The 55,535-nt window shown below is 72.2% G+C and carries 51 protein-coding genes and 1 tRNA gene (2 of these 52 cut by a window edge); 30 read left to right on the plus strand and 22 right to left on the minus strand.

All coding sequences use genetic code 11. From position 1 onward, the window contains the following. From pknB to ACZ470_RS10870, 6 genes are all read right to left on the minus strand, one after another. A protein-coding gene (gene pknB / locus ACZ470_RS10845) for a Stk1 family PASTA domain-containing Ser/Thr kinase (protein WP_468426487.1) crosses the window boundary here: on the minus strand, positions 1 to 1,775 show its 5' portion. It extends 226 nt beyond the left edge of the window; 1,775 of the gene's 2,001 nt are visible here — the first part of the coding sequence; the start codon lies at positions 1,773 to 1,775; the stop codon falls past the left edge of the window. Positions 1,776 to 1,944: 169 nt separating this feature from the next. After that, positions 1,945 to 3,420, minus strand: a complete 1,476-nt coding sequence (locus ACZ470_RS10850) for a peptidoglycan D,D-transpeptidase FtsI family protein (protein ID WP_468426489.1) — start codon at positions 3,418 to 3,420, stop codon at positions 1,945 to 1,947. Beyond that, on the minus strand, positions 3,417 to 4,865 hold the full coding sequence (locus ACZ470_RS10855) for an FtsW/RodA/SpoVE family cell cycle protein (RefSeq protein WP_468426491.1): 1,449 nt from the start codon (positions 4,863 to 4,865) through the stop codon (positions 3,417 to 3,419). The genes ACZ470_RS10850 and ACZ470_RS10855 overlap by 4 nt, the downstream gene beginning before the upstream one ends. A 27-nt stretch (positions 4,866 to 4,892) precedes the next feature. Continuing rightward, positions 4,893 to 6,431: a Stp1/IreP family PP2C-type Ser/Thr phosphatase gene (locus ACZ470_RS10860; protein WP_468426892.1), complete on the minus strand. Its 1,539-nt coding sequence runs from the start codon at positions 6,429 to 6,431 to the stop codon at positions 4,893 to 4,895. A 140-nt stretch (positions 6,432 to 6,571) separates the two neighbouring features. After that, positions 6,572 to 7,081: an FHA domain-containing protein FhaB/FipA gene (locus tag ACZ470_RS10865; protein WP_468426493.1), complete on the minus strand. Its 510-nt coding sequence runs from the start codon at positions 7,079 to 7,081 to the stop codon at positions 6,572 to 6,574. Positions 7,082 to 7,091: 10 nt separating this feature from the next. After that, positions 7,092 to 7,949 carry an FhaA domain-containing protein gene (locus ACZ470_RS10870; protein WP_468426495.1) on the minus strand — a complete coding sequence of 286 codons (858 nt, stop codon included), beginning with the start codon at positions 7,947 to 7,949 and terminating at the stop codon, positions 7,092 to 7,094. Between the two features lie 511 nt (positions 7,950 to 8,460). On the opposite strand from ACZ470_RS10870, the gene ACZ470_RS10875 reads away from it, so the two are divergent. After that, a tRNA-Leu gene (locus tag ACZ470_RS10875) sits at positions 8,461 to 8,544 on the plus strand. Positions 8,545 to 8,716: 172 nt separating this feature from the next. Here ACZ470_RS10875 and ACZ470_RS10880 read toward each other — a convergent pair. Both ACZ470_RS10880 and ACZ470_RS10885 read right to left on the minus strand, forming a co-directional pair. After that, a complete protein-coding gene (locus ACZ470_RS10880) occupies positions 8,717 to 11,161 on the minus strand; it encodes an ABC transporter permease (RefSeq protein ID WP_468426497.1) in 2,445 nt (814 codons plus the stop codon). Then, positions 11,155 to 11,901 carry an ABC transporter ATP-binding protein gene (locus ACZ470_RS10885; protein WP_468426499.1) on the minus strand — a complete coding sequence of 249 codons (747 nt, stop codon included), beginning with the start codon at positions 11,899 to 11,901 and terminating at the stop codon, positions 11,155 to 11,157. Before ACZ470_RS10885 ends, ACZ470_RS10880 begins: the two co-directional genes overlap by 7 nt. Positions 11,902 to 12,082: 181 nt before the next feature. Between ACZ470_RS10885 and ACZ470_RS10890 the strand changes: the two genes are divergently transcribed. Continuing rightward, a complete protein-coding gene (locus ACZ470_RS10890) occupies positions 12,083 to 13,366 on the plus strand; it encodes a sensor histidine kinase (RefSeq protein WP_468426501.1) in 1,284 nt (427 codons plus the stop codon). A gap of 23 nt (positions 13,367 to 13,389) precedes the next feature. Next, positions 13,390 to 14,022: a response regulator transcription factor gene (locus tag ACZ470_RS10895; RefSeq protein ID WP_468426893.1), complete on the plus strand. Its 633-nt coding sequence runs from the start codon at positions 13,390 to 13,392 to the stop codon at positions 14,020 to 14,022. 33 nt (positions 14,023 to 14,055) lie between these two features. Here ACZ470_RS10895 and ACZ470_RS10900 read toward each other — a convergent pair whose 3' ends face one another. After that, entirely contained in the window at positions 14,056 to 14,982 is a 927-nt protein-coding gene (locus ACZ470_RS10900; RefSeq protein ID WP_468426503.1) for an NAD-dependent epimerase/dehydratase family protein, read from the minus strand. Further along, positions 14,979 to 15,965, minus strand: a complete 987-nt coding sequence (locus ACZ470_RS10905) for a ScbA/BarX family gamma-butyrolactone biosynthesis protein (protein WP_468426504.1) — start codon at positions 15,963 to 15,965, stop codon at positions 14,979 to 14,981. The genes ACZ470_RS10900 and ACZ470_RS10905 overlap by 4 nt, the downstream gene beginning before the upstream one ends. Positions 15,966 to 16,188: 223 nt before the next feature. Here ACZ470_RS10905 and ACZ470_RS10910 point away from each other — a divergent pair, with 223 nt between their 5' ends. The 4 genes from ACZ470_RS10910 to ACZ470_RS10925 all read left to right on the plus strand — a co-directional run bounded on the left by ACZ470_RS10910 (position 16,189) and on the right by ACZ470_RS10925 (position 19,781). Then, positions 16,189 to 16,854, plus strand: coding sequence for a ScbR family autoregulator-binding transcription factor (locus ACZ470_RS10910; RefSeq protein ID WP_468426506.1), 666 nt, complete (start codon positions 16,189 to 16,191; stop codon positions 16,852 to 16,854). 203 nt (positions 16,855 to 17,057) lie between these two features. Then, entirely contained in the window at positions 17,058 to 18,473 is a 1,416-nt protein-coding gene (locus ACZ470_RS10915) for a DUF2252 domain-containing protein (protein WP_468426508.1), read from the plus strand. 78 nt (positions 18,474 to 18,551) lie between these two features. Continuing rightward, entirely contained in the window at positions 18,552 to 19,394 is an 843-nt protein-coding gene (locus ACZ470_RS10920) for a hypothetical protein (RefSeq protein ID WP_468426510.1), read from the plus strand. A gap of 57 nt (positions 19,395 to 19,451) precedes the next feature. Continuing rightward, on the plus strand, positions 19,452 to 19,781 hold the full coding sequence (locus ACZ470_RS10925) for a rhodanese-like domain-containing protein (protein WP_468426894.1): 330 nt from the start codon (positions 19,452 to 19,454) through the stop codon (positions 19,779 to 19,781). Positions 19,782 to 19,830: 49 nt separating this feature from the next. On the opposite strand, the gene paaE is transcribed toward ACZ470_RS10925, so the two are convergent. Genes paaE through paaA form a run of 5 tightly spaced genes read right to left on the minus strand, consistent with a single transcriptional unit; the run spans position 19,831 to position 23,468 of the window. Then, positions 19,831 to 20,889, minus strand: coding sequence for a 1,2-phenylacetyl-CoA epoxidase subunit PaaE (gene paaE / locus ACZ470_RS10930; RefSeq protein ID WP_468426512.1), 1,059 nt, complete (start codon positions 20,887 to 20,889; stop codon positions 19,831 to 19,833). Then, on the minus strand, positions 20,889 to 21,428 hold the full coding sequence (gene paaD / locus ACZ470_RS10935; RefSeq protein ID WP_468426514.1) for a 1,2-phenylacetyl-CoA epoxidase subunit PaaD: 540 nt from the start codon (positions 21,426 to 21,428) through the stop codon (positions 20,889 to 20,891). The genes paaE and paaD overlap by 1 nt, the downstream gene beginning before the upstream one ends. Continuing rightward, positions 21,422 to 22,156 (minus strand): 1,2-phenylacetyl-CoA epoxidase subunit PaaC, encoded by a 735-nt coding sequence (gene paaC / locus ACZ470_RS10940; RefSeq protein WP_468426516.1) that lies wholly within the window; start codon positions 22,154 to 22,156, stop codon positions 21,422 to 21,424. Before paaC ends, paaD begins: the two co-directional genes overlap by 7 nt. Next, positions 22,153 to 22,440, minus strand: coding sequence for a 1,2-phenylacetyl-CoA epoxidase subunit PaaB (gene paaB, locus ACZ470_RS10945; RefSeq protein ID WP_385051144.1), 288 nt, complete (start codon positions 22,438 to 22,440; stop codon positions 22,153 to 22,155). The genes paaC and paaB overlap by 4 nt, the downstream gene beginning before the upstream one ends. Next, positions 22,437 to 23,468, minus strand: a complete 1,032-nt coding sequence (paaA, locus tag ACZ470_RS10950; protein ID WP_468426518.1) for a 1,2-phenylacetyl-CoA epoxidase subunit PaaA — start codon at positions 23,466 to 23,468, stop codon at positions 22,437 to 22,439. The genes paaB and paaA overlap by 4 nt, the downstream gene beginning before the upstream one ends. 308 nt (positions 23,469 to 23,776) lie before the next feature. Between paaA and ACZ470_RS10955 the strand changes: the two genes are divergently transcribed. The 3 genes from ACZ470_RS10955 to ACZ470_RS10965 are packed head-to-tail and all read left to right on the plus strand — an operon-like array spanning position 23,777 to position 26,662. Beyond that, positions 23,777 to 24,616, plus strand: a complete 840-nt coding sequence (locus tag ACZ470_RS10955; RefSeq protein ID WP_468426520.1) for a DUF5819 family protein — start codon at positions 23,777 to 23,779, stop codon at positions 24,614 to 24,616. Continuing rightward, positions 24,613 to 25,860, plus strand: coding sequence for an HTTM domain-containing protein (locus ACZ470_RS10960; protein ID WP_468426522.1), 1,248 nt, complete (start codon positions 24,613 to 24,615; stop codon positions 25,858 to 25,860). Before ACZ470_RS10955 ends, ACZ470_RS10960 begins: the two co-directional genes overlap by 4 nt. A 10-nt stretch (positions 25,861 to 25,870) precedes the next feature. After that, positions 25,871 to 26,662 (plus strand): TrmH family RNA methyltransferase, encoded by a 792-nt coding sequence (locus ACZ470_RS10965; RefSeq protein ID WP_468426523.1) that lies wholly within the window; start codon positions 25,871 to 25,873, stop codon positions 26,660 to 26,662. Here ACZ470_RS10965 and paaN read toward each other — a convergent pair. After that, positions 26,659 to 28,350 carry a phenylacetic acid degradation protein PaaN gene (gene paaN / locus ACZ470_RS10970; RefSeq protein WP_468426525.1) on the minus strand — a complete coding sequence of 564 codons (1,692 nt, stop codon included), beginning with the start codon at positions 28,348 to 28,350 and terminating at the stop codon, positions 26,659 to 26,661. The genes ACZ470_RS10965 and paaN overlap by 4 nt on opposite strands. Before the next feature lie 161 nt (positions 28,351 to 28,511). Here paaN and ACZ470_RS10975 point away from each other — a divergent pair, with 161 nt between their 5' ends. Together ACZ470_RS10975 and ACZ470_RS10980 are read left to right on the plus strand one after the other, a co-directional pair. Continuing rightward, positions 28,512 to 30,026, plus strand: coding sequence for a 3-hydroxyacyl-CoA dehydrogenase (locus ACZ470_RS10975; protein WP_468426527.1), 1,515 nt, complete (start codon positions 28,512 to 28,514; stop codon positions 30,024 to 30,026). Then, positions 30,023 to 30,613 carry a TetR/AcrR family transcriptional regulator gene (locus ACZ470_RS10980; RefSeq protein ID WP_468426529.1) on the plus strand — a complete coding sequence of 197 codons (591 nt, stop codon included), beginning with the start codon at positions 30,023 to 30,025 and terminating at the stop codon, positions 30,611 to 30,613. The genes ACZ470_RS10975 and ACZ470_RS10980 overlap by 4 nt, the downstream gene beginning before the upstream one ends. A 33-nt stretch (positions 30,614 to 30,646) precedes the next feature. On the opposite strand, the gene ACZ470_RS10985 is transcribed toward ACZ470_RS10980, so the two are convergent. Continuing rightward, positions 30,647 to 31,132, minus strand: coding sequence for an Lrp/AsnC family transcriptional regulator (locus ACZ470_RS10985; protein WP_468426895.1), 486 nt, complete (start codon positions 31,130 to 31,132; stop codon positions 30,647 to 30,649). A gap of 185 nt (positions 31,133 to 31,317) precedes the next feature. On the opposite strand from ACZ470_RS10985, the gene pdhA reads away from it, so the two are divergent. The 6 genes from pdhA to ACZ470_RS11015 all read left to right on the plus strand — a co-directional run bounded on the left by pdhA (position 31,318) and on the right by ACZ470_RS11015 (position 38,361). Continuing rightward, positions 31,318 to 32,460 (plus strand): pyruvate dehydrogenase (acetyl-transferring) E1 component subunit alpha, encoded by a 1,143-nt coding sequence (pdhA, locus tag ACZ470_RS10990; RefSeq protein ID WP_468426531.1) that lies wholly within the window; start codon positions 31,318 to 31,320, stop codon positions 32,458 to 32,460. Further along, the gene (locus tag ACZ470_RS10995) at positions 32,457 to 33,461 is read left to right on the plus strand and encodes an alpha-ketoacid dehydrogenase subunit beta (RefSeq protein ID WP_468426532.1); all 1,005 of its coding nucleotides are present in this window, start codon (positions 32,457 to 32,459) and stop codon (positions 33,459 to 33,461) included. Before pdhA ends, ACZ470_RS10995 begins: the two co-directional genes overlap by 4 nt. Then, positions 33,461 to 34,867 (plus strand): dihydrolipoamide acetyltransferase family protein, encoded by a 1,407-nt coding sequence (locus tag ACZ470_RS11000; RefSeq protein WP_468426533.1) that lies wholly within the window; start codon positions 33,461 to 33,463, stop codon positions 34,865 to 34,867. Before ACZ470_RS10995 ends, ACZ470_RS11000 begins: the two co-directional genes overlap by 1 nt. 85 nt (positions 34,868 to 34,952) lie before the next feature. After that, positions 34,953 to 35,915, plus strand: coding sequence for an NTP transferase domain-containing protein (locus ACZ470_RS11005; protein WP_468426534.1), 963 nt, complete (start codon positions 34,953 to 34,955; stop codon positions 35,913 to 35,915). After that, entirely contained in the window at positions 35,912 to 37,264 is a 1,353-nt protein-coding gene (locus ACZ470_RS11010) for a molybdopterin molybdotransferase MoeA (protein ID WP_468426535.1), read from the plus strand. Before ACZ470_RS11005 ends, ACZ470_RS11010 begins: the two co-directional genes overlap by 4 nt. Beyond that, the gene (locus tag ACZ470_RS11015) at positions 37,261 to 38,361 is read left to right on the plus strand and encodes a potassium channel family protein (RefSeq protein ID WP_468426537.1); all 1,101 of its coding nucleotides are present in this window, start codon (positions 37,261 to 37,263) and stop codon (positions 38,359 to 38,361) included. Before ACZ470_RS11010 ends, ACZ470_RS11015 begins: the two co-directional genes overlap by 4 nt. Positions 38,362 to 38,376: 15 nt before the next feature. Here the strand turns inward: ACZ470_RS11015 and ACZ470_RS11020 are convergent, their stop codons facing one another. Then, positions 38,377 to 39,225: an ABC transporter permease gene (locus ACZ470_RS11020; protein ID WP_468426539.1), complete on the minus strand. Its 849-nt coding sequence runs from the start codon at positions 39,223 to 39,225 to the stop codon at positions 38,377 to 38,379. Continuing rightward, positions 39,222 to 40,232: an ATP-binding cassette domain-containing protein gene (locus ACZ470_RS11025; protein ID WP_468426541.1), complete on the minus strand. Its 1,011-nt coding sequence runs from the start codon at positions 40,230 to 40,232 to the stop codon at positions 39,222 to 39,224. The genes ACZ470_RS11020 and ACZ470_RS11025 overlap by 4 nt, the downstream gene beginning before the upstream one ends. 175 nt (positions 40,233 to 40,407) lie before the next feature. Between ACZ470_RS11025 and ACZ470_RS11030 the strand changes: the two genes are divergently transcribed. Then, positions 40,408 to 41,391: an NAD(P)H-quinone oxidoreductase gene (locus ACZ470_RS11030; protein WP_468426543.1), complete on the plus strand. Its 984-nt coding sequence runs from the start codon at positions 40,408 to 40,410 to the stop codon at positions 41,389 to 41,391. 12 nt (positions 41,392 to 41,403) lie between these two features. On the opposite strand, the gene ACZ470_RS11035 is transcribed toward ACZ470_RS11030, so the two are convergent. From ACZ470_RS11035 to ACZ470_RS11045, 3 genes are all read right to left on the minus strand, one after another. Beyond that, the gene (locus ACZ470_RS11035; protein WP_468426545.1) at positions 41,404 to 41,898 is read right to left on the minus strand and encodes a group II truncated hemoglobin; all 495 of its coding nucleotides are present in this window, start codon (positions 41,896 to 41,898) and stop codon (positions 41,404 to 41,406) included. Then, positions 41,895 to 42,233 (minus strand): putative quinol monooxygenase, encoded by a 339-nt coding sequence (locus tag ACZ470_RS11040; RefSeq protein ID WP_468426546.1) that lies wholly within the window; start codon positions 42,231 to 42,233, stop codon positions 41,895 to 41,897. The genes ACZ470_RS11035 and ACZ470_RS11040 overlap by 4 nt, the downstream gene beginning before the upstream one ends. A gap of 122 nt (positions 42,234 to 42,355) precedes the next feature. Next, on the minus strand, positions 42,356 to 44,176 hold the full coding sequence (locus ACZ470_RS11045) for an FAD-dependent oxidoreductase (protein ID WP_468426548.1): 1,821 nt from the start codon (positions 44,174 to 44,176) through the stop codon (positions 42,356 to 42,358). A 571-nt stretch (positions 44,177 to 44,747) separates the two neighbouring features. Here ACZ470_RS11045 and ACZ470_RS11050 point away from each other — a divergent pair. The 11 genes in view from ACZ470_RS11050 to glgX are tightly spaced (at most 41 nt apart) and all read left to right on the plus strand, a layout consistent with a single transcriptional unit that may run on beyond the window. Beyond that, positions 44,748 to 45,572, plus strand: coding sequence for a type 1 glutamine amidotransferase domain-containing protein (locus ACZ470_RS11050; RefSeq protein ID WP_468426550.1), 825 nt, complete (start codon positions 44,748 to 44,750; stop codon positions 45,570 to 45,572). A 14-nt stretch (positions 45,573 to 45,586) separates the two neighbouring features. Then, complete coding sequence (locus ACZ470_RS11055) at positions 45,587 to 47,233, plus strand: thiamine pyrophosphate-binding protein (RefSeq protein WP_468426552.1); 1,647 nt, start codon at positions 45,587 to 45,589, stop codon at positions 47,231 to 47,233. A gap of 37 nt (positions 47,234 to 47,270) precedes the next feature. After that, positions 47,271 to 47,699, plus strand: coding sequence for a nuclear transport factor 2 family protein (locus ACZ470_RS11060; RefSeq protein ID WP_468426554.1), 429 nt, complete (start codon positions 47,271 to 47,273; stop codon positions 47,697 to 47,699). Between the two features lie 19 nt (positions 47,700 to 47,718). After that, positions 47,719 to 48,174, plus strand: a complete 456-nt coding sequence (locus ACZ470_RS11065; RefSeq protein ID WP_468426556.1) for a nuclear transport factor 2 family protein — start codon at positions 47,719 to 47,721, stop codon at positions 48,172 to 48,174. A 41-nt stretch (positions 48,175 to 48,215) separates the two neighbouring features. Further along, positions 48,216 to 48,599 carry a nuclear transport factor 2 family protein gene (locus tag ACZ470_RS11070; RefSeq protein WP_468426558.1) on the plus strand — a complete coding sequence of 128 codons (384 nt, stop codon included), beginning with the start codon at positions 48,216 to 48,218 and terminating at the stop codon, positions 48,597 to 48,599. 11 nt (positions 48,600 to 48,610) lie between these two features. Next, positions 48,611 to 50,221, plus strand: coding sequence for a GMC family oxidoreductase (locus ACZ470_RS11075; protein ID WP_468426560.1), 1,611 nt, complete (start codon positions 48,611 to 48,613; stop codon positions 50,219 to 50,221). After that, positions 50,214 to 50,828, plus strand: a complete 615-nt coding sequence (locus ACZ470_RS11080; protein ID WP_468426562.1) for a DJ-1/PfpI family protein — start codon at positions 50,214 to 50,216, stop codon at positions 50,826 to 50,828. The genes ACZ470_RS11075 and ACZ470_RS11080 overlap by 8 nt, the downstream gene beginning before the upstream one ends. Beyond that, positions 50,828 to 51,277: a VOC family protein gene (locus tag ACZ470_RS11085; protein ID WP_468426564.1), complete on the plus strand. Its 450-nt coding sequence runs from the start codon at positions 50,828 to 50,830 to the stop codon at positions 51,275 to 51,277. Before ACZ470_RS11080 ends, ACZ470_RS11085 begins: the two co-directional genes overlap by 1 nt. Then, positions 51,270 to 53,105, plus strand: coding sequence for an AGE family epimerase/isomerase (locus tag ACZ470_RS11090; RefSeq protein ID WP_468426566.1), 1,836 nt, complete (start codon positions 51,270 to 51,272; stop codon positions 53,103 to 53,105). Before ACZ470_RS11085 ends, ACZ470_RS11090 begins: the two co-directional genes overlap by 8 nt. Further along, entirely contained in the window at positions 53,102 to 53,446 is a 345-nt protein-coding gene (locus ACZ470_RS11095) for an STAS domain-containing protein (RefSeq protein ID WP_468426568.1), read from the plus strand. The genes ACZ470_RS11090 and ACZ470_RS11095 overlap by 4 nt, the downstream gene beginning before the upstream one ends. After that, positions 53,443 to 55,535, plus strand: the 5' portion of a protein-coding gene (glgX, locus tag ACZ470_RS11100) for a glycogen debranching protein GlgX (RefSeq protein WP_468426570.1). It continues 40 nt past the right edge of the window; the window shows 2,093 of its 2,133 coding nt (coding positions 1-2,093); the start codon lies at positions 53,443 to 53,445; its stop codon lies off the right edge, out of view. Before ACZ470_RS11095 ends, glgX begins: the two co-directional genes overlap by 4 nt.

Raw genomic sequence — 55,535 nt, forward strand, 5'->3', positions numbered from 1 at the left:
CCGTTCACGTTCGGGACGGCCACCTGCTCGTTCTGCTTGGCCTTGCCGATGACGATCTGTACCTGGGAGTTCTTGTCGACCTGGGTGCTCGCGGTCGGGGTGGTGCGGATGACCTTGCCGACCAGGTTCGGGTCGTCCGTCTCCTCCTCGGTGCAGTTGCCCACGAGTTCGTTGGCCGTCATCTGCGCCTTGGCCTCGTCACAGGTCTTGTTGACGACGTCCGGGACCGTGGACTTGGCCTCCGCCTTGGCGACGGTGAGGGTGATGGTGGTGCCCTTCTCCACCTCCTCGCCGAGCCCCGGGTCCTGCTTGAGGACGGTGCCGGGTTCCTCCGTGGACTCCTCCTGCTCGGTCTCCACGACGAACTCGTACTTGTCGCCCTCCAGCTCGGCCTTGGCGTCCTCGAGGCTGTCGCCGACGACGCTCGGCACCGCCACCTTCGGCGCCCCGGTGGAGACCACCAGGCTGACGGTGGAGTCCTTGTCGACCTTGGTGCCCGCCTCGGGGTTCTGCTCGCAGATCTTGCCCTTGCTCTGGTTCTCGCAGGGCTTCTCCTCGAAGCTGAGCTTCAAGTCGCTGTTGGCGGCGAGTTTCTCGGCGCCGTCTCTCGTCTCGCCGATGAAGGTCGGGGTCGCGACGGTGTCGTTGCCCACGCCTCCGCTGCCGCTGATGGCCCAGCGGCCGATCAGGATCGCGCCGATGAGGACCAGGACACCCGCCACGACCAGCAATATCGTCGAGGTGTTGTTCTTCTTCGGCGGGCGGCGCCGGCTCTGGCGCTCGTCGTAGCCGTAGCCGCCGTCGTCCGGGTTCATGGGCGGCAGCATCGAGGTGGCCGCCCCGGCGCCGGCGTCCGCGCGCAGTGCCGTCGTCGGCTGGTCGTCGGGGTAGCCGCCGTAGCCGACCGCGCCCAGCGCGGCGGTCGCCGCGACCGGCTGGCCGTCGAGGCAGGCCTCGATGTCGGCGCGCATCTCGTCGGCCGACTGGTACCGGTAGTCGGGGTCCTTGACCAGCGCCTTCAGCACGATCGCGTCCATCTCGGGCGTGATCTCGGGGTCGAAGACGCTCGGCGGCTGCGGCTCCTCCCGTACGTGCTGGTAGGCGACCGCGACCGGGGAGTCGCCCACGAAGGGCGGGCGGACGGTCAGCAGCTCGTACAGCAGACAGCCGGTGGAGTACAGGTCGGACCGCGCGTCGACCTGCTCGCCCTTGGCCTGCTCCGGCGAGAGGTACTGCGCGGTGCCGATGACGGCGGCGGTCTGCGTCATCGTCATGCCGGAGTCGCCCATCGCACGGGCGATGCCGAAGTCCATGACCTTGACCTGGCCGTTGCGCGTCAGCATGACGTTGGCGGGCTTGATGTCACGGTGGACGATGCCGGCCCGGTGGGAGTACTCCAGTGCCTGGAGGATGCCGATGGTCATCTCCAGCGTCCGCTCCGGCAGCAGCTTGCGGCCGCTGTGCAGGAGCTCACGGAGCGTGGAGCCGTCGACGTACTCCATGACGATGTACGGGATCGACACGTTGTCGATGTAGTCCTCGCCCGTGTCGTAGACCGCGACGATCGCGGGATGGTTGAGCGAGGCGGCCGACTGGGCCTCCCGGCGGAACCGGGCCTGGAAGGACGGGTCGCGCGCGAGATCGGCGCGCAGCGTCTTCACTGCCACGGTGCGGCCGAGGCGGGTGTCATGCGCGAGGTAGACCTCCGCCATGCCACCGCGACCGAGCACCTGGCCCAGTTCGTACCGGCCGCCGAGGCGACGCGGCTCTTCCATAGCTACCTACCAGCCCTCTCCGTCGGTCCCGGGCGGCACACTCGTGCCGCCGGAGGCTGCCGTCCGGGCCTACCGTACCCGGCTCGATTTGTGTGACCTGGCCAAGTGCGTCAGCCGATACAGGACCGGTACCGCAACGTGCACCGATGTGAAGCAGACGTGACGGGGGTCACTGCTTGCTCTTGATGACCGCCTCCATCACGTTCTTGGCGATCGGTGCCGCGAGGCCACCGCCGGAGATGTCGCCGCGCACGGCGTTCTCGTCCTCGATGACGACCGCGACGGCCACGGGCGAGCTTCCGTCGTCGCTCTTGGCGTAGGAGATGAACCACGCGTAGGGGTTCTTGCTGTTGTTCTCGCCGTGCTGGGCCGTGCCGGTCTTGCCGCCGACCGTGACGCCGGGGATCCGCGCGTTGGAGCCGGTGCCGTCGTTGACGACGGTCTCCATCATCGACTGGAGGATCTGCGCGTTCTTCGCCGACATCGGCTCGCTCAGCTCCTCCGGGTCCGTCTTCTCGATGGTGTCGAGGCCGGGGGACTGGAGCTCGTCGACCATGTACGGCTTCATCAGGGTGCCGTTGTTCGCGACGGCGGCGGAGACCATGGCCATCTGGAGCGGGGTGGCGGCGGTGTTGAACTGGCCGATGGAGGAGAGCGCGACCTGCGAGGGCTCCATGTTGTCGGAGAACACGGAGGCGCTGGAGCGGACCGGGGTGAACTGCTCCTCGGTGAAGCCGAACTTCTTGGCCGTCTCCAGCATCTTGTCGTTGCCGAGGTCGGAGCCGACCTTGCCGAAGACGGTGTTGCAGGACACCCGCAGCGCCTCGCGCAGGGTGGCGTCCTCGCAGGGCAGGTTGCCGTCGTTCTTCAGCTCGGTCGTGGTGCCCGGCATGGTCCACGGCAGCGGCGTCTCGGTCTTCTGTTCCGCGTCCTCGACCAGCCCGTGCTCCAGCGCGGCGGCCGCGGTGACGACCTTGAAGGTCGAGCCGGGCGGGTAGACCTCGCGCAGCGCCCGGTTGAGCATCGGGTCGTCCGGGTTGTTCTTCTTCTGGAGCTTCTGCCAGGCCTTGGTGTCCGTGTCGAGGCTGTTGCCGGCGATCGTGGACGGGTCGTACGACGGGAAGGAGGCCAGCGCGAGGATCTTGCCGGTGGACGGTTCCAGAGCGACGACGGAGCCCTTGCCGCCCTGCTTCTTCAAGCCCTCGTAGGCGGCCTTCTGGGCGGCGCCGTTGAGGGTGGTGACGACGTTGCCGCCCTCCTTGTTCTTGCCCGTCAGCATGTCGAGCGTGTTGCGGAAGAACAGGCGGTCGTCGTTGCCGGTGAGGATGCCGTCCTCGATCGACTCCAGCTGGTTGGCGCCGAAGGCCTGGGAGACGTAGCCGGTGACGGGCGCCCACATGGCGCCGTCCTTGTAGGTGCGCTTGTACGCGAAGTCGCCCTTGGTCGCCTTGTGCCCGGTGATGGGCTCGCCGTCGACGATGATGTCGCCGCGCGGTGAGGAGTACCGCTCGATGGCGACACGGCGGTTGTTCTCGTCGGTCCGCAGCTTGTCGGCCTGGGCGTACTGGATCCAGTTGTTGCGGACGAGCAGAGCGAGCATGAGCAGGCCGCAGAAGATCGCGACCCGGCGCAGGGGCTTGTTCACGGGCGGACCACCTGGGTCATCTCGGCGTCGGGGTTGGCGGCGGGGGCGGGCGCCGGGCGGCGTGCGGTGTCGCTGATCCTGAGCAGGATGCCGATCAGCGCCCAGTTGGCGATGACGGAGGAACCTCCGTACGCCAGGAAGGGCATCGTCATACCGGTCAGCGGGATGAGGCCCATGACGCCGCCGGCGACGACGAAGACCTGGAGCGCGAAGGCGCCGGACAGGCCGATGGCGAGCAGCTTGCCGAACGGGTCACGGGCGGCGAGCGCGGTACGCACACCCCGCTCCACGATCAGCGCGTAGAGCAGGATCAGCGCCATGACGCCGGCCAGGCCGATCTCCTCGCCGAAGGTGGCGAGGATGAAGTCGGAGTTGGAAGCGAAGCCGATGAGGTCGGAGTTGCCCTGGCCCCAGCCGGTGCCGAGGGTTCCGCCGGAGCCGAAGGCCCACAGGGCCTGCATGGCCTGCTCGGAGTGGACGATGCCGTCCTGGACCCCGGCGCGGCTGAGCTCGAACTCGCGCATCGGGTCGAGCCAGGCCTGCACACGCGTCTGGATGTGCGGCTCGAAGCTCGCCACGCCGACGGCGCCGGCCGCGGACATCAGCAGGCCGAACACGATCCAGCTGGTCCGCTCGGTGGCGACGTACAGCATGATCACGAACATGCCGAAGAACAGCAGCGAGGTGCCGAGGTCGGTCTCGAAGACCAGGATCAGGATGGAGATGATCCAGACGACGATGATCGGGCCGAGGTCACGGCCGCGGGGCAGGTAGAGCCCCATGAAGCGGCGGCTGGCGAGGGCCAGGGCGTCGCGTTTGACCATCAGGTAGCCCGCGAAGAAGACCGCGAGGACGATCTTGGCGAACTCGCCCGGCTGAAGGGTTCCGAGACCGGGGATCTTGATCCAGATCCTCGCGCCGAAGACGTTGTGGCCGAGGCCCGGGACCAGTGGCAGGAGCAGCAGCACCAGTGCGCCGGCCATGGAGATGTAGGTGTAGCGCTGGAGGACGCGGTGGTCCTTGAGGAAGAACAGCACGGCCACGAACAGGGCGACGCCGAGCGCCGAGTACATCAGCTGGCGTGGTGCCGCCTCGACGAACGTCCGGCTCGCCTGGAGGCGCTCCGACTGGTCCAGGCGCCAGATGGCGACCAGTCCGATGCCGTTCAGCAGCGTCGCGATGGGCAGCAGCAGGGGATCCGCGTACGGGGCGAACTTCCGTACGGCGAGATGGCCCACGCCCGCCATCAGGCCGAGACCGACGCCGTAGCTCAGCAGCCCGGCGGGCACCTGGTCGTCGAGGGCCAGGCCCACATTGGCGTAGGCGAAGACCGGGATGACGACGGCGAACACCAGGAGCGCCAGCTCGGTGTTGCGGCGGCTGGGCGCGCCGATCGCGCCGATCGTGGACGTGTGCTGCGTCGACGGGTTGGTAGTACTGCTCATCGTGTGACAGGGCCTCTCACGGCTTGCCTACTGCTTACCGCACAGCGAGACGACCTTCTGCTCCTCCTCCGAGAGGCTGGGGCCGGGGCTGGGAGTGGGTGCGGTCGTGGACGGGGGCGTGGACTGCTCCGGGGCCTTCGGCGAGCCCGAGGGGTTCGGCGAAGGCGAAGCCTTGGACGTGAAGGAGGCGGGCGTGGTTCCCGTGGTGCCTCCGGCCTCGCCCTCACCGGTCTTCGCGTTGTTCTCGCTCTCGGCGGCACGCCGCTCGGCCTGCTTCTTGCACGCCGAGGCCTGCACCGACAGTTCCTCGATCTTCGCCCGTGCGCCGTACAGGTCGCCTTCGACGATGGTCGCCTCGACCAGCTTCTGCTGGTAGGGAGGCAGGTACTTGAGTTCGATCTCGGGGTGGTCCTTCTCGACCTCCGAGAGGGAGACCCAGGCCAGGTCCTGGTTGATGCCCCGGTACAGGGCGACGTGCTCGCCGTTGGTGCCGACGTAGTACTGGGTCTGGGTCCAGCGCCAGCCGCCGTACAGGCCGCCGCCGAGGACGGCGAGCGCGAGCAGCCCGTACACGGACCTCTTGAGCCACCGGCGGTTCTTGGCGGGCTTGACGAAGTCGTCGTCGCCGTAGCCGAAGCCGTCGGTGGGGATGAAGCCGGTGACGTCGCCGCTGCCGGGCGGGCCGAACTCGCCGCCGCCCTCCTTGCGCCGGCGGCCGAGACCGGAGGCGCGGCCGGCCGGGGTCTGCATGATGCCGTTGTCGTGCAGCTGGTTCTGGTTCTCGGCGACGGCGCCGACCACGACGGGGGTGTCGGACAGCTGCCCGGCGAGGGTGTCACCGGTGTCGAGGTCCAGGACGTCGGCGACGATCACGGTGATGTTGTCGGGGCCGCCGCCGCGCAGTGCCAGCTCGATCAGGTTCTGGACGGTCTCCTCGGGGCCCTGGTAGCTGGCCAGGGCGTCCTCGAGGGTCTGGTGGGAGACCACGCCGGACAGGCCGTCGGAGCAGATCAGATAGCGGTCGCCGGCCCGGACCTCGCGGATCGACAGGTCGGGTTCGACGTGTTCGCCGCTGCCGAGGGCCCGCATCAGCAGGGACCGCTGCGGGTGGGTGGTGGCCTCCTCCTCGGTGATCCGGCCCTCGTCGACCAGCCGCTGCACCCAGGTGTGGTCCTGGGTGATCTGGGTGAGGACGCCGTCGCGCAGGAGGTAGGCGCGGGAGTCGCCGACGTGCACCATGCCGAGGCGCTGGCCGGTCCACAGGAGGGCGGTCAGGGTGGTGCCCATGCCCTCGAGCTGGGGGTCCTCCTCGACCATCATGCGCAGCTGGTCGTTGGCCCGCTGGACGGCCGCGCCGAGCGAGGTGAGCAGGTCGGACCCGGGGACGTCGTCGTCGAGGGCGACGATGGTGGAGATCGCCTCGGAGGAGGCGACCTCGCCGGCGGCGGCGCCGCCCATGCCGTCGGCGATGGCGAGCAGGCGCGGACCGGCGTAACCGGAGTCCTCGTTGCCCTCCCGGATCATCCCCTTGTGCGATCCGGCGGCGAAGCGCAGGGACAGACTCATGCGCACCTCGCCTGTCGGCTCCGGGTACAGCCGGTCGTGTCGAGCCACACTGCCCACCCTCCGGTCGGGAGCGCGCCGGGCCCCTGGGTGGGGACCCCCACTGCGTGCTCGCTCCGCTCGCACTCATTCATGACGTGGCACTACTTCCGCAGCTCGATGACGGTCTTGCCGATGCGGATCGGTGCGCCCAGCGAAATCGGTGTGGGGGTCGTCAGCCGGGTCCGGTCCAGGTAGGTGCCGTTGGTGGAGCCCAGGTCCTCGACGATCCACTGGCCGTCGCGGTCCGGGTAGATCCTGGCATGGCGGCTGGAGGCGTAGTCGTCGTCCAGCACGATCGTGCTGTCGTGCGCCCGGCCCAGGGTGATGGTCTGGCCCTGGAGGGCGACGGTGGTACCGGTGAGGGTGCCTTCGGTCACGACCAGCTTGGTGGGGGTGTTGCGGCCGCGGCGGCCGCCGGCGGGCTGCTGGCGCTGCTGCGGCGGTGCCTGGCGGGCGGCCTGCTGCGCCCGGCCGGAGTCCCGCCGGGATCCGCGCTGGGTGACGCGGGTTCCGAACAGGTCACTCCGGATGACCTGCACGGCCACGATCACGAACAGCCACAGTACGGCCAGGAACCCCAGCCGCATGACCGTGAGGGTCAGCTCTGACATTGCCCCCGCTTCACCCTTCGGCTTGCCTATAGATAACGGTGGTGCTGCCCACGACGATCCGCGAGCCGTCGCGGAGCGTAGCGCGGGTGGTGTGCTGTCCGTCCACCACGATGCCGTTGGTGGATCCGAGATCCTGGATCGTCGAGGGCGTTCCGGTCCGGATCTCGCAGTGCCGGCGGGAGACGCCGGGATCGTCGATCCGCACGTCGGCCTCGGTGCTGCGGCCCATCACGAGGGTGGCGCGGGAGATCTGGTGGCGGGTGCCGTTGATCTCGATCCAGTAGCGGGTGCGTCCGCCGGGCGCGGGGGTGGCGGGGGGCCGCTGGCCGCCGGCGGGCTGCGGGTAGCCGTAACCGCCGCCGGGCCTGCCGGGGGGCGGCGCGGACGGCATGGGCGGGGCGGCGACGGGACCGGCGGGCGGGTAGCCGTAGCCGCCGGGGCGGCCGGCCGGCGGGGCGCCGCCGGGGCCCGCGGCTCCGGGGGCCTGGCTGGCGGAGGAGGCGAGCGTGCGGCTGCGCACCCGGTACAGGCCGGTGTCGAGGTCGTCGGCCTTCTCCAGGTGCACCTTGATGGGGCCCATGAAGGTGTAGCGCTGCTGCTTGGCGTAGTCGCGCACCATGCCGGCGAGCTCGTCGCCGAGCTGCCCGGAGTAGGGGCTGAGCCGCTCGAAGTCCGGGGTGCTCAGTTCGACGATGAAGTCGTTGGGTACGACGGTGCGGTCGCGGTTCCAGATGGTGGCGTTGTTGTCGCACTCCCGCTGGAGCGCTCCCGCGATCTCCACGGGCTGCACCTCGGACTTGAACACTTTGGCGAAGGTGCCGTTGACCAAACCTTCGAGACGCTGCTCGAACTTCTTCAGGACTCCCATGGGGCACCTCCTCCGTCGCCGTTGTCCTGTGTACTGCCCGGTGCGCCGTTTCGTGCACCGCTTACCTGGTACTGCTTACTGATCGTATCCACGCGCCGGTCGATCGGCTGGTTCCCCCTGTCCGCCCGGTCGACGGGTGTCGACGCCTGACGAAGTTCCCTCCGGGGCTCCTCTTCGAACTCCTTCGGCGAACTCCTTCGGCCGTGCTCGTGCGCGTCGTTCCGCCATGGATCGTAGAGGGGGCCGCAGACCAGTGTCCCGCACCCGGCTGTGGACTCCGTCCGGCTCCTGGGGAGACGGGGACTACCGGTACGAGGTTGATACGTGAACCGGTCATGGCCGCGACACGATCGGCCGCGGCAGGCCGGCCGGGAGGTGTGCGGACGGGATCGGCGCCGGTCGGGGCGGTCGCGGGGAAAGGGATGTGAATCCACCCCGACCAGCGTGCTAATGTTCTGGATGTCGGAAGGCGCGGGGCCCCAAGGGGCCGGGGCCGGAAGACACACCCAATGCGCGGGTGGCGGAATAGGCAGACGCGCTGGATTCAGGTTCCAGTGCCCGCAAGGGCGTGGGGGTTCAACTCCCCCCTCGCGCACACCGTCGAACGGGCGGCATCCATCGGATGCCGCCCGTTTCGCATGTCTCAGGGCGGTGCGGGGGCGGGGTGGCGTGTGAGGAACATCTCATGATCCTTTTCGCTGTGAAGTGGCGTGATGTTCACCCGTGGCGGCCCCGGGCGGCCGGTCCCGAGCCGGTCCCGAAGGGCGTCACTCGCGGGTGCCCGCCGGTTCCAGTGCGGGCCGGCGCAGGGCGAGCGCGGCGGACACGACGGCGGGGGCCGTGGCGAGCAGGGCGCAGGCGGCCGTGACCGCGGCGAGGGCCGTCCAGGGAAGGACGAGCGGGGCGGGGGCCGACTGGAGGCGCAGGGCGGCCCACATCCCGCCCAGGTTGAGCGCGGCCACGGTCAGGCCCAGTACGGCGCCGGCCACGACCACCGTCAGCGACTCCGCGCCCACCAGCCGCAGCACCTGCCACCGCGTGGCCCCGGCCAGCCGCAGCACCGCCAGATCGCGCACCCGCTCCGAGGTCGCCATGACCGTGGTGTTGGCCAGGGAGATGCCCGTGTAGAGCAGGGCGATGCCGAGGACCAGCAGGAGGCCGTAACGGGTGGTGCGTTCCGTCCCCGGAGCCGTGGCCGCCGGCCACTCGTCCCCGGTGAGGACCCGACCGCCGGCGGGCCGCGCCGCCCGCTCCAGGGCGGCGGCCACCACGCGCGCGTCGGCGCCGTCCGCGAGGGCGACGTCCACCCGGTCGACGCGGGCGCCCGGCGCGTTGGCCGGGGTCACGAGGACGCCGTTGTCCCCGGTGCCGGTGGTCATCACCGCGGCGATCCGCAGCGTCCGCTCCGTGCCGTCCCCGAGCCACACCCGCACGCGCTCCCCGACCGTGTGCCGCTCCCACTCCTCGTTGACGACGATCGAGTCGTCGTCCAGGTCCGTGACCTTCCCCGCGGCGAGCGGCAGCCGCGCGGTGGCCGCCAGCGCCCCGGGGTCGGCGGCACGGGCGTCGGACCTGATCAGGGCCACGCCCTCCTCCAGGACGTACACCGCGCTCGGCGCGCTCGCCGACACCCGGGCGCCGGGAACCGCGCGCAGCCGCTCCAGCGTCCGCGCGTCGAAGGCGCCGTCGCCCGCGGCCGTGACGACGAACGCGGCGGTGGTCCGCTCCCGCGCCTCGGCGGCCCTGGCCCGGTCCAGGGTGGCGGTGGCGCCGAGCAACGAGCCCGCGAGGGCGACCGTGACCAGCACGGGCGCGGCGACGGCGGCCGTACGGCGCACCCCGGCGGCCGCGTTCTCCCGCACCAGCATGCCGACCGCCCCCGGGAGCCGGTGCGGCAGCCGGACGAGCGGCCGCACGGCGAGCGGGGCGAGCACCGCGGCCGCGGTGATCAGCAGCATGGGCCGGCTGACGTAGGTCTTGCGGTGCAGCAGGTCGCCGGGATCGCCGAGCAGGGAGACGACGAGCATCACCACGGCGGTGAGCAGCAGACCCGCGCCGCACAGCCACCGCCCCGGGGTCATCGCCCGGGTGTCGGCGGACGCCTCGCGCAGCGCCTCGACGGGCCCCGTCCGCCCCGCCCGCCAGGAGGCCGCGACGACACCGCACAGGGCCACGAGGAGCCCCGTCCAGAACGCCACGTGGTACGGCCAGCCCGCGTCGCCGACGGTGAACCAGGGCGGCGCCAGCTCCACGTCCACCATCCACGCGACGAGCCGCGGCGCCGCCCATCCGCCGAGCGCGCAGCCGGTGGCCGAGGCGAGCACCCCGACCAGCAGGGCCTCCAGGACCACCATGCGCCGTATCCGTCCCGGGGTGGCCCCCGCGGTGCGCAGCAGCCCGAACTCCCGGCGCCGCTGGGCGACCGCGAAGGCGAAGGTGGAGGCCACCACGAACACCGAGACGAAGGCGGAGACGCCGCCCGCCGTGCCGAACAGGGCGTTCAGCGCGGTCAGTGCCTCGCGGTCGCGCTCGGGCCCGGTGTCGGCGTACCGGCGGTCGTCGCCGGTGAGGACCCGGACGCCCGCGGCGCCGCGCACCGCCTCCCGTACGGCCTCCGGGTCGGCGTCGACGGCCAGCTGATGGACGGCCGGGGACAGGGCGGCGGCGCGGGCGTCGGTGTGGAAGACGGCGTGCTCGAAGCCGCGGTCGGCCACGGTGCCCACGACCCGCACCATGCCGTGGTCCGTGCGCACCCGCTCGCCGGGCCGTGCCCAGTCGCCGCCGACGACGACCTCGTCGTCCGCGCGGGGCGCGCGGCCCGCCGTCAGCTCGTACGGGGCGAGCGCGGCGGTGGACCACGGGTGGCCGGTCAGCCCGGCGGGCCCGCCCTCCGCGCGGACGGGGTAGGAGCGGTCCGCGACGACGGCGCCGAGCCGGCGCAGCTTCGCCACGGTCGCGTCCGGCACCGCGCGCGGGTGCGCCAGCCGCTCGGTCCGGTCGCCGTTCGGCGTCGGTACGCGCAGCGTGTCCGCGCCCTGGACCACGACGGGGGCGGCGGCGAACCGCTCCGGTCCCCGCGCGGGGGCGTCCAGGGAGGAGGCGAGGCCGAGTCCCATGACGGTGAGCAGGGCCACGCCCAGGGCGAGGGCGGTGAAACTCCCGGCGAAGGTGTACCACCGGGCGCGCAGGGTGCGCAGGGCGAGGCTCAGCACGGCACGGCCTCCAGACCGGTCATCCGCGCGGCGACGGCCTCGGCGTCCGCCCCGGCCAGCTCGCCGTGGACGCGGCCGTCGACCAGGAACACCACGCGGTCCGCGCGGGCGGCGGCCACCGGGTCGTGGGTCACCATGACGACCGTCTGGCCCTCCCGGTCGGCCATCCCGCGCAGCAGTGCGAGGACCTCGCGTCCGGTGCGGGAGTCCAGCGCCCCGGTCGGCTCGTCGGCGAACAGCACATCGGGACGGGTGATCAGGGCACGGGCCAGCGCGACCCGTTGCTGCTGGCCGCCGGAGAGCTCGGCGGGCCGGTGCCGGGCGCGGTCACCGAGTCCGACCTGGCGCAGCGCCTCACGGATCCGGGCCCGCGGCACGCGCCGTCCGGCCAGCCGCAGCGGGAGGGCGACGTTCTGCTCGGCGGTCAGGGCCGGCAGCAGGTTGAACGCCTGGAACACGAACCCGATGCGCTCGCGGCGCAGTAGGGTCAGCCGTCGCTCACCGAGCCCGGTCAGCTCGGTGCCGCCGACGGTGACCGAGCCCGAGGTGGGCCGGTCCAGGCCGGCGGCGCACTGGAGCAGCGTCGACTTGCCGGAGCCGGAGGGCCCCATCACGGCGGTGAAGCTCCCGCGCGGGAAGGTGAGGGAGACGTCGTCCAGCGCGCTCACCGCGCTGTCGCCCGCCCCGTACCGGCGGCTCACCCGCCGCAAGGTGACGGCGTCCGTGTGCAACTGGCTCATGTGTCCCCCGTTTCCTGTGGGGCCCGGCTGTTCCGGGCCGGCCGAACAGGGGGAACGAAACCGTCCGGGGGCGGGTCGGCGCAGTGCGGCAGGGGCGAGAAACGGGGTAGGGCCAGGCATACCCCTAGGGCTCCGCCCAGGCCGATGGCTCCGCGCGGTGGCGGCTTCTACGGTGATCCCCATGCAGCCTCGAAACCTCTGGCGGGCCATGTCCCGTCCCGGCTACGCGCTGTCGCCGTGGCCGTGGCGCTCGGCCGGGTACCTGCTCACCGGCGCGGTGAGCGGTGCGGCCCTCCTCGTGGGCCTCGTGGTGTCGGTGGTGGCCGGAGGGGTCCTCGCGCTCGTCCTGGTGGGCCTGCCGCTGCTCCTCGGCACCGCCCTCGCGGGCATACCGGTGGCCCGGCTGGAGCGCCGGCGGCTGCGGCTGGTCGACCGGGACCCGGCGCCCGACCCGCATCTGCCGCCCCCGGCTCCCGGCCTGCGCCCCTGGCTGGCCCGGCGGCTGCGGGAGCGGGCCACCTGGCGGGAGCTCGGGCACGCCCTGCTGTTCGCGGGCCTGCTGTGGCCGGTCGACGCCCTCGCGCTCACGGCCGGCCTGCTCGCCCCGGCCGCCGTGACCGCGACCCCGCTGCTGATGGCCACGGTGGGGGACGGCCGGGAGGCCAAGGTGCTCAAGCTGTGGACGGTCACCAGTTGGCCGGCGGCGGCCGCAGTCGCCGTGCTCGGCGTCGTCCTGCTCGTCGTGGGCGCCTATCTGCTGGGCGTCGCGGCCGGCGCCCGCGCGGGGCTGACCCGGCTGCTGATCGCGACGCGCGAGGCGGGCCTGGACGCCCGCGTGGCCGAACTGACCCGGTCCCGGGCGCGGTTGGTGGACGCCTTCGAGGCGGAACGACGGCGCATCGAACGCGACCTGCACGACGGGGCGCAGCAGCGCCTGGTCGCCCTGTCGATGACGCTCGGCCTGGCCCGCCTGGACGCGCCGCCCGGACCGCTCGCCGACCAGCTCGCCAAGGCCCACGACGAGGCGGGCCGGGCGCTGCGGGAACTGCGGGAGCTCATCCACGGCATCCACCCCCAGGTCCTCGCCGACTACGGACTCGCGGCCGCGGTCGCCGACGCCGCCGACCGGTCCGCCGTCCCCGTCGACGTGGACCTGGAGCTGACCGGCCGGCTGCCCACGTCGGTGGAGGCCGCCGCGTACTTCGTGGTGTGCGAGGCCCTCGCCAACGTCGCCCGGCACAGCGGGGCGAGCCGCGCGCGGGTGGGCGGCGGACACCGCGACGGACGGCTGCTGCTGGAGGTGCGCGACGACGGCCGGGGCGGCGCGCGGGCCGGGGCGGGCAGCGGGCTGACCGGACTCGCCGACCGGGTGTCGGTGCTGGATGGCAGACTCACCCTGTCCAGCCCGGAAGGCGGACCGACCCTGCTGCGTGTGGAGATTCCTTGCGCCCCCTGCTCCCCCTGAGACAAGGCCGAGCGCTCCGCGTGGTGCTCGCCGAGGACAGCGTGCTGCTGCGCGAGGGCCTGATCGGCCTGCTCCAGCGGTGCGGGCACGAGGTCGTCGCGGCGGTCGGTGACGCCGAGGCGCTGGTCGCCGCCGTCGGGGAGCACAAGCCCGACATCGTGGTGACGGACGTGCGGATGCCTCCCGGGTTCCAGGACGAGGGCCTGCACGCCGCCGTGCGCCTGCGCACCGAACTGCCCACGCTGCCCGTCCTCGTGCTCAGCCAGTACGTGCAGCGCCGGTACGCCTCCGACCTGCTCGACTCGGGCGACGGCACGGGCATCGGCTATCTGCTGAAGGACCGGGTCGGCCGGATCGAGGAGTTCGTGACCGCGCTGGGCGAGGTCGCGGACGGCGGCACGGTGGTCGACCCCGAGGTGGTACGGCAGTTGCTGCGCCGCCGCCGGGATCCGCTGGAGCGGCTGTCACCGCGGGAGCGGGAGGTGCTGGCGCTGGTCGCGGAGGGCAGGTCCAACGGCGCGATCGCCCGTGAACTGGTGGTGTCCGAGGCCGCCGTCGGCAAGCACATCGGCAGCATCTTCACCAAGCTGGACCTGCCGCTCACGGACGAGACGCATCGGCGGGTGCTGGCGGTGCTGGCGTTCTTGCGCGACTGACCAAAAGACCGACCGGGCGGTTTTTTAATCCTCTTAGCGTGCCGTCGTGATGTACGACCGGTACCAGGGCGCCGAGCGGGTGAACGTACGGGCGAAGCCCTCGCCCGGTGAGCAGTCCAGGTCCTTCCAGAAGCCGTCGTCCGCGAACCAGTGGTCGACGGTGAGCATGTCGAGGTGATGCAGCGCGCGCGGGGAGCCGGCGGCCCGCGCGCGGGCGGTGGCGACGTCCACCGCCGCGCCTCCGCCGGGCCGCTCCACTCCTTCGCACACGGCCGCGAGCAGCTCCGAGGCGGGGACGGGGTCCGGGTGGCCGACGTAGTGGGTGCCGGGGCCGTGGTGCGGGGAGAGCGCCGCGGCGACGACCGCCCGGCCCAGGGTGTCGACGTCGATCATCGACTGGAGGGCCTCGCAGCCCGACACCGTCGCGGACAACTCCCGCAGCAGGCCCACCAGTCCGGGGATCATCCAGCGGTCGCCCGCGCCGTGCACCAGGTGCGGTCGCAGCACCAGGCCGCCCGCGTCGAGGACATGCCGTTCGGCCGCCGCTCGGGTGCGGCTGGTGGCGGAGACGGGGGCGATCGGTGCCTCGCCGGGCCGTACGCCGCGGAAGGGGCCCCGGCCGTGGACGGCGGCGGTGCTCACGTACACGATCCGGCGCACCCCGCTCCGTACGGCCTCCTCCACCAGGGCCTTCGTGCCGTGGTCGTTGACCGCGGCGACGGACTCCGGGTCGCCGGTCACGCGGGAGGCGCAGTGGACGAGGACGTCGACGCCGGTGCAACTGCCGTGCAGGGTGCGGGGGACCGCGAGGTCGCCGGGCACCGTCCCGCCGGTCGGCGGTCCGGACGGCGTACGGCGGGACAGGGAGCGGACGCGGACCCCGGGGCGCGCGTGGGCCGCTGCCGCGACCCGGCCGCCGATGAAGCCCGTCGCGCCGGTGATCAGGAGGTCGACGGTCATGCCGGCGACCGTACCGGGGCCGTGGGCGCGCAGGAGAGGGTGGCGGCGAAGACGGGATCGTCCTCCTGCCGGCCCGACACCCGTACCGTCACCTCGTCCTCGCCCTTGACGAGCACTTCGGTGTCGATCAGGCAGGGGCTGTCCAGTTCGGCGTAGCGGCTGAAGGAGACGGCGAGTTCGGACGGCAGGAAGGGCCGTCGGCCCGAAGCCGCGGTCGCGGCCTGGCGGGCCGCCTCGAACAGGACCATGCCGGGGACGTGGTCGTTGGGGCGCGGGAAGAGGACCGGGTGCCCGGTGTGCACCCGCAGCAGCCAGCTGCCGGGCCGGTCGGCGGGCGCGAGGACGACGTCCTCCGCGCGGTGACGGCCCACCAGTTCGGGTGACACCGGTTCCGGCAGCGGTATTCGGGCGTCCCAGGCGGCCAGTCGCCCCTCGCGCAGACGGCGGTAGGCGGCCGGTGAGGTGCAGCCGGTGCTGCCGGTGCCCCGCGCGACGAGGTGTCCCGCGCGGTGGAACTCCATCGTGGTGCGCATGCCGTTCAGGCCGCGGCCCCGGCGGCGGACCTCGGAGCAGACGACGTCGACGGTGACCGGCTCGTCCGCGTCCGCGAGCAGCAGCCGCTCCGGGTCGGTGCAGATCTCCAGGTCACGCATGACGAAATGGGTGTCGGCGGGGGCGCCGAACTCCGCGTGGGCGAGGGCCATCGAGGTCTGACGCAACGTTTCGCCGACGATCATCGGATCCTGGTGGCGGTCGTCGGCGGGGGCGAAGAAGGCGTGGTCGGCGGGCCAGTGGGCGGTGACCCGGAAGCGGACGTCCGACTGCCGGACCCATGCGACCGGGAAGACGTCCGCGGCGCGGGGGCGGTGGGCGAGTTCGGCCGTGACGGTGCGGGCGCCGGGCCCCCCGGCCGTGTTTGCGGGCGAGCCCCGCTGTCCGGTCTGATCCTCCATGGGTGCGCTCGCGGTCTCCGGCTGCGGCATGGGAACCCCCGGGATCGACAATCAGGCTCCGGTCGGTTCGCACTAAGATACGGACGAGTTGGTTTTTTTCCAAGGGTGATCCACATCGCCGGACCGGCCCACGCGCCCCGCACAACACGGCAGTCCGCACGGCGGCCTCACGGCGGCTGCACGGCAGCCTGACGGTGACCGCACGGTGCGACCCACGAGATCCATGAGATCCACGCAGATCAGGAGGCACCCGATGGCGCGACAGGAGCGCGCGATCCGTACCCGGAGGACCATTCTGGAGGCGGCCGCGGCCGTCTTCGACGAACGCGGCTACACCTCGGCGACCATCGGGGAGATCCTGGAGCGGGCCGGGGTCACCAAGGGCGCGCTGTACTTCCACTTCGGTTCCAAGGAGGAACTGGCGCTCGGCGTGTTCGAGGAGCAGCTGGCGATCTCCCTGCCGCCGCAGTCCAGCAAGCTCCAGGAACTCGTCGACTCCGGTCTGGTGCTGGCGCTGCGGCTGCGGACCGAGCCGCTGGTGCGGGCCAGCGTCGGACTGGCCCTGGACCAGGGGGCGCTGGGCCTGGACCGCACTCCGGCGTTCGGCATGTGGATCGACCAGACCACCAGGACGCTGACCGAGGCGAAGGCGGGAGGCGAGCTGCTGCCGCACGTCGACCCCACGGAGACGGCGGAACTGCTGGTCGCGGGCTTCTCGGGGGTGCAGCTCCTGTCGCAGTTGCGCTGCCAGCGGCAGGACCTGGAGCACCGGGTCGTGGTGCTGTTCCACCACATGCTGCCGGGCGTGGCCGTGCCGGCGGTGCTGGCCCGGCTGGACATCTCGCAGGACCGTGCGGGGCGGCTGCTCGCCGAGGGGAGCCTGCTGCCGATGGCGGGCGAGGTGGCCGAGGCGGGGTAGGCGCGGGCACGGACTTGTCCACACCGCGGGAGTTGTCCACAGGGGTCTGACGCGTTTCGGCCGCCGCCTGTACGGTCGGCACGATCGATGTCAGCACGTGTGTACGGCACGTAGGGGTACGGGGGGAGGCGGTTTCCGTGGCGGAGGTCGTTGCGGGGGGTCCGGGGGTTTCGGGGGTTTCCGGGGCTCATGGCTTCGCGGAGATGACTGCCGGGGCCGGCGGTGAGGGCCGGGCGCGCCGGCTGCCGAGGGTGCCGGGATTCGCCCAGTGGCCGGCCGGGGACAGCCCCAAGGACGAGGGCAAGGCCCTGCGCGAGCGGGTCCCGCGCTCCGCGCACGCCACCCTCGACCTGGACGCCTCCCGCCCCGACGCCGTGAGCGCCGTCGAGGAGTCCAGCCGCGGCCGGCTGCCCGAGCTCGCCCCGATCCGGGTGGGCAGGATGGCGGCGACACCGTTCGCCTTCCTGCGCGGTGCGGCGGGCCTCATGGCCTACGACCTGGCCCGCACGCCCATGACCCGGATCGGTGCCCAGATCTGCGGCGACGCCCACGCGGCGAACTTCGGCCTCTACGGCGACGCGCGCGGCGGACTGGTCATCGACCTGAACGACTTCGACGAGACCGTGCACGGCCCCTGGGAGTGGGACCTCAAGCGGCTCGCCGCCTCCCTCGTGCTCGCCGGGCGCGAGGCCGGAGCGGACGAGGACACCTGTCGGGCGGCGGCCCACGACACCGTGGGTGCCTACCGCCGCACGATGCGGCTGCTGGCCAAGCTGCCGGCGCTGGACGCCTGGAACGCCATCGCGGACGAGGAACTGGTCTCCCACACCGACGCCCACGACCTGCTGGGCACGCTGGAGCGGGTCTCCGAGAAGGCCCGCGCCAACACCAGCGGGCGGTTCGCGGCCAAGTCGACCGAGGCGACCGAGGACGGCGGACGCCGCTTCGTCGACGCGCCGCCGGTCCTGCGCCGGATACCGGACGGCGAGGCCGCCGCGGTGGCCGCCGCGCTGGAGGAGTACCTCGGCACGCTCCCGCCCGACCGCCATCCGCTGCTGGCCCGGCACGCCGTGCACGACGTGGCGTTCCGCGTGGTCGGCACGGGCAGCGTGGGCACCCGCTCCTACGTCGTGCTGCTCCTCGACCACCGGGGCGAGCCCCTGGTCCTCCAGGTCAAGGAGGCCCGGCCCTCGGCCCTGGTGCCGCATCTGTCGACGGCCGGCTTCGACGCCCCCGAGGCCGGTCACGAGGGCCGGCGGGTGGTCCACGGCCAGAAGCGGATGCAGGTGATATCGGACAATCTGCTGGGCTGGACGACGGTCGACGGCCGGCCGTTCCAGGTGCGCCAGTTCCGCAACCGCAAGGGCAGCGTCGACCCGGCCGCGCTGGCCGCCGACCAGATCGACGACTACGGCCGGATGACCGGCGCCCTGCTGGCCCGCGCCCACTCCCACAGCGCCGACCCCCGCAGGATCGCCGGCTACTGCGGCAAGAACGACGAACTGGACGAGGCGGTGGCGGCCTTCGCCGTCGCCTACGCCGACCGCACCGAGGCGGACCACACGGACCTGGTGACCGCGATCCGGTCGGGACGAATAGCCGCGGAGACGGGGGTCTGAGCGGCCCGCCGGGCCAGGTCGGAGGGTGTGCCGCCGCGGCGGGCGGTGGCGCCCGTGCGGGTGGCCTACGCTGTCCGGGTGACGACCTCGGAAGGTGAGCAGGGTGGCGGCGGCGCCGGTGCGGAGCGGACGCCCGGCGGTGGTGGTGCGACGCGGCCCGAGGAGCGGCTGGAGCAGGCCGTACGCGCGGCCGAGCAGGCGCTGATCGAGTTCGAGATCGCCGTGGAGACCTTCCGCGTCGAGGTCGAGAACTTCTCCCGGCTGCACGAACAGAAGCTCGGCCCGATGTACGCCCGCCTGGAGGAGCTGGACGCCCGGATCCTGGAGGCCAGGGCCGCCCGCAGCGACGACCCCGAGGACCGGCGCCGGGCCGACGAGGCGCGTGCCCGGCTGCTGCCGATCCCCGGTGTCGAGGAGCTGCTGGGTGGCTGGATGGACGGCGAGGGCCTGTTCCCCGAGGCCACCGCCATGCTCACGGACCAGCCGGTCCGGCCCCCGCAGCGGGTGCGGCCCAGCGAGGAGGCCCGCAAGCTCTACCGCGACCTCGCCCGCAGGGCCCACCCGGACCTGGCGCAGGAGGACAAGGAACGCGAGCGCCGCGAGGAGTTCATCACCCGCGTCAACGCCGCCTACGCCCGCGGCAGTGAGGACGAGCTGCGCGAACTAGCCGAGGAGTGGGCCGCCGGCCCGGAGCCGAAGCGGGCCCCGAGCGCGAGCGAGGAGCTCTACGCCCGTCTCGAATGGCTCGCCCGCCGCAAGGAACTGCTCACGCTGGTCGCCCGGGAACTGGAGGAGGGAGCCATCGGCTCGATGCTCCGGCTCGCCCCGGACGATCCCGACAAGCTCCTGGAGGAGATCGCCGAGCAGCTGCGGGCCCAGGTCGCCGAGCGCGAGGCGGAGCTGGCGTCGCTGCTGGCCTGAGGCGGGGGTCCGCCCGCCCGGTCGGGTAGCGTCGGAGGCATGAGTTTTGGAGCTGGGGTGCCCACGGTCCGGGTCGCGGACCTCGAGGACGGCGACTTCCTGCTGGACGTCCGCGAGGACGACGAGTGGAAGGCCGGTCATGCCGAGGGGGCGCTGCACATCCCCATCAGTGAGTTCGTGGCCCGCTACGGCGAGCTGACCGAGGCCGCCCCGCAGGACGGCCGGATCCATGTGATCTGCCGTTCCGGCGGACGGTCGGCCCAGGTGACCATGTATCTGGCCCAGCAGGGCATCGACGCGGTGAACGTCGACGGCGGCATGCAGGTGTGGGAGGCCGCCGGACGTCCCGTCGTCACGGACGACGGGACGCCGGGGCACGTGCTGTAGCGCCGTACCCGCGGACGCCCGCGGAAGCCCGCAGCCACCCGCGTCCGGGCTACCGGTCGAAGTCCAGCTCCACCTTCTCCGTCGCCGGATGGGACTGGCAGGCCAGGACATAGCCCGCCTCGGTCTCCTCCGACTCCAGGGCGAAGTTGCGGTCCATCCGCACCTCGCCCGAGACGAGGAACGCCCTGCACGTCCCGCACACCCCGCCCTTGCAGGCGTAGGGCGCGTCGGGCCGGTTGCGCAGCACCGTGTCCAGCAGGGACTCGCCGTCCTGGACGGGCCAGGTCCCGCCGCGTCCGTCGAGCCGGGCGGTGACCGTGCTGTGCGCGGGGGCCGGCGCCGCGGTGACGGGCGCCGTACCGGCGTCGACGTGGAAGATCTCCTGGTGGATGCGGGAGCGGGCGACACCCAGCCCGCGCAGTGCCCGCTCGGCCCCCTCGACCAGGCCGTAGGGCCCGCAGAGGAACCAGCCGTCCACCTGGTCCACGGGCAGCAGGGCCGGCAGCAGCCCGGTCAGCCGCTCCCGGTCGAGCCGCCCGGAGGGCAGCCCCGCCTGCTGTTCCTCCCGGGAGAGCACCGTGACCAGCTGGAACCGCTCGGGGTAGCGGTCCTTCAGGTCGGCGACCTCCTCCAGGAACATCGTCGAGGCGGCCGTCCGGTCGCTGCGGATCAGGCAGAACCGGGCCTGGGGCTCGCGGGCGAGGAGGGTCGAGACGATCGACAGCACCGGCGTGATGCCGCTGCCGCCGACGATCGCCGCGTACCGGCCGGGTGCCGGGGGGAGCGTGAAGCGGCCGGCCGGGGTCATGACCTCCAGCTCGTCGCCGAGGTCGATCTCCTTGAGCGCGTAGGTGGAGAAGGCGCCGCCGTCGACCAGCCGCACGCCCACCCGCAGCGAGGTCGGGGCCTCGCCGTCGGGGGCGGGGGAGCAGATGGAGTAGGTGCGGCGTATCTCCTCGCCGTCCGCGACGCGCCGCAGGGCCAGATGCTGGCCGGGGGCGTAGCGGTACTCCTCGGCGAGGTGCGGGGGGACGGTGAGGGTGAGGGCGACGGAGTCGTCGGTGAGCCGGTCGACCGCGGCCACCCGGAGCCGGTGGAAGCGGGCCATCACAACTCCTTGAAGTGGTCGAACGGTTCACGGCAGGCCAGGCAGCGGCGCAGGGCCTTGCACGCGGTGGACGAGAAGCGGCTGAGCAGTTCGGTCTCGGTGGACCCGCAGTGCGGGCAGGGCACGGGGTCGGGGTTCGTCTCCCCCGCGGCGTCCCGGGCGCGGGTCGGTCCCAGCTCCACCGCGACCGGCCCGGAGGCCGACCGCACGCGGGGCGGGGCGATGCCGAACTCGCGCAGCTTGCGCCGCCCCTCGTCGGTGATGTCGTCGGTCGACCAGGCGGGCGCGAGCACCTTGCGCACGGTGACCTCGCGCACCCCGTGCTCGCGCAGGACGCGCTCTATGTCCAGGCTCATCGCCTCGACGGCCGGGCAGCCGGTGTATGTCGGGGTCAGCTCGACCTCGACGGTGTCCGTCCCGTGTGCGTGCACCGCGCGCACGACACCGAGCTCGCGCAGGGTCAGCACGGGCAGCTCGGGGTCGGGCACCGAACCGGCGAGCTCCAGGAGTTCCGCCTCCAGCGGGGTGGTGGTCACCATGCCGCCCCCGGGTGGCTGCGATGCAGGTGCTGCATCTCGGCGAGCATGCGGCCGAACGGCTCGGTGTGCAGGCCCTGACGGCCCGCGCCGGCCGCCCAGGCGCCCGTGCGCGGCCCCTCGGGCACCGTGAGCGTGGCCCGGCGGAGCGTCTCCGACACCCGCTCCAGCCAGGCGGTCTCCAGGCCGGTCCAGTCGACGTCCAGGCCCTCGACCGGCTGGAACATCTCGCCGGTGTAGCGCCACAGGGCGTCCACGGCCCGCTGCGTCCGCGCGTGGCTCTCGTCCGTGCCGTCGCCGAGCCGGAGCGTCCACTGCTCGGCGTGGTCGCGGTGGTAGTCGGTCTCCTTGACGGCCTTGGCGGCCAGCGGCGCGAACGGGCCGTTGCCGGTGGCCAGTTCGCCGTAGAGGAGGTACTGGTGGGTGGAGAAGTACAGCTGGCGGGCGATGGTGTGGGCGAAGTCGCCGTTCGGCTGCTCCACCAGCTGAAGGTTGCGGAAGGCGCGCTCCTCGCGGAGATACGCCAGTTCGTCCTCGTCGCCCACCATCGACAGCAGCACCCGTGCCTGGCCCAGCAGGTCCAGCGCGATGTTGGCGAGGGCGACCTCCTCCTCCAGCACGGGGGCGTGTCCGGCCCACTCGCCGAGACGGTGGGAGAGCACGAGGGCGTCGTCACCGAGGGCGAGCGCGGCCGCCGTGGGGGCGGTGTCCTTGGCGGGGGTGGTCGTCACAGGTGCCGCACCCCCTCGGGGATCTCGTAGAACGTCGGGTGCCGGTAGGGCTTGTCGGCGGACGGTTCGAAGAACGGGTCCTTCTCGTCGGGCGAGGAGGCGGTGATCGCGGAGGACGGGACGACCCAGATCGAGACGCCCTCGCCGCGCCGGGTGTACAGGTCGCGGGCGTTGCGCAGGGCGAGCTCCGCGTCCGGCGCGTGCAGGCTGCCGGCGTGGGTGTGGGACAGGCCCCGGCGCGAGCGCACGAAGACCTCCCACAGGGGCCAGTCGGTGTGGGTCATGCTCGCGTCGCTCCTGTCTCGCCGGTCCTGCCGGTCTCGCAGTTCCTGTGCTTGGCCGCGTGGGCCGCCGCGGCCTCCCTGACCCAGGCGCCCTCCTCGTGGGCCTGCCTGCGCCGGGTCAGCCGCTGTTCGTTGCAGGGGCCGTTGCCCTTGAGGACGTCCCAGAACTCGGTCCAGTCGATCGCCCCGAAGTCGTGGTGACCGCGCTCCTCGTTCCACTTCAGGTCCGGGTCGGGCAGGGTGAGGCCGAGCGATTCGGCCTGGGGGACGCAGATGTCGACGAAGCGCTGGCGCAGTTCGTCGTTGGAGTGCCGCTTGATCTTCCAGGCCATCGACTGCGCGGAGTGCTGGGACTCGTCGTCGGGCGGGCCGAACATCATCAGCGAGGGCCACCACCAGCGGTCCACGGCGTCCTGCGCCATCGCGTGCTGCTCCGGGGTGCCCCGGCTGAGGGCGAGCAGCAGCTCGTACCCCTGGCGCTGGTGGAAGGACTCCTCCTTGCAGATGCGGACCATCGCGCGTGCGTACGGGCCGTAGGAGCAGCGGCACAGGGGCACCTGGTTGGTGATCGCGGCGCCGTCCACGAGCCAGCCGATGGCGCCGACGTCCGCCCAGGTCAGGGTGGGGTAGTTGAAGATCGAGGAGTACTTCTGGCGGCCGGAGTGCAGCTTGTCGAGCAGCTCGTCGCGGCTGGTGCCGAGGGTCTCGGCGGCGCTGTAGAGGTACAGGCCGTGCCCGGCCTCGTCCTGCACCTTGGCCATGAGGATCGCCTTGCGGCGCAGTGAGGGCGCGCGGGTGATCCAGTTGGCCTCCGGCTGCATGCCGATGATCTCGGAGTGCGCGTGCTGGGCGATCTGCCGGACGAGCGTGGCCCGGTAGGCGTCCGGCATCCAGTCGCGCGGCTCGATCCGCTCGTCGGCGGCGACGGCCGCGTCGAAGGCGCGCTCGTGACCGGCGGTGTCGTCCGCGTCGGGCGGTGCGTCGTACGCCCGGCCGGCGGCCGTATCGCGGGCGGCTGCTGTCGCCATGAGGTCCCCCTCGACCTGGATGCTTTCCGGAGCACGCTCCCGACCGATCGTTCGGTTCGTGCGATTCCATGGTGAGACGGGTGCCGCCGGGTGTCAACCGCTGTGGATAACCTGCGGGTGCCGCCTGGCGAAGAGGCTCGGGGCGCGGTGTGGTGACGGCCACGGAGCGGGTTCCCGACCGGACTGGGCCCGGAGGGCCGGTGCTGAGTACCGTTCCGTGCGACACGGCGGAGCGGTCGTGCGGGGCGTGACGAGGTCTCGTGGCCGGGCGGGCGCGGCGACGGACCGGGATCGGGGAGCGGGGCGGAATGGACGCGTACGACAAGGGCTCGAACGCCCGGCACGGCCCTGTGGGGCCGTCCGCCGGGCCGGGCGGGCCGGACCCGCGCCCTCCCCTGCCCGATCAGGTCCCCGTGACCGGCCCACCGCCGCCCCCGACCTTCCCGCCCGACCCCGCCGCCCCGGCCGGCCCTTCCGTCCCCGGCCCGCCCGCCGAGCCCCGTACCGGAGTGGCCGCCCTCTCCCTGCGCTATCAGATCGGCGCCGCGCTGGCGCTCGCTGTCGTCGCGGTCGGGGTCTGCGTGCATCTCGGCATGACGTTCCTGCATGTCGCGCCCGCGAACACGGTCAGCAAGAAGCACAGCGAGACGATCGGGAACTGGATCTATCCGGAGTTCGAGCAGAACTGGAAGCTGTTCGCGCCGAACCCCTTGCAGCAGAACGTCGCCGTCCAGGTGCGCGCGGAGATCACCACGGCGGACGGGGACACCCGGACCACCGGCTGGTACGACCTGTCCGCGCAGGACGGCCGCGCCATCGACGGCAACCTGCTGCCCAGCCACACCCAGCAGAACGAACTGCGCCGGGCCTGGGACTTCTTCGTCGCCACGCACGACAACGACAACCGCCCGGTGGGCCTGCGCGGGGCCCTGTCCGAGACATATCTGCGGCGGATCACGGTGCTGCGCCTCGACCGGGCGGACGCGGCCGGTCCCGGCGGTACCGTGGCGCGCGTCCAGGTCCGCTCGCGGACCGCCAATGTGCCGCCGCCCGAGTGGAGCTCGGAGGAGGTCTCCACCACGCCCGTGTACCGCACGCTGCCCTGGTGGTCCCTGCCCGAGGACGAGGCCCGGGGAGGCGTCGGGTGAACCGCTGCTCGCTGGCGCTGTCCCGGGTGATCGCCCGCGTCACCGACTCCGCTCTGGGCCCCCACCAGACCGCCGTGATCCGCATCGGCTTCAGCCTGACCTGGCTGCTGTTCCTGCTGCGCGAGTTCCCCCACCGCCAGGAGCTCTACGGCCCCGACGGCCCCTGGAGCTGGGACCTCGCCGACCAGCTGGTCGCGACCAACGGCGCCTTCACCCCGCTGCTGTGGTGGGACAGCGCGGGATGGTTCGAGGCCGTCTACGCGCTCGCCGTGCTGTGCAGCCTCCTGCTGCTGCTGGGCTGGCGCACTCGCACCATGTCGGTGCTGTTCATGGTGGGCGTGCTGGCGCTGCAGAACCGCAGCGTCTTCATGGGGGACGGCGGCGACAACGTCCTGCACCTGATGTCGATCTACCTGGTCTTCACGCGCTGCGGCCAGGTCTGGTCCCTGGACGCGCGGCGCGCACGGCGTACGGCCGAGGCGCGCGCGCGTGGGGAGCGGCCCCACGACCGGGTCGGGCCGGCGCTGTGGTGCGTGCTCGGGTTCCTGCTGCTCCTGGCGACGCTGGCGGGCCGGATGGACGGCGGTCACCTGTTCATACCGGTGCTGCTGTGGACCGTATGGGTCGCTCAGGCGCTGTGGTGGCTGGTCGGACGCCGGGCGAGGACCGGACAGCCGCGGATCCTGCTGGACGTCGTCGGCAACATCGTGCACAACGGCGCGCTCCTCGTGATCATGGCCGAGGCGTGTCTGATCTACGCCACGGCGGGCTGGTACAAGGTGCAGGGCTCCCGCTGGCAGGACGGCACCGCCGTCTACTACCCGCTGCACCTGGAGTACTTCTCCCCCTGGCCGGCCCTCGCGGACCTGCTGTCGGCCAGCGGCACGATGGTGATGCTGGTGACCTACGCGACGGTCGCCGTGCAGGTCGCCTTCCCGTTCACGCTGTTCAACCGGCGGGTCAAGAACGTCCTGCTGACCTTCATGATCATCGAGCACGCGGTGATCGCCGTGGTGCTCGGGCTGCCCTTCTTCTCGCTGGCGATGATCGCGGCTGACGCGGTCTTCCTGCCGACGTCCTTCCTGCGCCGGCTGGGCGACCTGGCGGCACGCGTGCGCGGTCGGCCGCGCCCGCGCGGCGGGCCGTCCGTCCCGGAGCAGCGGACCCCGGGCGACCGCCCGGCCGGAGAGGATCCGGCGGAGGCGGCTCCGGCGCCGCGCGGAGTGCCGGGCCCGCGCACGTAGGCTGCACGGCATGACCGACCCCGCCCGCGGCACCGCGCCGGAGACCCCGGCCGATCCCGTGTCCGCCTGGCGCCGTCTGGCCGACGGCGCCGTCCTCCTCGACGGCTTCCACGCCCTCAAGCACGCCGTGCGCTTCGGGGCCGAGGTGCGGCTCGCGCTGACCGCAGACCGGTCCGGCGCGCTCGCCCTCGCCGACGAGCTGGCCGAGGACGTACGGGAGGCGCTGGCGGCGCTGCTGACCGAGGTGCCCCACGAGACGTACGCCGCGCTGGTGCCGCGCCCGCACCCCACCGCCGTGGCCGCCCTGGCCGTGCGCCCCTCCCGCGCGGGCAACGTCGAGAGGCTGGCGCACCTCCCGCGCACCGCTCCCGTGGTGGTCCTCGACAACCCGCGCAACCTCGGCAACGCAGGGGCGGTGATCCGGCTGGCCGCCGGATTCGGGGCCACCGGCGTCGTCACCACCGGCACGCTCGACCCCTGGCACCCCACCGTCGTGCGCGGCGGGGCGGGGTTGCACTTCGCCACCGCCGTGGAGCGGCTGCCCGTGGCGGAGCTGCCGCCCGGACCGGTCTTCGCGCTCGACCCGGAGGGCGAGGACATCCGCGGACTGAAGCTGCCGGACGACGCGCTGCTGGCCTTCGGCTCCGAGCGCAGCGGACTGTCGCCCGAGCTGCGCGCGCGGGCCGACCATCTGGTGGCGCTGCCGATGCGCCCCCAGGTGTCCAGCTACAACCTCGCGACCAGTGTGGCCATGACGCTGTACCACTGGAGCGCCACCGGGGACGCACCTCACGCCTCCTAGGCCTCCCGGCGCACCTCGACCACCCGGAACCGGTTGGCCACGAACGCGCCGTCGGTGAGGGCCGCGTTGGCGGCCGGGTTGCCGCCGGAGCCGTGGAAGTCGGAGAAAGCGGCCGTCTGGTTGACGTACACCCCGCCGGTGAGGTTCAGGGAGAGCTGGGCGGCCTCCTCCAGGCAGACCTCCTGCACCGTCTCCTCGACCTCGGGGGAGGTCGTGTAGGCGCCGACCGTCATGGCGCCCTTCTCGCGGATGGTGCGCCGCAGCAGCTCCGCCGCGTCGTCGGCCGAGTCGACCGCGACGGCGAAGGAGACCGGGCCGAAGCACTCGCTCATGTAGGCGGCCTCGGCGTCCGGCTTGGCGCCGTCCAGCTTCACGATCACCGGCGTGCGCACCACCGCGCCCGGGAACTCCGGGTTGGTGATCTCACGGGAGGCGAGGGCGACCTCGCCGAGGCCGGCGGCCGCCTCCAGGCGGGCCTTCACGTCCGGGTTGACGATCGCGCCCAGCAGCGCGTTGGCGCGCGCGTCGTCGCCGAGCAGGCCGTCGACCGCCTTCGCCAGGTCGGCAGTGACCTCGTCGAAGGACTTGGGGCCCTGGTCGGTGGTGATGCCCTCGCGCGGGATGAGCAGGTTCTGCGGGGTGGTGCACATCTGGCCGCTGTACAGCGACAGGGAGAACGCCAGGTTGGCCAGCATCCCCTTGTAGTCGCCGGTCGACTCCACGAGCACCGTGTTGACGCCGGCCTTCTCGGTGTACACCTGCGCCTGGCGGGCGTTGTTCTCCAGCCATTCGCCGAACTCCGTGGAGCCGGTGTAGTCGATGATCCGGATCTCCGGGCGCGTCGCGAGGGTCTTGGCGATGCCCTCGCCGGGCCGCTCGGCGGCCAGGGCGACCAGGTTCGGGTCGAAGCCGGCCTCGGTGAGCACCTGGCGGGCCACCTGGACGGTGAGCGCGAGGGGCAGCACCGCGCGGGGGTGCGGCTTGACCAGCACCGCGTTGCCGGTGGCCAGGGAGGCGAACAGGCCCGGGTAGCCGTTCCACGTCGGGAAGGTGTTGCAGCCGATGACCAGGCCGATGCCGCGCGGGACCGGGGTGAACCGCTTGGTGAGCGCGAGCGGGTCGCGCTTGCCCTGCGGCTTGGTCCACTCCGCGGTGTCCGGCGTGCGGATCTGCTCCACGTACGCGTAGGCCACCGCCTCCATGCCGCGGTCCTGCGCGTGCGGGCCGCCCGCCTGGAACGCCATCATGAACGCCTGGCCGGAGGTGTGCATGACCGCCTGGGCGAACTCCGTCGTCCGGTCGCTGATCCGCTTGAGGATCTCCAGACAGACCACCGCGCGGGCCTCGGCGCCCGCGTCCCGCCAGGCCCGCATTCCCGCCTTCATGGCGGGCAGCAGTTCGTCGAGGTCCGCGTGCGGATAGCCGACGCCCAGCTCGATGCCGTACGGCGAGGTCTCGCCCTCCACCCAGCCGTCCGTGCCGGGCTGGCCGAGGTCGAGGCGGGTGCCGAGCAGGGCGTCGAAGGCGGCCTTGCCCGCCGCCATGTCCAGGCTGCCGTCCTCCCCGTAGGCCTTGGGGTGCTCGGGGTGGGGCGACCAGTACGCGCGCGTGCGGATCGCTTCCAGCGCCTGGTCCAGGGTGGGACGGTGCCGGGCGATCAGCTCGTGCGCGGTGAGTTCGGCGGCCATGCGGGACCAACTCCTCGTCTCAGGAACTCTTCGTCGAGCTCATGGACCTGTGCGGAAACGTAGTCAGGTACGGGCGGTCAGAGTTAGAGTAACCGAACGATCGGTCGGGACAAGGGGGTCCGCCGCATCTGTGGACAACCCCGTGCGGGAGGATCGCGCACATGACAGCACTCGACCTCAGCAGTCCCGTGGCCGTGGTCGGCACCGGCACCATGGGCCAGGGAATCGCCCAGGTCGCGCTGGTCGCGGGCCATCCCGTGCGGTTGTACGACGCCGCCCCCGGCCGGGCCCGTGAGGCGGCCGACGCGATCGGCGCCCGGCTCGACCGGCTGGTGGAGAAGGAGCGCCTCACCGCCGACGAGCGGGACGCGGCGCGCGCCCGGCTGCGACCCGCCGACGAGCTCACCGGGCTGGCCGACTGCGCGCTGGTCGTCGAGGCCGTCCTGGAGCGCCTCGACGTCAAGCAGGAGCTGTTCCGCGCGCTGGAGGACATCGTCTCCGACGACTGTCTGCTCGCCACCAACACCTCCTCCCTGTCGGTCACCGCGATCGGCGGCGCCCTGCGCGTGCCCGGCCGCTTCGTGGGCCTGCACTTCTTCAACCCCGCGCCGCTGCTGCCGCTCGTCGAGGTCGTCTCCGGCTTCGCCACCGAAGTCACCTGCGCCACGCGCGCGTACGAGACGGCCCGCGCCTGGGGCAAGACGCCGGTCGCCTGTGCCGACACCCCCGGCTTCATCGTCAACCGCGTCGCCCGGCCCTTCTACGCCGAGGCCTTCGCGGTGTACGAGTCCCAGGGCGCCGACCCGGCCACCATCGACGCGGTCCTGCGCGAGTCCGGGGGTTTCCGGATGGGCGCCTTCGAGCTGACTGACCTGATCGGGCAGGACGTCAACGAGGCCGTCACCCACTCGGTGTGGCAGTCCTTGTTCCAGGACGTGCGCTTCACCCCCTCGCTCGTCCAGCGCCGGCTGGTCGAGTCGGGCCGCCTGGGCCGCAAGACCGGCCAGGGCTGGTACGACCACCGGGACGGTGCCGAGCGCCCCGAGCCGCACACCGCCGAGCCCGCCGGGCCGCCCGCGTACGTGGTCGCCGAGGGCGATCTGGGGCCCGCCTCGGAGCTGCTCGCGCTGATCCGCGAGGCGGGCATCGAGGTGCGCGAGGAGGACGAGGACAACGGCACCCGTCTGGTGCTGCCCGGCGGCGGACAGCTGGTGCTCGCCGACGGCCAGACCTCCGTCGAGTTCCGCGACGTCGTGTATTTCGACCTCGCCCTCGACTACCGCAAGGCCACGCGCGTCGCGCTGTCCCACGCGCGGAACACCTCCCCGGTGACCGTCGCCGAGGCCACCGGGCTGTTCCAGGCGCTCGGCAAGAAGGTCAGCGTCATCGGGGACGTGCCCGGAATGATCGTCGCGCGGACGGTGGCCCGGATCATCGACCTCGCGGTCGACGCCGTCGCCAAGGGCGTGGCCACCGAGGACGACATCGACACGGCGATGCGCCTGGGCGTGAACTACCCGCTGGGGCCGCTGGAGTGGAGCCGGCGGTTGGGCGGCGGGTGGGCCTGCTCCGTGCTGGACAACCTGCACCAGTGCGATCCGTCCGGCCGCTACGCCCCGTCCCTCGCCCTGTACCGCCACGCCTACGCCTCCGACAAGCGGGAGGACACCCCATGACCACCGCCAGGCGCGACACGTACACCCCGGAGACGCTGCTGTCCGTCGCCGTCCAGGTGTTCAACGAGCGCGGCTACGACGGCACCTCCATGGAGCACCTCTCCAAGGCCGCCGGCATCTCCAAGTCGTCGATCTACCACCACGTGGCCGGCAAGGAGGAACTGCTGCGCCGCGCGGTGAGCCGGGCGCTGGACGGGCTCTTCGGCATCCTCGACGAGGAGCCCGCGCGCGTGGGGCGCGCCGCCGAGCGCCTGGAGTACGTCGTACGGCGCATGGTCGAGGTGCTGATGGCCGAGCTGCCGTACGTGACGCTGCTGCTGCGGGTGCGCGGCAACACGGACACCGAGCGGTGGGCGCTGGAGCGGCGGCGGGAGTTCGACCACCGGGTGGCCGAGCTGCTCAAGGCCGCGGCCGCCGACGGGGACGTGCGCGGCGACATAGAGGTGCGGCTGGTGACCCGGCTGGTCTTCGGCATGATCAACTCGATAGTCGAGTGGTACCGGCCGGACGGGCGCGGCATGAGCGAGGGCGAGGTCGCCGACGCCGTGGCGCAGCTGGCCTTCGGGGGACTGCGCAAGGCGTCCTGAGAGCGGCCCCGGCCGCCGTCGGGCCGGGCACGCTCACCCCTGTGGTTCCAGGTCCTCCTCCTCGAAGACCAGCAGCGTGCGCGTGCTCAGCACCTCGGGGATCGCCTGGAGCCGGGTGAGCACCAACTCGCGCAGTGCCCGGTTGTCGGGCGTGTGCACCAGCAGCAGGACGTCGAAGTCCCCGCCCACCAGCGCGATGTGCGAGGCACCCGGGAGCTGTCTGAGCTGCTCGCGGACCGTGCGCCAGGTGTTCTGGACGATCTTCAGGGTGATGTAGGCGGACGTCCCGTGACCGGCCCGCTCGTGGTCGACGCGGGCCCCGAAGCCGCGGATGACGCCGTCCTCGACCAGCCGGTTGATGCGCGCGTAGGCGTTCGCGCGGGAGACGTGGACCCGTTCGGCGACCGAGCGTATGGACGCGCGGCCGTCCGACTGGAGCATGCGCAGGATGTCCTGGTCGATGGCGTCCAGGGGCCGCGCGGGCGGAAGCGGCCCGGTCTCCTCCTGGCCCTCGGCCATTTGTTCAGATGCCACCCGCCCCCACCTTCCCGCCGTGGACGTCCTGCATCCATCTCAGGTTGTGGAGAACCGTTTGTCCACAGCCTGGTGCCACCCGTAGCCAAAATGTGCCGGCGACCGAACAATCGGTTGGTGAGGCGCGTCACAGACGCCGCGCCTCCGACATCCCACGAGGAGGTGCCGTCATGACGGTCATGGAGCAGCGGGGGGCCTACCGGCCGACCCCGCCGCCCGCCTGGCAGCCCCGTACCGACCCCGCGCCGCTGCTGCCGGACGCGGAGCCGTACCGCGTCCTCGGCACCGAGGCGGCCGCCGAGGCCGACCCGGGCCTGCTGCGCCGCCTGTACGCGGAGCTGGTGAAGGGCCGCCGCTACAACGCGCAGGCCACCGCCCTCACCAAGCAGGGCCGTCTCGCGGTCTACCCCTCCAGCACCGGCCAGGAGGCCTGCGAGGTCGCCGCCGCGCTCGTCCTCGAGGAGCGCGACTGGCTCTTCCCGAGCTACCGCGACACCCTCGCCGTCGTCGCCCGCGGCGTGGACCCCGTGGAGGCCCTCACCCTGCTGCGCGGCGACTGGCACACCGGCTACGACCCCCACGAGCACCGCGTGGCCCCGCTGAGCACCCCCCTGGCCACCCAGCTGCCGCACGCCGTCGGTCTCGCGCACGCCGCCCGCCTCAAGGGCGACGACGTGGTGGCCCTCGCCATGGTCGGCGACGGCGGCACCAGCGAGGGCGACTTCCACGAGGCGCTGAACTTCGCCGCCGTCTGGCAGGCCCCGGTCGTCTTCCTCGTCCAGAACAACGGCTTCGCGATCTCCGTACCGCTCGCCAAGCAGACCGCGGCGCCGTCGCTGGCCCACAAGGCCGTCGGCTACGGCATGCCCGGCCGCCTGGTCGACGGCAACGACGCCGCCGCCGTCCACGAGGTCCTCGCCGACGCCGTACGGCACGCCCGCGCGGGCGGCGGGCCGACCCTGGTCGAGGCGATCACGTACCGCGTGGAGGCGCACACCAACGCCGACGACGCGACCCGCTACCGCGGTGACGCCGAGGTCGAGACCTGGAAGCGGCACGACCCCATCACCCTGCTGGAGCAGGAGCTGACCGCGCGCGGTGCGCTCGACGAGGCCGCCGTGGAAACCGCCCGCCAGGACGCCGAGGCCATGGCCGCGGACCTGCGTGCCCGCATGAACCAGGACCCGGCGCTCGACCCCATGGACCTCTTCGCCCACGTCTACGCCGAGCCCACCCCCCAGCTGCTGGAGCAGCGGGAGCAGCTGCGCGCCGAGCTGGCGGCCGAGGCCGAGCCGGAAGGGGCGCAGCGATGACCACCGTCGCCGTCAAGCCGGCCACCATGGCGCAGGCCCTCACCCGCGCGCTGCGCGACGCGATGGCCGCCGACCCGTCCGTGCACGTCATGGGCGAGGACGTCGGCACCCTCGGCGGTGTCTTCCGGGTCACCGACGGACTCGCCAAGGAGTTCGGGGAGGACCGCTGCACCGACACGCCGCTGGCCGAGGCGGGCATCCTCGGCACGGCCGTGGGCATGGCCATGTACGGGCTGCGCCCGGTCGTGGAGATGCAGTTCGACGCGTTCGCCTACCCGGCGTTCGAGCAGCTCGTCTCGCACGTCGCGAAGATGCGCAACCGCACGCGCGGGAAGATGCCCCTGCCGCTCACCATCCGTGTCCCCTACGGCGGCGGCATCGGCGGGGTCGAGCACCACAGCGACTCCTCCGAGGCGTACTACATGGCGACTCCGGGGCTCCATGTCGTCATGCCCGCGACCGTCGCCGACGCCTACGGGCTGCTGCGCGCCGCCATCGCCTCCGACGACCCGGTCGTCCTCCTGGAACCCAAGCGGCTCTACTGGTCCAAGGACACCTGGAACCCGGACGAGCCGACGGCCGTTGAACCGATAGGCCGTGCGGTGGTGCGGCGCTCAGGGCGGAGCGCCACGCTCATCACGTACGGGCCGTCGCTGCCCGTCTGCATGGAGGCGGCCGAGGCGGCCCGGGCCGAGGGCTGGGACCTCGAAGTCGTCGATCTGCGCTCCCTGGTGCCGTTCGACGACGAGACGGTGTGCGCCTCGGTACGGCGGACGGGACGCGCGGTCGTCGTCCACGAGTCGGGTGGCTACGGCGGCCCGGGCGGGGAGATCGCGGCCCGGGTCACGGAGCGCTGCTTCCACCACCTGGAGGCGCCGGTGCTGCGTGTGGCCGGGTTCGACCTGCCGTATCCGCCGCCGATGCTGGAGCGCCACCACCTGCCCGGAGTGGACCGGATCCTGGACGCCGTGGGGCGTCTTCAGTGGGAGGCCGAGAGCTGATGGCACAGGTGCTGGAGTTCAAGCTGCCCGACCTCGGTGAGGGGCTCACCGAGGCGGAGATCGTGCGCTGGCTGGTCGAGGTCGGCGACGTCGTCGCCGTGGACCAGCCGGTCGTCGAGGTCGAGACGGCCAAGGCGATGGTGGACGTGCCCTGCCCCTACGGCGGTGTGGTCACGGCCCGCTTCGGCGCGGAGGGGACGGAACTGCCCGTCGGCGCTCCGCTGCTGACGGTGGCGGTGGGCGAGCCCGCCGAGCACCGCCCGGCCGGGGGCGCGAGCCCGGACGGCGCCGAGGCCCAGGACGCCGAGGGCTCCGGCAACGTGCTGGTCGGCTACGGCACCTCCGAGGCACCGGCCCGGCGCCGCCGGGTCCGTCCGCCGGAGCCCGCGCCGGCGACACCCGCCGCACCCGCGGCGACCCCCACGGCGAACGGGCGGCCCCGGACCGCCGAGCCGGCCGCGGCGGGGGCCCGCACCCCGGGCGCGGCGGACGGTCCCGTCCCCGTGATCTCGCCCCTGGTGCGCAGGCTGGCCCGGCAGCACGGCCTGGACCTGCGGGAGATGACCGGTTCCGGCCCCGACGGACTGATCCTGCGCGCGGACGTGGAGTACGCGCTGCGCGCCGCCGGCACCCGGACCCCCACGGACACGACGGCCGGCGAACCGCGCCCGCGGGCCGCCGGGGACACCGCGCCGGCAGCGGCCGCGGCCACCCCGGGTGTCACCCGGGTCCCGCTCAAGGGCATCCGGGGCGCCGTCGCCGACAAGCTCTCCCGCAGCCGCACGGAGATCCCGGACGCGACCTGCTGGGTGGACGCCGACGCGACCGAACTGATGCGGACCCGGGCGGCGATGAACGCGGCCGGTGGCCCGAAGATCTCGGTCCTCGCCCTGCTGGCCCGGATCTGCACCGCCGCCCTGGCCCGCTTCCCCGAGCTCAACTCCTCGGTGGACACCGAGGCCAGGGAGATCGTCCAGTACGCCGACGTGCACCTCGGCTTCGCCGCGCAGACCGACCGGGGCCTGGTCGTCCCCGTCGTCCGGGACGCGCACGCGCGGGACGCGGAATCGCTCACGGCGGAGTTCGCCCGGCTGACCGAGGCGGCCCGGACGGGCACGCTGACGCCCGCCGAACTCACGGGCGGCACCTTCACGCTGAACAACTACGGCGTCTTCGGCGTCGACGGCTCCACCCCGATCGTCAACCACCCCGAGGCCGCCATGCTCGGCGTCGGCCGCATCGTCCCCAAGCCGTGGGTGCACGAGGGCGAGCTGGCGGTACGGCAGGTCGTGCAGCTGTCGCTCACCTTCGACCACCGGGTCTGCGACGGCGGCACCGCAGGGGGCTTCCTGCGGTACGTGGCGGACTGCGTCGAACAACCGGCGGTGCTGCTGCGGACGCTGTGAGTCCGCTCCGCGCTCCACCGGGTCCCCCCGCCCGTGCGTGCCCCCCGCGTTCCGTCCGGTCGCGGGGGGCACGCATACTCGGAGGGTGACCGAGCATCAGCCACCCCATGGTCCCCTGGGTGGGGCCTCCGGTGGCTCCGACACCGCGTACGACGCCGTCGTGCTCGCCGGTGGCGCCGCCCGGCGGCTCGGTGGCGCGGACAAGCCCGGGGTGCGCGTGGGCGGGCGGGCGCTGCTCGACCGGGTGCTCAGCGCCTGCGCCGGAGCCCGCACCACGGTGGTCGTCGCCGACCCCCGCCCCACCGCACGACCCGTGATCTGGGCCCGCGAGGAACCCCCGGGCGGCGGCCCGCTGGCCGCGCTCGCCGCCGGACTGAGACACACCACGGCCGACCATGTCCTCCTGCTCTCCGCCGATCTGCCGTTCCTCGCCCCCCGCACGGTGCGGGGACTGTTGGCGCCCCTGCGCCGGGGCACCGCCGACGGCGTGCTGCTGACCGACTCCGACGGCCGTGACCAGCCGCTGGTCGCCGCGTACCGGACCGGGTCCCTGCGCCGCGAACTGGCCGTCCTCACCGACCGGCACGGCGAACTGGCCGGGCTGCCCCTGCGCCGGCTGACCGGCTCGCTCGACCTCACCCGCATCTCCGACCCGGTGGCGTCCTTCGACTGCGACACCTGGGACGACATCGCCACCGCCAGGGCACGCATCAGGGAGCATGGACACGTGTTGGATGAATGGATCTCCGCAGTCAAGGACGAACTGGGCATCGACCTGGACGTCGACACCGGCGTGCTGCTCGATCTCGCCCGCGACGCAGCCCACGGCGTGGCCAGGCCGGCCGCGCCGCTGACCACCTTCCTCGTCGGCTACGCCGCGGCCCGGGCGGGAGGCGACCGGGAGGCCGTCGCCGAGGCGGCCCGCAAGGCCGCCGCGCTGGCGCTGCGCTGGGCCGACGAGGACACCACCGGCCCCGCGTCCTCCGAGGCCGAGACCGGTGACGCGGCCCCCGACGCCACCCCCGACACCCGCCCGGACGCCGGATGACACCGCGCGCCACCCGGGCCGACGAGAACGCCGACGACCTCGACGTCGAGGAGGCGCTCGCCCTCGTGAAGGAACACCCCGGCGGCACCACGGGCACCCCCCGCCACCCGCACCACCACGCCACCGACTGGACGGACGCCCGCGCCGTCGCCGCACGCGCCCCCCGTCACGGCGGTGGCAGCCGCACCGGCCATCTGACCCCGGTGGCCGTCCCCCTCGCCTCCGCGCTGGGTCTCACCCTGGCCGCCCCCCTCACCGCCCTCACCGATCTGCCCTCCTTCGACACCTCCGCGATGGACGGCTGGGCGGTCTCCGGTCCGGGCCCCTGGGCCGTCCGGGACGAGGGCGTCCTCGCCGGGCACACGGAGCACGCGCCGCTCAGTGACGGCGAGGCCGTCCGTATCGCCACCGGTGCCCGCATCCCCCCGGACACCACCGCCGTACTCCGCAGCGAGCACGGCCGCACCGACGACATGGGCCGGCTGCACGTCACGGCCGCCACCCGGCCGCCGCACACCGTCACCCACGGCCAGGACATCCGGCCCCGCGGCCAGGAGTGCCGCAGCGGCGACCAGTTGCTGCCCGTGGGCACCCTGATCACCCCGCCCGTCCTGGGCATGGCCGCCGCCGCCGGATACGACACGCTCACCGCGGTCCCCCGCCCGCGTGCCGACGTCTTCGTCCTCGGCGACGAGCTGCTCGGCGAGGGACTGCCGCACGACGGGCTGATCCGGGACGCGCTCGGCCCGCTGCTGCCGCCCTGGCTGCGCGCGCTCGGCGCGGAGGTCACCGCCGTACGCCGGATCGGCGACACCGAGCAGGCGCTGTACGAGGCGATCACGGAATCCGACGCCGATGTCGTCATCACCACCGGAGGCACCGCAGCCGGCCCGGTCGACCATGTGCACCCCGCGCTCCGCCGCATCGGCGCCGAACTCCTCGTGGACGGCGTCAAGGTGCGCCCCGGCCACCCCATGCTGCTGGCCCGCACCAAGGAGAACCAGCACCTCGTCGGGCTGCCCGGCAACCCCCTCGCCGCCGTCTCCGGCCTGCTCACCCTCGCCGAGCCACTGCTGCGCACCCTCGCCGCCCGTCCCGCCCCCGAGTCCTACTCACTGCCGCTGCGGGACGCCGTGCAGGGACACCCGTACGACACACGGCTGATCCCCGTGGCCCTGCGGGGCGACCGGGCGCTGCCGCTGCTCTACAACGGCCCGGCCATGCTGCGCGGCATCGCGGCGGCCGACGCGCTCGCCGTCGTACCCCCCGGCGGAGCACGGCCCGGCCGGGAGACGGAACTGCTCGACCTGCCCTGGGCGTCCGGGGGAATCGGGGTGTGTTTCACGTGAAACTTCCGGGCCAGGACGCCATCGCTCGCCAGGCGGACGAACATCTGGTGACCCATCGGGTGAAACTCCCGAGGAAGATGGTGGAGCATCCGATCCGCCAGGTCGCCAAACGACTGTCGATGGCTCTCGTGGTGCTGGTGGTGACGGCGTTGATCGTGTACGCCGACCGCGGGGGCTACAACGACAACGCCGACGGCCCCATCGATCTCCTCGACGCCTTCTACTACGCGACCGTCACCCTCTCCACCACCGGGTACGGCGACATCACGCCGGTGAGTGACGGCGCCCGCCTCACCAACATCTTCGTCATCACGCCGTTGCGCGTGCTGTTCCTGATCATTCTGGTCGGTACCACCCTCGAAGCCCTCACCGAACGCACCCGGGAGGAGTGGCGACTGACTCGCTGGAGGTCCACGTTGCGCGATCACACCGTCGTCGTCGGTTTCGGCACCAAGGGCCGGTCCGCGATCAAGACCGTCTGTGCGACCGGGCTCAGGAAGGAGCAGGTCGTGGTCATCGACCCCAGTGCGAAGGCGATCGACGCGGCCACGGCGGACGGTTACGCGGGTGTCATAGGGGACGCCACCCGCAGCGAGGTGCTGAAGCGGGCCGAGGTGCAGCGGGCGCGGCAGATCATCATCGCCACGCAGCGCGACGACACGGCCGTGCTGGTGACGCTGACGGCACGGCAGCTCAACCGGGGCGCGAAGATCGTGGCCGCGGTGCGCGAGGAGGAGAACGCCCCGCTGCTGAAGCAGTCGGGTGCCGACGCGGTCATCACCAGCGCCAGCGCGGCCGGGCGGCTGCTCGGGCTCTCCGTGCTCAGCCCGTCCGCCGGCATGGTGATGGAGGACCTCATCCAGCAGGGCTCCGGTCTCGACATCGTCGAGCGGCCGGTCATAAAGGCCGAGGTGGGCAAGACGCCCCGGGAGCTCGGCGATCTGGTGGTGAGCGTCGTCCGCGGGCACCGGCTGCTCGGCTACGACGATCAGCACGTCGGGACGCTGGAGCTGACGGACCGGCTGATCACGATCGTGCGGGCGACGCCGGCCACACAGATCGCGCCCGACATCCGCCCGCTCCCCCGGAACCAATGACCCGGAACCGCCGGGCTACTTCCGGTTGTACAGCCGCATCGTGATGGGCCCGAACACCGCCAGGAGCAGACCGGCCCAGCCCAGCGTCCATGCGATCTCGCCGCCCGGCCAGTCGCCGGCCATCAGCCCGCGCACCGCGGACGCGAGATGGGTGATGGGGCTGTTGTTGACGAACGCCTGAAGCCAGCCCGGCATGGTCTTCGGGTCGACGAAGACATTGGACAGGAAGGTGAGCGGGAAGATCACCATCATGCTGACGCTCATGACCGACTTCTCGGTGCGCAGCATGAGCCCGAACATCGTCCAGATCCAGGAGAAGGCGAACGAGAACACCAGCAGCAGCGCGATCCCCGCGACGACCCCTCCGACCCCGCCGTCCGGCCGGTAGCCGAGGACGAGGCCCACGGTGAGCATGACGACGGACGCGATGGTGTAGCGCAGCGCGTCGCCCAGCAGATAGCCGACCATCGCCGACGGCCGCCAGATCGGCAGCGAGCGGAAGCGGTCGAAGACGCCCTTCTCGATGTCGATGTTCACCGAGACCCCGGTGTACATCGTGATCATCACGACCGACATCACGAGGATGCCGGGCAGGACGAACTGGATGTAGTCACTGGGCGAACCCGCCAGCGCACCGCCGAAGAGGTACGTGAACATCAGCAGGTTCATGATCGGGAAGGCGGTGACGTCGAAGAGCTGCTCGGGCACGTGCTTGATCTTGAGGATCGCGCGCCAGCCGAACGTCAGGGAGGTGGACAGGGAGCTGGGGCGCGGCGGCCGCTCCTTCGCCACGAGCAGCGCGGCCAGCGACTCGGTGCTGACCGGGGCGAGTTCCTTGCTCTCGGTGCTTGTGGCCGTGCTCATGCCGCCACCTCGTCCTTCGTCTCGGGGCCGGTGCCCTGACCCGTGTCGTGCCCGGTCAGCGCCAGGAAGACCTCGTCGAGGCTGGGCTGACCCAGGGAGAAGTTGTCGACCGTGATGCCGGCGCGGGCCAGTTCCCCGAGGGCGCGTGCGGCCTGGTCGGCCGCGGTGTCGCTCGCCGCCACGCCGAGGCGCGCGGTCAGCGCGACCGGATCGGGCTCCAGCTGCACTTCGGCGGTCAGCAGGTCCCGCAGCACCCGCACCGCCCCGTCGCGCTGCTCCGGGTCCCGCAGCCGCAGATGGACGGATCCGGCGCCGACGGACGCCTTCAGCTCGCCCTTGGTGCCCTCGGCGATCACCTTGCCGCGGTCGATGACGGCGATCCGGGACGCCAGCTGGTCGGCCTCGTCCAGGTACTGCGTGGTCAGCAGCACGGTCGTGCCCTGGGCGACGACCGCGCGCACGATGTCCCACACCTGGTTGCGGCTGCGCGGGTCCAGGCCGGTGGTCGGCTCGTCGAGGAAGAGCAGGTCGGGTGTGTTGAGGATGGAGGCGGCGATGTCGATGCGGCGCCGCATGCCCCCGGAGTAGTGCTTGACCTGCTTCCCGGCCGCCTCCGTGAGGCCGAAGGCCTCCAGCAGCTGGGCGGCGCGGGTCCGGGCGGCGGGCTTGTGGTGGCCGAGCAGCCGGCCCAGCAGGACCAGGTTCTCGGTGCCGGTCAGGTCCTCGTCCACGGACGCGTACTGGCCGGTGAGGCTCACCCGGCCGCGCACCTCGTCGGCCTCGCGCACGATGTCGTGACCGAAGACATGGGCTTCACCGCCGTCGGGCCGCAGGAGGGTGGCGAGCATCTTCACGGTGGTGGTCTTGCCGGCGCCGTTCGGTCCGAGGACTCCGTAGACGGTGCCGGTCGGCACGGCGAGATCGACTCCGTCGACGGCCCGCGTCTCACCGAAGGTCTTGACCAGGCCGGCGGTCTCGATCGCCAGGTCGGACGTCTGCGTGCTCATGCTTCGGGTCCTTCCGCGTGCTTGGGCTACGCATGGACAGACCTTTACCGTCGCGCAAACTCATCGCTCGCGCACACGGGTTTCCGGAGAACCGTTCCTACGACCGAGGGCGGGCCGCCCCCCGACCTAGGACGGATGACGGGGCCGGCCGCGCCCCAGGAGTACCGTCCCCCTCATGTATGCGATCACGATTCCCGAACCCGGTGGGCCCGAGGCGCTGGTGTGGGACGAGGTCCCCGACCCCGTGGCCGGTCCCGGCGAGGTCCTGGTCGAGGTGGTGGCCGGTGCCGTCAACCGGGCCGACATCCTCCAGCGGCAGGGCTTCTACAACCCGCCGCCCGGCGCCTCCCCCTACCCCGGTCTCGAATGCTCCGGCAGGATCGCCGCGCTCGGCGACGGGGTGAGCGGATGGGCCGTCGGCGACGAGGTCTGCGCGCTGCTCGCCGGCGGCGGCTACGCCGAGAGGGTCGCCGTCCCCGTCGGTCAGCTGCTGCCGGTCCCGGAGGGGCTCACCGTCGACCGGGCCGCGGCGCTCCCGGAGGTCGTCTGCACCGTCTGGTCCAACGTGTTCATGGTCGCCCATCTGCGCCCCGGCGAGACCCTCCTGGTGCACGGGGGCTCCAGCGGCATCGGCACGATGGCGATCCAGCTCGCCAAGGCCGTCGGCGCGAGGGTCGCCGTCACCGCGGGCACCCCGGAGAAGCTGGAGCGGTGCGCCGAGCTCGGCGCGGACATCCTGATCAACTACCGCGAGCAGGACTTCGTCGCCGAGCTGAAGCGGGCCACCGACGGCCACGGCGCCGACGTCGTCCTGGACAACATGGGCGCCAAGTACCTCGACCGCAACGTCCAGGCCCTCGCCGTCAACGGCCGGCTCGCCATCATCGGCATGCAGGGTGGCGTCAAGGGCGAGCTGAACATCGGGGCCCTCCTAGCCAAGCGGGCCGCGATCAGCGCGACCTCGCTGCGGGCCCGGCCCTTGGAGGAGAAGGCGGCGATCGTGGCGGCCGTACGGGAACACGTCTGGCCGCTCGTCGCGGCCGGCCACGTCCGTCCCGTCGTCGACCGCGAGATCCCGATGCCGGACGCGGCCGCCGCCCACCGGGTCGTGGAGGACAGCGGCCACATCGGCAAGGTCCTGCTGATCAGTCCGGCCTGACACCGGGACGGGTCAGTTCCCGGGCTGCCAGGGCGGGGTCTGGCCCCACTTCCAGACCGGTACGTCCGCCGCGTCCACCGGGGGCGGGTTCTCGCCCGAGTACAGCACCGCCATGCGGGTGCCCCACTCGATGTAGTAGAGGAAGACGGCGCGGAACTCGGGGTCGGCCGGCAGGCCGACCTCGTCCATCGTGTCCTGGAGGAGCTCCACCCAGCGGCGGCGCTGCCGCTCGGTGATGTGGCGGCCCAGGTGCTGGGTGGCCATGTGCGGGTGGCCGCCGCGGCCGGAGGTGTACGCCTTGGGACCGCCGAAGACCTCCCCGAGCCACTTCGCCACGTGCCGCGGGTGCTCGCCGTCCATGCCGGCGAAGACCGGCGCGAGGACGGGGTCCTTGAGGACATGGCCGTAGAAGACGTCGGTGAGGCGGTTCAGGGCCTCGCTGCCGCCCGCCCACTCGTACAGGGTGGGCGTGCCGGGGCTGTCGGGGGCGTGCTTGGCGTCCGTCACGGGCGCCGCTCCTGTCCCGCCGCCTTGCCGGTGCCGGTGACGTCGGTGGTGAGGTAGTGCTGCATCTCCTCGATCGACGACACGTAGGGCCGGATCGCGGCGAAGAACGCGGGGAAGTGCTCGCCCCGGCGGAAGCCCTGGAGGTGGTCCTCGACGGACGTCCAGCGGATCCGCAGGATGTACCGCTCGGCCTCCTCCTGGCAGTGGGACAGCTCGTAGTCGATGCACTCCGGTGACGCGGCGAGCGACTCGGCGGCCTTGGTGTACGCGCTCTCGAAGGCCTTCTGGTCGTCTAACGCGATCCGGTAACGGATGTACTCGACGGTCGTGGACATGCTGTGAATCTCCCTGTCGTCGGGTCTGCGCAACAAGCTTGCCCGGTTTGTCGTGGCCTGTCAGGCGGACCCGGCAGCCGTCCGAAACCTCCCGGCGGACGGCTGCCACCGTGTCCCCCCGGTCAGCCCATCGACCGGTACCGGTGGATCAGCGAGATCGCCATCGCGCCCTCCCCGACCCCGGACGCGACCCGCTTCACCGAGTGCGCCCGCACGTCACCCGCCGCGAAGACGCCGGGCACGCTGGTCTCGAGGGGGTAGGGCGCCCGTTCCAGGGGCCATTCCGTCGGCAGCTCACCGCCGTTGGTGACCAGGTCGGAGCCGGTGAGGACGAAGCCGTGGTCGTCGCGCTCGACGACGCCGTCCAGCCAGTCCGTGTGCGGCCGGGCGCCGATGAACGTGAACATGAAGCGGCAGGGCACCTCGGTGTCCTCACCGGTCCCGGCGTCGTGCAGCACGGCCCGTTCCAGATGCTCGCCGCCCCTCAGCTCCTTCACCGTCGTCCGTGCCCGCACCTCGATGTTGGGCGTCGTGCCGATCTCGTCGACCAGGTACTGCGACATGGCCGCGGACAGCGACTCCGCGCGGACCAGGATCGTCACCTGCTGGGCGTACTTGGCGAAGTGCACGGCCGCCTGGCCCGCCGAGTTGGCGCCGCCGACGATGAACACGTGCTGCGAGATGCACGCCGAGCTCTCGGTCGTGGCGGCGCCGTAGTACAGCCCCGCGCCCTCGAACCGTTCGGCGCCCGGCGCCTGGAGCCGGTTGTAGGAGACGCCGGTGGAGAGCAGCACGGACTCGGCGCTGATCTCCGTGCCGTCGAGCAGGGTGAGGATCTTCGCCGGGTCGGCCCGGGTCAGCCCGACCACCTCGACGGGGTGCAGGAGTTCCGCGCCGAACCGCTGGGCCTGGATGGTCGCCCGCCGGGTGAGGTCGCCGCCGGACAGCCCGGACGGGAAGCCCAGGTAGTTCTCGATCAGCGAGGAGGTGCCCGCCTGGCCGCCGGGCGACCGGGAGTCCACCAGCAGGGTGCTCAGCCCCTCGGACGCGGAGTACACGCCCGCGGCGAGCCCGGCCGGCCCGGCGCCCACGATCACGCACTCGTAGTGCGGCCGGGAGGCGGTGGTGGTCAGCCCCAGGTGCCGGGCGAGTTCGGCGTCGGTCGGCGCGGACAGCAGGGTGCCGTCCGGGAACCGCACCAGCGGCAGCACGGCACCGGGCCGCTCGGCCAGCAGTCCGAGGGCCTCCGGGTCGCGCTCGATGTTGAGGAACTTGAAGGGCTGCCCGTTGCGGGTGAAGAAGTCGCGCACCGCGTGGGTGCCCGGCGACACCAGATGGCCGGCGACCAGGATGCCGTCGTAGGCCGGGCGGTACGCGGCCAGCCAGTCCGACAGCAGGTCGTCCAGGACCGGGAAGAGCCGCTCGTGCGGCGGGTCCCAGGGCTTCATCAGGTAGTAGTCGAGACGCACCTGGTTGATCGCGGTGATCGCCGCCTCGGTCTCCGCGTACGCCGTGAGCAGCACCCGGCGGGCGTCCGGGAAGCGGCTGACCGCCTCCAGCAGGAACTCCACCCCCGTGACCTCCGGCATCCGCTGGTCGACGAGGAACAGCGCCGGGTCGTGGCCCCGCTCGTCCAGCGAGTCGAGGATCTTCAGGGCGTCGGCGGCGGAGGAGGCGCCGAGGATGCGGTAGCGGTCGCCGTAGGCGGCGCGCAGGTCGCGGCGGACGGCCCGCAGCACCTGGGGGTCGTCGTCGACGGCGAGGATCACCGGTTTGCGGCCCTCGTCCGGGGCGCCGCGGCTGTGCTCGGGGGCGCCGCGGCCGTGTTCGGCGGGGTTCGCCGCGGAGTGCCGGGTCCGGGTGGACCGGGCGGCTCCGGTTCCGTCGGCGGTCATGGTCACACCGGGGCGGTGGCCGGCGCTGCCGTTGTTTCCCCTGTTCATGCCAGCTCCCTCATGAATCGGTCCACTCAGCACCGGGCCCACGACGCGCCGGGCTCGTGCGAGGCGGCGGTCGGACGGACTGAGGCCCGCGGGTGCGGGGTGATGAGGCGGTTCTCGGAGGAGTCGCAGCGGCCGACGTGTCCGCAATCGAGGCACATCCCCGGGCGGACCCGGACGTGAACCGGCGCCCGCCGTCCCGCGCGGCCCAGGACGCGGGCCGGTACGGGACGGGCGGCTTCCGGACGCGTGCACCTGGAGGTCATCGCGGTTCCTTCGGATCGGGGGATGGGTGGGGGGAGGACGATCGGGGACAGGACGATTCGTTTGCGGGTGGGACGGGTGCGACAACATCAACGCTGCCCCGCCGCCATTCGGCGGGCCCGTGAAGTCATGAATTCCCGTCGCTACTACCTGAGGTCGGGTCCCTACTTCCTGAGGTCCGCACCCGACTCCCTGAAGTCCGGGCCGCCTTCACGCCGACACCTCACGAAGTCGGGACGCCTCGCTTGGACGCCGGGCCGCGCTCCTCCAGGGTGGGACGAGCCACCAACGGCAGCCCGGGAGGGGATCCATGAGCCGGAAAATTCTGGTCATCGTCTCCGAACACGGATATTGGGCCGAGGAACTCATCGGACCCGTGTCCACGTTCGACGCACAGGGATATGAGGTCGTATTCGCGACCCCCACCGGAAAGCGGGCGCACGCCCTTCCGCCGAGCCTCGACGAGAACTACGTCGACCCGCCGCTCGGCCGCAGTGTCACCACCGCCGAGAACGCCCGGCTGGGCCGGGAGTTCGACGAGGGCGGCCGGCTCGACAAGGCCGTCGACATCTCGGCCTGGGTCCCGGAACGCCCGTACACCAGCAGCGGCACCTATCTGCGCGAGCTGGAGCAGTACCACCGGGACCTCGACCGGCTCGCCGAGGACATCGAGGAGTACGACGCGATCCTGATCGTCGGCGGCAGCGGTCCCATCGCGGACCTCGCCAACAACGAGCGGGTGCACGCCCTGATCCTGGCCTTCAAGGAGGCGGGCAAGGTCGTCGCGGCCGAGTGCTACGGCGTGGCCTGCCTCGCCTTCGCCCGCGACTGGGGCGACCGGCGGTCGATCATCTGGGGCAAGCACGTCACCGGTCACTGCAAGGAGTACGACTACAAGGACGGCACCGGGTTCCTCGGCACCGACTTCAACATGGGCCCGCCGCCGTACCCGCTGGAGTACATCCTGCGTGACGCGACCGGCCCCGACGGCGCCTACCACGGCAATTTCGGCCACCCGCTCTCGGTCATCGTCGACTTCCCGTTCGTCACGGGCCGTTCGACCCCGGACTCCTATCTCACGGGGCAGAAGATCGTGGAGGTCCTGGAAAACGGTCTCACCCGATACGGCTGGTAATCCGGAGGACATTCATGTCGGTTCAGCCGGGCAAGACCAAAATCATCGAACAGTTCAAGGCGGACGGCCTGGACATCATGTTCGGAAATCCCGGGACGGTGGAACAGGGATTTCTCGACGCGGCCGACAACGCCGACGACTTCCGCTATGTTCTCGCCCTCCAGGAAACGGTGGCGGCGGGAATCGCCGACGGATACGCCCGGGCCACGGGCGGCGCCGCGCTGCTCCAGCTGCACTCCGGGGTCGGGCTCGGCAACGGCATCGGGATGCTCTACCAGTCGATGCGCGGGCACACCCCGCTCGTCGCGGTCGCCGGTGACGCCGGGGTCCGGTACGACGCCATGGACGCCCAGATGGCGGCCGACCTCGTCGCGATGGCCCGCCCCGTCACCAAGTACGCCACCCGCGTCACCGATCCCGCCTCGTTGCTGCGCACGGTCCGCCGGGCGGTGAAGATCGCGCTGACGCCGCCGCGCGGCCCGGTCTTCGTGGCGCTGCCGATGGACGTCCTGGACGCGCCCAACCACGAGCCCGTCCTGCCCACGGTCGTCCCGCGCACCGACGGTCCGCCCGCCGAGGCGGCCGTCGGCGAGGCGGCCGCGCTGCTCGCCGCCGCCCGCCGCCCGCTGATCCTGGCCGGGGACGGCGTCAGCCTCGCCGGGGCGCAGGCCGAACTCACCGCCGTCGCCGAACTGCTCGGCGCCGACGTGTGGGACGTCGACTTCTCCGAGGTCACCATGGCGGCCTCGCACCCGCTGCACCGCGGGGCGACCGGCCACATGTTCGGCGGGCACAGCAGGGAGCTGGTCGAGGACGCGGACGTGGTCCTGATCGTGGGCACCTACGCGTTCCCGGAGGTGTTCCCCGAGCTGGCGAGCCCCTTCGCGGCCGGCGCCAAGGTCGTCCACATCGACCTCAACGCCTACGAGATCGCCAAGAACCACCCGGTCGACCTCGGCATCGTCGCCGACCCGCGGGAGGCCCTGCGCTCCCTCGCCGCCGTCCTGGACCGGCGGCTGCCCGAGAGCCGGCGCGCGGCCGCCGCCGCGCGGCTGGCCGAGCGGACGGCCGAACGCGACCGCCGGCGGTCCGCGTTCACCGCCGGCGCCCACGACGGCACCCCCGCCGAGGCCTTCCTGCACGCGCTGGCCGGCGAGACCGGCGGCGACCTGATCGTCTTCGACGAGGCCCTGACCAGCTCCCCGCTGGTGACCTCCTACCTCCCGCCGGACCGTCCCGGCGACTACCACCTGACCCGCGGCGGCTCCCTCGGCGTGGGGATCCCCGGCGCGGTCGGCGCCAAGCTGGCGCACCCGGACCGCACGGTCGTCGGGTTCACCGGCGACGGCGGCTCCATGTACACCTTCCAGGCGCTGTGGACGGCCGCCCGGTACGGCATCGCCGCGAAGTTCGTGGTCTGCAACAACCACAAGTACCGGCTGCTCGACGACAACATCGCGCAGTACTGGAGGGAGCGGGACATCCCGGAGCACCCCTTCCCGCGCTCCTTCGACCTCGCCCGGCCGGAGATCGACTTCGCCGGTCTCGCCCGCTCCCTCGGGGCCGACGGCGTCCGCGTGGAGAAGCCCGGACAGGCCGCCGACGCGGTGCGGCGGATGCTCGGCCACCCCGGCCCGTTCCTGGTCGACCTCCAGATCTGACCCACCCACCCCCTGATCCGTAAGGAGGCCTGCGCGCATGCCGCAGCAGCTGACCGAGGACGCCATCCGTACGTTCGCCGCAGACTGGTACGCGGCGCTGGACGAGCACATCCCGCTCGCCGAGGTGCTGCCCTTCCTCACCGGGGACATGGAACTGAAGGTCCCGGAGGACACCTTCACCGGGCACGACGGCTTCGCCCGCTGGTACGACGCCGTGACCCACCGCTTCTTCGACGAGGTGCACACGGTCACCAAGGTCGAGCCGGTGATCGAGGGCGACCGGGCGGTCGTCCGGGTGCTCGTCAACTGGCAGGCGAAGATCTGGGACGCGCCGGCCGCGAAGAGCGAGTGGCTGGGCTTCGACGCCGACCAGACGTGGACGGTCGTGGCCGGGGAGAACGGCCCGCAGATCAAGACGTACGTCGTCAACGCCCTGGACCCGATGCCGGGTTCGGCGGGCCTCTGAGACCGGGGAGGCGACGACGATGGCGATGGTGACACGGGAACAGGTCGAGGCCGCCTACCGGGCCCTCGGCTCCGGCGACCGCGCCCGGATCCTGGAGCACTACAGCGAGGACCTGCGCTGGCTGGTCCCGGGCAACCACCCGCTGGCCGGCTGGTACGAGTCGCTGGACGCGTTCCTGGACCTGATGGCCCGCACCGGCAAGCTCACCGGCGGCACGTTCCGCATGGAGCGCGAGGTGGTCCTCGTCGGCGAGGACTGCTCGGCCGACGTGTGCCGCAACACCGGGCTGCGCGCCGGGGCGCCAGAGGACAGCACGTCCCCGTACGAGCGGATGGACTACCCGGTCTTCCACTTCCTGCGCTGGCGCGACGGCCGCGTGGTCGAGGGCCACGACGGCCTGTTCGGCGACGACGCCACGGCCTTCAGCCAGTTCTGGGCGCCGTTCGGCCCCGGCGGCCTGCGCACCACCGACTGACCCCGCAAGCGGTAGCGAGACGACAGGAGGGGGAGCACTCCATGGACGCCCATGAGGTGATCACCAAGTACTACGACTACGCCAACGCCGGTGACTGGCAGCGCTGGTGCGACCTGTTCGCCGACGACCAGGTCATGGACGAACAGCTCGCCGGACACATCGAGGGGCTGGCCAAACTCCGCTCGATGATGACCGGCATGGGGGACATGTACGAGAAGTTCAGCAACCGGCCGCTGCACGTCGTCGTGGACGCCGACGGCGAGCGGGCCGCGGTGGTCTCCCACATCAGCGCCGTGGCCAGGGCCTCCGGCAAGGGCATCGAGGCCGAGGTCATGAACTTCTTCCGGATCACCGACGGAAAGATCGCGTACATGGCGAACTTCCACGACACGGTCCCGTTCCACGTCCTGTCGCAGGCCGCCTGAGGGGGCACGCCATGACCGAGCGCGAGCGCGCACCCGAGTCGTACGACTACATCGTGATCGGCGCCGGAGCGGCGGGCGGCGTCCTGGCGAACCGGCTCTCCGAGGACCCCGACACCACGGTGCTGGTGCTGGAGGCGGGCGGCGACCGCATCCCGCCGGAGGTGGACGACCCGTCGTCCTGGTACAAGCTGCTCGGCGGCCCCATCGACTGGGGCTACACCGGTGTCCCGCAGCCCGGACTCGACGGGCGCAGCGTGTACGAGCCCCGCGGCAAGGCCCCGGGCGGCAGCAGCAACCTGTACATCATGATGCACATCCGGGGCCATGCCTCGGACTTCGACAACTGGGCCTACCAGGGCGCCGCGGGCTGGGCGTACGAGGACGTGCTGCCGTACTTCGCGCTGCTGGAGGCGCAGGAGGACGTCACCGCGCAGACCACCGGCACCAAGGGCCCGCAGCGCGTCACCAACGCCGGCGGGCACCGGCCCAACCCGGTCTCGCGGGTCTTCATCGACGCCTGTGTGGAGCTCGGTCACCAGGAGATCGCCGACTTCAACACCGACGGCCCCCGGCGGGGCCTGTTCGGCACCGGCTGGCACCACATCGACGTGGCGGACGGCAGGCGGCAGGGCACCCTGGCCGCCTATCTCGAGCCGGCCCTGGAGCGGCCCAACCTGAGCCTGCGCACCAGCGCGCAGACCACCCGGCTGCTGTTCGACGGCGACACCTGTATCGGCGCCGAGTACGTGCAGAGCGCCCCGCCCGCCGACGTGCCCGGCCGCACCCTGCCCAGCGACACCGTCGCCCCCGGCACGCACACCGTACGGGCCCGGCGCGAGGTGATCGTGGCCGCCGGGGCGATCGAGTCGCCCAAGCTGCTGCTGCTGTCCGGCATCGGACACCCCGGCCGGCTGCGGGAGTTCGGCATCCCGGTGACGGCCGAGGTGCCGGGCGTGGGCGAGAACTTCCACAACCACGTGCTGACCGGCCTGATGGCCGAGGTCTCCCAGGAACTGCCGCCTCCCGAGCAGAACCTCTCGGAGTCCGCCCTGTTCCTGTCCTCCCGGCCCGGACTGCCCGCGCCCGACCTCCAGATCGCCTTCGTGCACGTGCCGTTCGACGTGATCGTGGGCCAGGACCACCCCAACACGGTGAGCATCCTGCCCGGCGTCGTACGGCCCGCCTCGCGCGGCTGGATCCGGCTCGCCGACCGCGACCCGCTGTCCAAGCCGCTGATCAATCCGAACTACCTGGGCGACCGCTGGGACCTGGAGCGGATGGTGCAGGGCGTGAAGCTGGCCCGGGAGATCTTCGGGACCTCCGCCTTCAAGCCCTGGTACAAGCGGGAACTCCAGCCGGGCCCCGGCGCGGTGACCGACGACGAGCTGCGCTCCTTCGTGAAGCGGAAGGCGGAGAGCTACCACCACCAGGCCGGCTCCTGCCGCATGGGCGTGGACGACCTGTCGGTCGTCGACCCCGAGCTGCGCGTGCACGGTGTGCGCAACCTGCGCGTGGTGGACGCGAGCGTGATGCCCGCGGTGCCGTCCGGCAACTGCCACACCGCGATCGTGATGATCGCCGAGCGGGCCGCCGACCTGGTGCGGGGGGTGTCCCGTGTCTGACGTGGTGCTGCGCGAGGGCGTGCTGAGCGGGCTGCGGCTCGCCGTGCTGATCGAGAGCGACTTCTTCGAGCCGGAGATCGCCTACTACCAGCGCCGGTTTGCCGAGGAGGGCGCCGAGACCGACTTCCTCACCCGGCTGTGGGGCAACGACTCCATCACCTTCCAGGGGCACGAGTACCGGGCCCCGTTCACCGCCGACAAGAGCTTCGAGGGGCTGACCGACGACCAACTGCGCGGCTATGCCGCCGTGATCGTGCCCTCCGGCATGGTCTCCGACCGGCTCCGCTACACCGAGGACGTGGACCGGCTCGCCCCGGCGGCCGACTTCCTGCGCCGGGCCTTCGAGGAGCCGTCCGTGCTCAAGGGCATCATCTGCCACGGCATGTGGCTGGCCGCCCCGATCCCCGAGAAGGTCCGCGGCCGCAAGGTGGTCTGCCACAACAACCTGGTCGCCGACGTCCGCAACATGGGCGCCGAGTACGTCGACGAGGACGTGGTCGTCGACGGCGACCTGGTCACCGGGCGCACCGGGGGGCACCACCATCTGTTCGCGCGGCGGCTCATCGAACTGCTCGCGGCCCGCGCCGGCCGGGGCGGTGGGGCCTGATGCGCTGGTCGCACGTGGGGCTCAACTGCCGGGACCAGAAGACCACCGAGGAGTTCTACACCCGCTGGTTCGGCTTCACCCGGGCCCGGGTGGTGGACCTCGGGGACTCGGAGATCGTCTTCCTGCGCCGGGGGGACGCCTATCTGGAGCTGTTCCCCGCGGCGGCCGGCCCGGCCGCCGAGGCGACGGGGGACGGACCCGGCCGGCCGGGCGCGATGCGGCACCTGGCCTTCCAGACCGACAGCGTCGACGCCTTCCTGTCCGAGCTGGGCGACGGGGCCGAGATCACCCTGGGCCCGCTGGACTTCGACGACTTCATCCACGGCTGGCGCACGGTCTGGGTGCGCGACCCGGACGGCGTGATCGTCGAGGTGAGCCAGGGATTCCAGGACGACACGGACGCAACGGATGCAACGGACTCCTCTAAGGACGGTGCCCGACATGGCTGAGGCCGTGACCTTCTCCTTCTCCGACACGATCGCCGGGTACGTCGACCACTTCGACTCCGGCGCCCGGCGGCTCACCCTGCACACCGCCGACGGCCGCGACTTCGCGGTCTCGCTGAACGGCGACCCCAGCGCGGAGCTGGTGCGCAACCTCGACGAGCCGTACATCGACGCCTCCGGCCACATCGACGAGATGCTCTCGCCCGGCCGGTTCCTGTTCGTCTACGGCATCCACTACCCGGAGAACGGCGGGGTCTTCGAGGCGAAGCGGCTGGTGTTCCTGGGCCGCGGCGCCGAGGACTACCGGTTCGAGGAGGGCAGCTGGTGGATCAAGCAGATCGAGTCCCTCGCCGCCTTCTACCGCCGGGCGCAGTTCGGCGAGGGGCCGGTCGACTTCGCCGAGTACCGCACCGAGATCCGGCTCGGCGGCGACAAGACCGCGAGCCACATCCAGGAGACCGACACCATCTCCCGGCTGGTCTACGGCATGGCGTCGGCGTACCTGCTGACCGGCAAGGACGAGTACCTGGAGGTCGCCGAGCGCGGCACCGAGTACCTGCGCAAGCACATGCGGGTGGTCGACGCCGAGGAGGACGTCGTCTACTGGTACCACGGCATCAAGGTCGACGGTGACTCCGAACGCAAGCTGTTCACCTCGGAGTTCGGCGACGACTACGACGCCATCCCGATGTACGAGCAGATCTACGCGCTGGCCGGCCCGGTGCAGACCTACCGCGTCACCGGCGACGCCCGCATCAAGCAGGACGCGGACGCCACCATCCGGCTCTTCGACAAGTTCTTCCTGGACCGGGAGCAGGGCGGCTACTTCTCGCACATCGACCCGATCCTGTTCGCCCCCGACCACGAGTCGCTGGGCGAGAACCGCAGCCGCAAGAACTGGAACTCGGTCGGCGACCACGCGCCCGCGTATCTGATCAACCTGTACCTGGCGACGGGCGAGCAGCGCTACGCCGACTTCCTCGAGTACACCTTCGACACCATCGCGGACCGCTTCCCGGACTACAAGCAGAGCCCCTTCGTCCAGGAGCGCTTCCACCGGGACTGGTCGCACGACACCGCGCACAGCTGGCAGCAGAACCGCGCCGTGGTCGGCCACAACCTCAAGATCGCCTGGAACCTGATGCGGATGAACTCGCTGAAGGCCAAGCCGGCGTACCAGGAACTCGCCCGGCAGATCGGTCAGCTGATGCCCGAGGTGGGCAGCGACCGGCAGCGCGGCGGCTGGTACGACGTGGTCGAGCGGATCAAGGGCGACGGCGAGGAGCAGTACCGTTTCGCCTGGCACGACCGCAAGGCCTGGTGGCAGCAGGAGCAGTCCATCCTGGCCTATCTGATCCTGCACGGCACGGCCGGCGGCGAGGACTTCCTGCGCGAGGCGCGGCTGGCGGAGGCGTTCTACAACACCTTCTTCCTCGACCACGACGAGGGAGCGGTCTACTTCAACGTGCTGGCCTCCGGCACCCCGTACCTGCTGGGCACCGAGCGGCTCAAGGGCAGCCACTCGATGTCGATGTACCACTCGGCCGAGCTGTGCTACCTGGCCGCGGTGTACAACAACCTGCTGATCAACGGGCGGGAGATGGACTTCCACTTCAAGCCCGACCCCTCCGACCTGCCCGGCCGTGTGCTGCGGGTCTCGCCCGACCTGCTGCCCGCCGGGTCCATCACCATCGCGTCCGTCGAGATCGACGGCCAGGAGTACGACAACTACGACGCCGACGCCCTCACCGTGACGCTTCCCGACGCGCAGGAGCGGGTCCGGGTCAAGGTGCGGCTGCGTCCGGTGTCCACGGGGAAGGACACACCATGACTCTCGCTCTCAAGCAGCGCCGCACCAAGTCGGGCACGGTCGTCACCCTGACCGGTGAGATCAACAGCGAGACCTCCGGCACGCTGCTGGAGTCGCTGCGCCCGCTGGTGCGCTCGGGGGAGACGCTCCGCATCGACCTCAAGAACGTCTCGTACGTCTCCAGCGCCGGACTGCGCACCCTGCTCGTCGTCTACCGGGAGGCCCAGCACTCCGGGGCCCGGGTGACGCTGACCGGGGTGGGCGAGGAGGTCCGGTTCGTGATGTCGGCGACCGGGTTCCTGGACTACTTCGTCGCCGGCGAGGGCGGCCGCGAGGCGCAGGCGGGGCAGGTCGCGACATGACGGAGTACCTGGAGCTTCAGCGCATCGACGCCTACCCCACGCACCGCATCGCCGGGTACGGGGTCCGCGCCGCCAAGCCCTACCCGTTCGGCGCGTACGTCGTGCCGGGCGGGGTCAGCTTCGCGGTCTACTCGGACCGGGCGACCAGCATGACCCTGGTGCTGTTCAAGCGCGGTGAACCCCAGCCGATGGCCGAACTGGAGTTCCCCCCGGAGTTCCGCACCGGCAGCGTGTTCGCGATGACCGTCTTCGGCCTGGACCACGAGGACATCGAGTACGGCTTCCGGGCCGACGGACCCTTCGACCCGGTCGAGGGCCATCGCTTCGACCCGGAGCGGATCCTCAGCGACCCCTACGCCCGGCTGGTCTCCGGCCGGGACGTGTGGGGCGTGGAGCCGGACTGGGACAACGTCTACCCCTACCGGTCACGGGTCTGCCTCCAGGACTTCGACTGGGGCGACGACGTCCCGCTCGGCATCCCCTCCGAGGACCTGGTGATCTACGAGGCCCATGTGCGCGGCATGACCCGGCACCCCTCGTCCGGGGTGGCGGCGCCGGGCACCTTCGCGGGACTGCGGGAGAAGGTCCCGTACCTGAAGGAACTGGGCGTCAACTGCATCGAGCTGCTGCCCGTGTTCGAGTTCGACGAGACGGACAACCCGCGCACCGACCCCGAGACCGGGAAGCGGCTGCACGACTACTGGGGCTACAACACCGTCTCCTTCTTCGCCCCGAAGGCCGGCTTCGCGGCGACGGGCCGCTACGGCATGCAGGGCGACGAGTTCCGCACGCTGGTCAAGGACCTGCACGCGGCGGGCATCGAGGTCATCCTCGACGTCGTCTTCAACCACACCGCCGAGGGCAACGAGCACGGCCCCACGATCTCCTTCAAGGGCCTCGACAACGCCACGTACTACATGCTCACGCCCGAGGGCTACTACTTCAACTTCAGCGGCACCGGCAACACCGTCAACTGCAACCACCCCGTCGTCCGGCAGTTCGTCCTGGACTGCCTGCGGCACTGGGTCGCCGACTACCACGTCGACGGCTTCCGCTTCGACCTCGCCGCCATCCTCGGCCGCGCGCTGGACGGCACCCCGCTGCCCAACCCGCCGCTGCTGGAACTGCTCGCCCACGACCCGGTGCTGCGCCACACCAAGCTGATCGCCGAGGCATGGGACGCGGCCGGCCTGTACGAGGTCGGCAACTTCCCGGCGTACGGGCGCTGGGCGGAGTGGAACGGCCGCTACCGGGACACCGTGCGCCGCTTCATCAAGGGCGACGAGGGCGTGGTGGGCGACCTGGCGACCCGCGTCGCCGGCTCCCCCGACATGTACTCCGGCCGCGGCACCGGGGCGTCGGTGAACTTCCTCACCGCGCACGACGGCTTCACCCTCGCCGACCTGGTCTCCTACAACGACAAGCACAACGAGGCCAACGGCGAGGGCAACCGGGACGGCGCCAACGACAACAACAGCTGGAACCACGGCGCCGAGGGCCCCACCGACGACCCGGAGATCAACGCGCTGCGGATGCGGCAGATGAAGAACGCCATGGCGATCCTGCTCACCAGCCAGGGCGTTCCGATGATCCTCGCCGGCGACGAGTTCGGCCGCACCCAGCAGGGCAACAACAACACCTACTGCCAGGACAACGAACTGTCCTGGGTGGACTGGGAACAGGCCGAGACCAACGCCGAACTCCTGCGCTTCACCAAGGCGATGATCGCCTTCCGCCACGCCCACGGGCAGCTGCGCACCCACCGGCACACCACCGGACTGCCGGTGCCGGAGACCGGGCTGCCCGACATCAGCTGGCACGGGGTCACGGCCTGGGAGCCCGACTGGTCGCCCGGCAGCCGGCTGCTCGCGGTGATGCGCGGCGGGTCCGGCGACGAGGACGTCGTCTACATCGCCATGAACGCGCACTGGGAGGCGCACGACCTCGAGCTGCCCCATCTGCCCGGCGGACGCGCCTGGCACCTGTTCGCCGACACGGGGGCCGAGGCGCCCCACGATCTGCACGAGCCGGGTGCGGAACCCGTCCTGGACAACCCCGGCAGCTATCTGATCGGGCCGCGCAGCGTCGT

The organism is Streptomyces sp. NPDC031111 (assembly GCF_055570675.1).

Excerpts from the sequence above, each read along its gene's own strand:
- ACZ470_RS10855 (WP_468426491.1), bottom strand. The coding sequence starts at position 4,865 with ATGAGCAGTACTACCAACCCGTCGACGCAGCACACGTCCACGATCGGC.
- ACZ470_RS10860 (WP_468426892.1), bottom strand. The coding sequence starts at position 6,431 with ATGAGTCTGTCCCTGCGCTTCGCCGCCGGATCGCACAAGGGGATGATC.
- ACZ470_RS10865 (WP_468426493.1), bottom strand. The coding sequence starts at position 7,081 with ATGTCAGAGCTGACCCTCACGGTCATGCGGCTGGGGTTCCTGGCCGTA.
- ACZ470_RS10870 (WP_468426495.1), bottom strand. The coding sequence starts at position 7,949 with ATGGGAGTCCTGAAGAAGTTCGAGCAGCGTCTCGAAGGTTTGGTCAAC.
- ACZ470_RS10885 (WP_468426499.1), bottom strand. The coding sequence starts at position 11,901 with ATGAGCCAGTTGCACACGGACGCCGTCACCTTGCGGCGGGTGAGCCGC.
- ACZ470_RS10890 (WP_468426501.1), top strand. The coding sequence starts at position 12,083 with ATGCAGCCTCGAAACCTCTGGCGGGCCATGTCCCGTCCCGGCTACGCG.
- ACZ470_RS10900 (WP_468426503.1), bottom strand. The coding sequence starts at position 14,982 with ATGACCGTCGACCTCCTGATCACCGGCGCGACGGGCTTCATCGGCGGC.
- ACZ470_RS10905 (WP_468426504.1), bottom strand. The coding sequence starts at position 15,965 with ATGCCGCAGCCGGAGACCGCGAGCGCACCCATGGAGGATCAGACCGGA.
- ACZ470_RS10910 (WP_468426506.1), top strand. The coding sequence starts at position 16,189 with ATGGCGCGACAGGAGCGCGCGATCCGTACCCGGAGGACCATTCTGGAG.
- ACZ470_RS10915 (WP_468426508.1), top strand. The coding sequence starts at position 17,058 with ATGACTGCCGGGGCCGGCGGTGAGGGCCGGGCGCGCCGGCTGCCGAGG.
- paaE (WP_468426512.1), bottom strand. The coding sequence starts at position 20,889 with ATGGCCCGCTTCCACCGGCTCCGGGTGGCCGCGGTCGACCGGCTCACC.
- paaD (WP_468426514.1), bottom strand. The coding sequence starts at position 21,428 with ATGGTGACCACCACCCCGCTGGAGGCGGAACTCCTGGAGCTCGCCGGT.
- paaB (WP_385051144.1), bottom strand. The coding sequence starts at position 22,440 with ATGACCCACACCGACTGGCCCCTGTGGGAGGTCTTCGTGCGCTCGCGC.
- paaA (WP_468426518.1), bottom strand. The coding sequence starts at position 23,468 with ATGGCGACAGCAGCCGCCCGCGATACGGCCGCCGGCCGGGCGTACGAC.
- ACZ470_RS10955 (WP_468426520.1), top strand. The coding sequence starts at position 23,777 with ATGGACGCGTACGACAAGGGCTCGAACGCCCGGCACGGCCCTGTGGGG.
- ACZ470_RS10965 (WP_468426523.1), top strand. The coding sequence starts at position 25,871 with ATGACCGACCCCGCCCGCGGCACCGCGCCGGAGACCCCGGCCGATCCC.
- paaN (WP_468426525.1), bottom strand. The coding sequence starts at position 28,350 with ATGGCCGCCGAACTCACCGCGCACGAGCTGATCGCCCGGCACCGTCCC.
- ACZ470_RS10975 (WP_468426527.1), top strand. The coding sequence starts at position 28,512 with ATGACAGCACTCGACCTCAGCAGTCCCGTGGCCGTGGTCGGCACCGGC.
- ACZ470_RS10980 (WP_468426529.1), top strand. The coding sequence starts at position 30,023 with ATGACCACCGCCAGGCGCGACACGTACACCCCGGAGACGCTGCTGTCC.
- ACZ470_RS10985 (WP_468426895.1), bottom strand. The coding sequence starts at position 31,132 with ATGGCCGAGGGCCAGGAGGAGACCGGGCCGCTTCCGCCCGCGCGGCCC.
- pdhA (WP_468426531.1), top strand. The coding sequence starts at position 31,318 with ATGACGGTCATGGAGCAGCGGGGGGCCTACCGGCCGACCCCGCCGCCC.
- ACZ470_RS10995 (WP_468426532.1), top strand. The coding sequence starts at position 32,457 with ATGACCACCGTCGCCGTCAAGCCGGCCACCATGGCGCAGGCCCTCACC.
- ACZ470_RS11000 (WP_468426533.1), top strand. The coding sequence starts at position 33,461 with ATGGCACAGGTGCTGGAGTTCAAGCTGCCCGACCTCGGTGAGGGGCTC.
- ACZ470_RS11010 (WP_468426535.1), top strand. The coding sequence starts at position 35,912 with ATGACACCGCGCGCCACCCGGGCCGACGAGAACGCCGACGACCTCGAC.
- ACZ470_RS11020 (WP_468426539.1), bottom strand. The coding sequence starts at position 39,225 with ATGAGCACGGCCACAAGCACCGAGAGCAAGGAACTCGCCCCGGTCAGC.
- ACZ470_RS11025 (WP_468426541.1), bottom strand. The coding sequence starts at position 40,232 with ATGAGCACGCAGACGTCCGACCTGGCGATCGAGACCGCCGGCCTGGTC.
- ACZ470_RS11030 (WP_468426543.1), top strand. The coding sequence starts at position 40,408 with ATGTATGCGATCACGATTCCCGAACCCGGTGGGCCCGAGGCGCTGGTG.
- ACZ470_RS11040 (WP_468426546.1), bottom strand. The coding sequence starts at position 42,233 with ATGTCCACGACCGTCGAGTACATCCGTTACCGGATCGCGTTAGACGAC.
- ACZ470_RS11045 (WP_468426548.1), bottom strand. The coding sequence starts at position 44,176 with ATGAACAGGGGAAACAACGGCAGCGCCGGCCACCGCCCCGGTGTGACC.
- ACZ470_RS11050 (WP_468426550.1), top strand. The coding sequence starts at position 44,748 with ATGAGCCGGAAAATTCTGGTCATCGTCTCCGAACACGGATATTGGGCC.
- ACZ470_RS11055 (WP_468426552.1), top strand. The coding sequence starts at position 45,587 with ATGTCGGTTCAGCCGGGCAAGACCAAAATCATCGAACAGTTCAAGGCG.
- ACZ470_RS11060 (WP_468426554.1), top strand. The coding sequence starts at position 47,271 with ATGCCGCAGCAGCTGACCGAGGACGCCATCCGTACGTTCGCCGCAGAC.
- ACZ470_RS11065 (WP_468426556.1), top strand. The coding sequence starts at position 47,719 with ATGGCGATGGTGACACGGGAACAGGTCGAGGCCGCCTACCGGGCCCTC.
- ACZ470_RS11070 (WP_468426558.1), top strand. The coding sequence starts at position 48,216 with ATGGACGCCCATGAGGTGATCACCAAGTACTACGACTACGCCAACGCC.
- ACZ470_RS11075 (WP_468426560.1), top strand. The coding sequence starts at position 48,611 with ATGACCGAGCGCGAGCGCGCACCCGAGTCGTACGACTACATCGTGATC.
- ACZ470_RS11085 (WP_468426564.1), top strand. The coding sequence starts at position 50,828 with ATGCGCTGGTCGCACGTGGGGCTCAACTGCCGGGACCAGAAGACCACC.
- ACZ470_RS11090 (WP_468426566.1), top strand. The coding sequence starts at position 51,270 with ATGGCTGAGGCCGTGACCTTCTCCTTCTCCGACACGATCGCCGGGTAC.
- ACZ470_RS11095 (WP_468426568.1), top strand. The coding sequence starts at position 53,102 with ATGACTCTCGCTCTCAAGCAGCGCCGCACCAAGTCGGGCACGGTCGTC.